At 36.5% G+C, this 57,671-nt stretch carries 50 protein-coding genes and 1 tRNA gene (1 of these 51 running past the window's edge); 34 read left to right on the forward strand and 17 right to left on the reverse strand.

The genetic code is table 11. The annotated features are described in order from the left end of the window. The 5 genes from ACLMCG_RS09995 to ACLMCG_RS10015 form a co-directional block, all read left to right on the forward strand. Positions 1-499: hypothetical protein (locus ACLMCG_RS09995; RefSeq protein ID WP_413959416.1), on the forward strand; the 499-nt coding region annotated here is incomplete at its 5' end. A gap of 972 nt (positions 500-1,471) precedes the next feature. Next, complete coding sequence (locus ACLMCG_RS10000) at positions 1,472-2,626, forward strand: pyridoxal phosphate-dependent decarboxylase family protein (protein WP_413959417.1); 1,155 nt, start codon at positions 1,472-1,474, stop codon at positions 2,624-2,626. A gap of 247 nt (positions 2,627-2,873) precedes the next feature. After that, positions 2,874-3,518 carry a hypothetical protein gene (locus ACLMCG_RS10005; protein ID WP_413959418.1) on the forward strand — a complete coding sequence of 215 codons (645 nt, stop codon included), beginning with the start codon at positions 2,874-2,876 and terminating at the stop codon, positions 3,516-3,518. An 18-nt stretch (positions 3,519-3,536) separates the two neighbouring features. Further along, positions 3,537-3,770 (forward strand): DUF3320 domain-containing protein, encoded by a 234-nt coding sequence (locus ACLMCG_RS10010; protein ID WP_413959725.1) that lies wholly within the window; start codon positions 3,537-3,539, stop codon positions 3,768-3,770. A 6-nt stretch (positions 3,771-3,776) separates the two neighbouring features. Beyond that, complete coding sequence (locus ACLMCG_RS10015; protein ID WP_413959419.1) at positions 3,777-4,049, forward strand: hypothetical protein; 273 nt, start codon at positions 3,777-3,779, stop codon at positions 4,047-4,049. A gap of 93 nt (positions 4,050-4,142) precedes the next feature. Here the strand turns inward: ACLMCG_RS10015 and ACLMCG_RS10020 are convergent, their stop codons facing one another. The 4 genes from ACLMCG_RS10020 to mnmE form a co-directional block, all read right to left on the reverse strand. Then, complete coding sequence (locus tag ACLMCG_RS10020) at positions 4,143-4,487, reverse strand: helix-turn-helix domain-containing protein (protein ID WP_413959420.1); 345 nt, start codon at positions 4,485-4,487, stop codon at positions 4,143-4,145. A gap of 82 nt (positions 4,488-4,569) precedes the next feature. Continuing rightward, on the reverse strand, positions 4,570-5,832 hold the full coding sequence (locus ACLMCG_RS10025; protein ID WP_413959421.1) for a tyrosine-type recombinase/integrase: 1,263 nt from the start codon (positions 5,830-5,832) through the stop codon (positions 4,570-4,572). Between the two features lie 18 nt (positions 5,833-5,850). After that, positions 5,851-6,468, reverse strand: a complete 618-nt coding sequence (locus ACLMCG_RS10030) for a helix-turn-helix domain-containing protein (protein ID WP_413959422.1) — start codon at positions 6,466-6,468, stop codon at positions 5,851-5,853. A gap of 259 nt (positions 6,469-6,727) precedes the next feature. Beyond that, positions 6,728-8,113 (reverse strand): tRNA uridine-5-carboxymethylaminomethyl(34) synthesis GTPase MnmE, encoded by a 1,386-nt coding sequence (gene mnmE, locus ACLMCG_RS10035; RefSeq protein WP_413959423.1) that lies wholly within the window; start codon positions 8,111-8,113, stop codon positions 6,728-6,730. A gap of 452 nt (positions 8,114-8,565) precedes the next feature. Here mnmE and ACLMCG_RS10040 point away from each other — a divergent pair, with 452 nt between their 5' ends. Beyond that, a complete protein-coding gene (locus tag ACLMCG_RS10040) occupies positions 8,566-9,618 on the forward strand; it encodes a hypothetical protein (protein ID WP_413959424.1) in 1,053 nt (350 codons plus the stop codon). After that, positions 9,611-10,150: a hypothetical protein gene (locus ACLMCG_RS10045; protein ID WP_413959425.1), complete on the forward strand. Its 540-nt coding sequence runs from the start codon at positions 9,611-9,613 to the stop codon at positions 10,148-10,150. Before ACLMCG_RS10040 ends, ACLMCG_RS10045 begins: the two co-directional genes overlap by 8 nt. Positions 10,151-10,233: 83 nt before the next feature. Here ACLMCG_RS10045 and ACLMCG_RS10050 read toward each other — a convergent pair whose 3' ends face one another. Further along, the gene (locus ACLMCG_RS10050; RefSeq protein WP_413959426.1) at positions 10,234-10,704 is read right to left on the reverse strand and encodes an Lrp/AsnC family transcriptional regulator; all 471 of its coding nucleotides are present in this window, start codon (positions 10,702-10,704) and stop codon (positions 10,234-10,236) included. A gap of 144 nt (positions 10,705-10,848) precedes the next feature. Between ACLMCG_RS10050 and ACLMCG_RS10055 the strand changes: the two genes are divergently transcribed. From ACLMCG_RS10055 to ACLMCG_RS10090, 8 genes are all read left to right on the forward strand, one after another. Next, the gene (locus tag ACLMCG_RS10055) at positions 10,849-12,237 is read left to right on the forward strand and encodes an MFS transporter (RefSeq protein ID WP_413959427.1); all 1,389 of its coding nucleotides are present in this window, start codon (positions 10,849-10,851) and stop codon (positions 12,235-12,237) included. Positions 12,238-12,264: 27 nt separating this feature from the next. After that, complete coding sequence (locus tag ACLMCG_RS10060) at positions 12,265-13,095, forward strand: metallophosphoesterase (RefSeq protein WP_414136879.1); 831 nt, start codon at positions 12,265-12,267, stop codon at positions 13,093-13,095. A 102-nt stretch (positions 13,096-13,197) separates the two neighbouring features. Continuing rightward, positions 13,198-14,112 (forward strand): helix-turn-helix domain-containing protein, encoded by a 915-nt coding sequence (locus ACLMCG_RS10065; protein ID WP_413959429.1) that lies wholly within the window; start codon positions 13,198-13,200, stop codon positions 14,110-14,112. A gap of 218 nt (positions 14,113-14,330) precedes the next feature. Next, complete coding sequence (locus ACLMCG_RS10070) at positions 14,331-15,476, forward strand: efflux RND transporter periplasmic adaptor subunit (RefSeq protein ID WP_413959430.1); 1,146 nt, start codon at positions 14,331-14,333, stop codon at positions 15,474-15,476. Positions 15,477-15,485: 9 nt separating this feature from the next. Next, a complete protein-coding gene (locus ACLMCG_RS10075; RefSeq protein WP_223599459.1) occupies positions 15,486-18,626 on the forward strand; it encodes an efflux RND transporter permease subunit in 3,141 nt (1,046 codons plus the stop codon). Between the two features lie 17 nt (positions 18,627-18,643). Beyond that, complete coding sequence (locus ACLMCG_RS10080; RefSeq protein ID WP_413959431.1) at positions 18,644-20,056, forward strand: efflux transporter outer membrane subunit; 1,413 nt, start codon at positions 18,644-18,646, stop codon at positions 20,054-20,056. Positions 20,057-20,114: 58 nt separating this feature from the next. After that, positions 20,115-20,666, forward strand: a complete 552-nt coding sequence (locus ACLMCG_RS10085; protein WP_413959432.1) for a DUF2652 domain-containing protein — start codon at positions 20,115-20,117, stop codon at positions 20,664-20,666. Between the two features lie 382 nt (positions 20,667-21,048). Then, on the forward strand, positions 21,049-23,235 hold the full coding sequence (locus ACLMCG_RS10090) for a TonB-dependent receptor domain-containing protein (protein ID WP_413959433.1): 2,187 nt from the start codon (positions 21,049-21,051) through the stop codon (positions 23,233-23,235). A 424-nt stretch (positions 23,236-23,659) separates the two neighbouring features. Here the strand turns inward: ACLMCG_RS10090 and ACLMCG_RS10095 are convergent, their stop codons facing one another. From ACLMCG_RS10095 to ACLMCG_RS10115, 5 genes are all read right to left on the reverse strand, one after another. After that, positions 23,660-25,870: a glycoside hydrolase family 3 C-terminal domain-containing protein gene (locus ACLMCG_RS10095; RefSeq protein WP_413959726.1), complete on the reverse strand. Its 2,211-nt coding sequence runs from the start codon at positions 25,868-25,870 to the stop codon at positions 23,660-23,662. 578 nt (positions 25,871-26,448) lie between these two features. Next, a complete protein-coding gene (gene metQ / locus ACLMCG_RS10100) occupies positions 26,449-27,258 on the reverse strand; it encodes a methionine ABC transporter substrate-binding lipoprotein MetQ (RefSeq protein ID WP_413959434.1) in 810 nt (269 codons plus the stop codon). A 103-nt stretch (positions 27,259-27,361) separates the two neighbouring features. Further along, positions 27,362-28,018 carry a methionine ABC transporter permease MetI gene (gene metI / locus ACLMCG_RS10105; RefSeq protein ID WP_413959435.1) on the reverse strand — a complete coding sequence of 219 codons (657 nt, stop codon included), beginning with the start codon at positions 28,016-28,018 and terminating at the stop codon, positions 27,362-27,364. Then, on the reverse strand, positions 28,011-29,039 hold the full coding sequence (locus ACLMCG_RS10110; RefSeq protein WP_223599466.1) for a methionine ABC transporter ATP-binding protein: 1,029 nt from the start codon (positions 29,037-29,039) through the stop codon (positions 28,011-28,013). The genes metI and ACLMCG_RS10110 overlap by 8 nt, the downstream gene beginning before the upstream one ends. Positions 29,040-29,057: 18 nt before the next feature. After that, positions 29,058-30,056, reverse strand: a complete 999-nt coding sequence (locus ACLMCG_RS10115) for an EamA family transporter (protein WP_413959436.1) — start codon at positions 30,054-30,056, stop codon at positions 29,058-29,060. 577 nt (positions 30,057-30,633) lie between these two features. On the opposite strand from ACLMCG_RS10115, the gene ACLMCG_RS10120 reads away from it, so the two are divergent. The 15 genes from ACLMCG_RS10120 (at position 30,634) to ACLMCG_RS10190 (ending at position 48,654) form a co-directional block, all read left to right on the forward strand. Then, positions 30,634-31,566, forward strand: a complete 933-nt coding sequence (locus tag ACLMCG_RS10120) for a ring-cleaving dioxygenase (protein ID WP_413959437.1) — start codon at positions 30,634-30,636, stop codon at positions 31,564-31,566. A gap of 58 nt (positions 31,567-31,624) precedes the next feature. Continuing rightward, entirely contained in the window at positions 31,625-31,921 is a 297-nt protein-coding gene (locus tag ACLMCG_RS10125; protein ID WP_213280102.1) for a GNAT family N-acetyltransferase, read from the forward strand. A 280-nt stretch (positions 31,922-32,201) separates the two neighbouring features. Continuing rightward, positions 32,202-33,248, forward strand: a complete 1,047-nt coding sequence (locus tag ACLMCG_RS10130) for a ring-cleaving dioxygenase (protein ID WP_413959438.1) — start codon at positions 32,202-32,204, stop codon at positions 33,246-33,248. A gap of 5 nt (positions 33,249-33,253) precedes the next feature. Beyond that, the gene (locus tag ACLMCG_RS10135) at positions 33,254-33,874 is read left to right on the forward strand and encodes an alpha/beta hydrolase (RefSeq protein WP_223599470.1); all 621 of its coding nucleotides are present in this window, start codon (positions 33,254-33,256) and stop codon (positions 33,872-33,874) included. A gap of 248 nt (positions 33,875-34,122) precedes the next feature. Next, complete coding sequence (locus ACLMCG_RS10140; protein ID WP_413959439.1) at positions 34,123-35,733, forward strand: Na+/H+ antiporter; 1,611 nt, start codon at positions 34,123-34,125, stop codon at positions 35,731-35,733. A gap of 326 nt (positions 35,734-36,059) precedes the next feature. Beyond that, positions 36,060-36,371: a hypothetical protein gene (locus ACLMCG_RS10145; RefSeq protein ID WP_413959440.1), complete on the forward strand. Its 312-nt coding sequence runs from the start codon at positions 36,060-36,062 to the stop codon at positions 36,369-36,371. Positions 36,372-36,381: 10 nt separating this feature from the next. Then, complete coding sequence (locus tag ACLMCG_RS10150; protein ID WP_413959441.1) at positions 36,382-36,966, forward strand: Crp/Fnr family transcriptional regulator; 585 nt, start codon at positions 36,382-36,384, stop codon at positions 36,964-36,966. A 317-nt stretch (positions 36,967-37,283) separates the two neighbouring features. Further along, positions 37,284-38,159: a pirin family protein gene (locus tag ACLMCG_RS10155; protein WP_413959442.1), complete on the forward strand. Its 876-nt coding sequence runs from the start codon at positions 37,284-37,286 to the stop codon at positions 38,157-38,159. 41 nt (positions 38,160-38,200) lie between these two features. Then, the gene (locus tag ACLMCG_RS10160) at positions 38,201-38,890 is read left to right on the forward strand and encodes a hydrolase (protein ID WP_413959443.1); all 690 of its coding nucleotides are present in this window, start codon (positions 38,201-38,203) and stop codon (positions 38,888-38,890) included. A 58-nt stretch (positions 38,891-38,948) separates the two neighbouring features. Next, positions 38,949-40,721 carry an amidohydrolase gene (locus tag ACLMCG_RS10165; RefSeq protein ID WP_413959444.1) on the forward strand — a complete coding sequence of 591 codons (1,773 nt, stop codon included), beginning with the start codon at positions 38,949-38,951 and terminating at the stop codon, positions 40,719-40,721. Between the two features lie 159 nt (positions 40,722-40,880). After that, positions 40,881-41,306 carry a DoxX family protein gene (locus tag ACLMCG_RS10170; protein WP_413959445.1) on the forward strand — a complete coding sequence of 142 codons (426 nt, stop codon included), beginning with the start codon at positions 40,881-40,883 and terminating at the stop codon, positions 41,304-41,306. Positions 41,307-41,308: 2 nt separating this feature from the next. Continuing rightward, positions 41,309-42,676 carry an alginate export family protein gene (locus ACLMCG_RS10175; RefSeq protein WP_413959446.1) on the forward strand — a complete coding sequence of 456 codons (1,368 nt, stop codon included), beginning with the start codon at positions 41,309-41,311 and terminating at the stop codon, positions 42,674-42,676. A gap of 252 nt (positions 42,677-42,928) precedes the next feature. Then, positions 42,929-43,669, forward strand: a complete 741-nt coding sequence (locus tag ACLMCG_RS10180) for a M17 family peptidase N-terminal domain-containing protein (RefSeq protein ID WP_413959447.1) — start codon at positions 42,929-42,931, stop codon at positions 43,667-43,669. 84 nt (positions 43,670-43,753) lie between these two features. Continuing rightward, the gene (locus ACLMCG_RS10185) at positions 43,754-46,408 is read left to right on the forward strand and encodes a hypothetical protein (protein ID WP_413959448.1); all 2,655 of its coding nucleotides are present in this window, start codon (positions 43,754-43,756) and stop codon (positions 46,406-46,408) included. 119 nt (positions 46,409-46,527) lie between these two features. Next, positions 46,528-48,654: a DNA topoisomerase 3 gene (locus ACLMCG_RS10190; RefSeq protein WP_413959449.1), complete on the forward strand. Its 2,127-nt coding sequence runs from the start codon at positions 46,528-46,530 to the stop codon at positions 48,652-48,654. An 18-nt stretch (positions 48,655-48,672) separates the two neighbouring features. On the opposite strand, the gene ACLMCG_RS10195 is transcribed toward ACLMCG_RS10190, so the two are convergent. From ACLMCG_RS10195 to ACLMCG_RS10210, 4 genes are all read right to left on the reverse strand, one after another. Beyond that, positions 48,673-48,742, reverse strand: a tRNA-Ala gene (locus tag ACLMCG_RS10195). A gap of 387 nt (positions 48,743-49,129) precedes the next feature. Beyond that, positions 49,130-49,624, reverse strand: a complete 495-nt coding sequence (locus ACLMCG_RS10200; RefSeq protein WP_413959450.1) for a hypothetical protein — start codon at positions 49,622-49,624, stop codon at positions 49,130-49,132. A gap of 223 nt (positions 49,625-49,847) precedes the next feature. Continuing rightward, the gene (locus ACLMCG_RS10205) at positions 49,848-50,702 is read right to left on the reverse strand and encodes a helix-turn-helix domain-containing protein (protein WP_413959451.1); all 855 of its coding nucleotides are present in this window, start codon (positions 50,700-50,702) and stop codon (positions 49,848-49,850) included. 260 nt (positions 50,703-50,962) lie between these two features. Then, positions 50,963-51,388 carry a hypothetical protein gene (locus ACLMCG_RS10210; protein ID WP_413959452.1) on the reverse strand — a complete coding sequence of 142 codons (426 nt, stop codon included), beginning with the start codon at positions 51,386-51,388 and terminating at the stop codon, positions 50,963-50,965. A 212-nt stretch (positions 51,389-51,600) separates the two neighbouring features. Between ACLMCG_RS10210 and ACLMCG_RS10215 the strand changes: the two genes are divergently transcribed. Continuing rightward, positions 51,601-52,023: a PaaI family thioesterase gene (locus ACLMCG_RS10215; protein WP_413959453.1), complete on the forward strand. Its 423-nt coding sequence runs from the start codon at positions 51,601-51,603 to the stop codon at positions 52,021-52,023. Between the two features lie 118 nt (positions 52,024-52,141). Next, a complete protein-coding gene (locus ACLMCG_RS10220; RefSeq protein ID WP_047388083.1) occupies positions 52,142-52,486 on the forward strand; it encodes a phage holin family protein in 345 nt (114 codons plus the stop codon). Positions 52,487-52,537: 51 nt separating this feature from the next. Here the strand turns inward: ACLMCG_RS10220 and ACLMCG_RS10225 are convergent, their stop codons facing one another. Next, positions 52,538-53,404, reverse strand: a complete 867-nt coding sequence (locus ACLMCG_RS10225) for a chitobiase/beta-hexosaminidase C-terminal domain-containing protein (protein WP_414136880.1) — start codon at positions 53,402-53,404, stop codon at positions 52,538-52,540. 208 nt (positions 53,405-53,612) lie between these two features. Between ACLMCG_RS10225 and ACLMCG_RS10230 the strand changes: the two genes are divergently transcribed. Further along, the gene (locus ACLMCG_RS10230) at positions 53,613-55,607 is read left to right on the forward strand and encodes a prolyl oligopeptidase family serine peptidase (RefSeq protein ID WP_413959455.1); all 1,995 of its coding nucleotides are present in this window, start codon (positions 53,613-53,615) and stop codon (positions 55,605-55,607) included. 302 nt (positions 55,608-55,909) lie between these two features. Continuing rightward, positions 55,910-56,401 (forward strand): DNA-deoxyinosine glycosylase, encoded by a 492-nt coding sequence (locus ACLMCG_RS10235; RefSeq protein ID WP_413959456.1) that lies wholly within the window; start codon positions 55,910-55,912, stop codon positions 56,399-56,401. A gap of 165 nt (positions 56,402-56,566) precedes the next feature. Here ACLMCG_RS10235 and ACLMCG_RS10240 read toward each other — a convergent pair whose 3' ends face one another. Together ACLMCG_RS10240 and ACLMCG_RS10245 are read right to left on the reverse strand one after the other, a co-directional pair. After that, positions 56,567-57,601 (reverse strand): phosphotransferase enzyme family protein, encoded by a 1,035-nt coding sequence (locus tag ACLMCG_RS10240; RefSeq protein WP_413959457.1) that lies wholly within the window; start codon positions 57,599-57,601, stop codon positions 56,567-56,569. Continuing rightward, positions 57,592-57,671 carry the final stretch of a nucleotidyltransferase family protein gene (locus tag ACLMCG_RS10245; RefSeq protein ID WP_413959458.1) on the reverse strand. Its footprint extends 835 nt past the window's final position, so only the last 80 of its 915 coding nucleotides appear in the window; the start codon falls outside the window, past its right edge; it ends in the stop codon at positions 57,592-57,594. The genes ACLMCG_RS10240 and ACLMCG_RS10245 overlap by 10 nt, the downstream gene beginning before the upstream one ends.

The following is a 57,671-nucleotide window of genomic DNA, read 5'->3' on the forward strand; positions in this document are numbered from 1 at the left end:
ATTTTGTTTTATCGGAAGGAATAAATTTGGAAATGCTATCGATCTAGCTAATGAACGGAAGTACTATACTTCACCCAAGACAAATCTACTAACTTCTAAATTACAGTATCAGCCACCATTCAATAGTAAAGAGGTAAAATGTGATAAAGTACTTGAATGCGGAGGGGGAGCCTTACATCTACCACTTACAGTATATGTGGATAATAAAAAATATATATACGTTGACTATATGGGACTCGCTACCCCTTTTTGTACATATTACGGCAAAAACTATGGGATTACAGGAGACAGACCGGGACATTTTAAAATTAATATATCACTACTTAACTCTCAAGGATATGAAGAAAGTTTGATAAAGAATAAGAATTTAATAAGCGATAAAGGTACTAAACTTCTTTTTGATGATGTTAATCTAATATCGAAAGGCAATCTTTTTTCTAAAAAAAGATTCAATGCTATAATACGACTTCATACGATAAGATATAATAAAATTAAATAGGTGCTAAAAAATATAGGCGGAGAAAAAAGTAATCAAAAATATTGTCATTAAATACTTAAAGAAATTATAGAAAATAACGAATCGAGACAGAAGAAATTACTGAAACATAGAGGTTAATTGTGGTCAATTCGCGAAAAGAAATTTTTTTTACATTAAGGAAAAAATGTACTAAAATGTTTTTGTTTTAATAGATAAACTGATTTAATTAGGCGGTAATAGTAGTCGCATGAACATCGAATGGTCTGGCTTTTTCGATAGCTTCATCTACATGATTCTTATTACTGCCTTTCTTCTGGAGATTTCCTGTAATGCCAATTCTCCTCTTTGCTCATACAGTTTTTTGAGTCTATCAAAACAGTCAATAGGAGTTAAAAAAATAAAGGACGTGGATTTCATAAAGATATTCCATGGATTAATAAACAAATGAAGGGCACTCAGATCAAGTAGCTTTCAGAAAATCAGGGAAACTCAGTTTCTGAATGTTATTATCAGTCTGGTATTTTGCCGGGCTGATTTCTTATTTAAGTTAAGTTTGTATTATTCAAAAAGACAAGATGTGATTAGAAATACAGACTATTATTTCTTTTAATTAATTGGGTTTTCAAATGTTGATAGTCTTCTAAATTCTGTATTGAGATATAGTAATTATTTTACATTTATTCCTGTATAAATCTACATTTTCACATGTTCGTCTATGAATTAGAAATTTTAAATTTACAACCGATAAATAGAGCTTCAAATGTTTTATTATAAACTGATTCATAAAGAATGGAGATATTAAAATCTCATTAATCTGGATAAAGTACAGAATAAAATTTGGCTTAACAGAATAGGTGAAAAAGGAAACTTTACTAATAAAACACATCTGGTAATTAAACTTTTAAAAATATGTACTGGCCCCAACTTTCAGAAAGAACGATAAAAGACAAAGTATTTAAGGCTTTAAATAGCAATTCTAATTATTCAACCGATTTGATATTAGGTCTTCCCGGTTCGTATTTAAATCAGAAACAATTTTATGATACCTCATTTCTAAAAGAGTCACCCTTTCTTTCTGTTCTAATGCATAATCCCAATCATATTGGATGTCATACTTATAATAAAGGAGAAAAATATTTTTTAGGAACACAACAGCTAGAACTTGAACTATTACAAATCTGTGCTGAAGAGATTTTAGGGGCAAAAAAAAGAGAATATGATGGATATGTTGCTACTGGAGGTACTGAAGCAAATATTCAAGCCCAATGGATCTATAGAAACTATTTTATGAAGGAGAAAGGGGCTCTAATTTCCGAAATAGGAGTTGTTTTTACTGAAGATGCTCATTATTCCGTGTATAAAGGTGCTAACCTGTTAGGAATATCTCCGATTTGTGTTAAAGTAGATGCTGATAACAGAAGAGTGATTCAGGATGATTTGAAGAATCAATTGAAAAAATCATCTGCTCAAGGTATTAAATACATTATTGTACACCTTTCTATGGGAACAACAATGTTTGGCAGTATTGATGATGCTGATCTTTTTTTAGATATTGCCAGAAAGGATTTTTGTAATTATTTTGTGCACGTTGATGCTGCTTTTGGAGGATTTATCTACCCTTTTTCTTCTCCTAAAAAAGATCTATGCTTTAAAAATCCTGAGATTAGTTCAATTACAATTGATGCGCATAAAATGCTTCAATCCCCTTATGGAACTGGAATTTTCTTATGTCGAAAAGGTCTGATTGATCAGTCCCAGACTTCGGAAGCTGCCTATGTTTATGGTTCAGACTTCACGTTATGTGGGAGTCGGTCTGGTGCCAATGCAGTAGCAATATGGATGATTTTAATGAGTTATGGTTCAGTGGGATTGACCGATGCCGTAACGCAACTGATAAGTCGCACAGACTTTATATGTCATAAACTTGTTAAAATGAAAGTAGAATTCTACAGAAATCCTCATATGAATATTGTTTCCATAAAATCACCATTTATTTTCAAAGAGCTTGCAGAAAAATACAATTTGGTTGCTGATAACTATCATTCGCCCAAATGGTGGAAGATTGTGGTGATGCCTCATGTTACCACAGCGCTGCTTTCTGAATTTATAAATGATTTGGATAAACTTAATAAGTGTGAATGTAATTAATGATATTCTTATGATCATTTCAAAAAAACATTTAGAAAGACTAATTTAAAGCATTTGATGAAGCAATTCTACTCAATTTCGTGTTTCCATTGCTGACTAGAAGGATAAATCCTAAAGTCGAAAATTATTTTAGGGAACATACAGACGAACCTTTTTTGTGAAAAATTTAGAAAATGTACAAGGAGATGAAAAAGATGTCATTTTTATAAGCTTAGGCTAAGGAAGAACTGAAGACGGGAAGGTTCCGATGAGTTTTGGACCTCTTAATAATGAAGGAGGAGAACGAAGACTCAATGTACATATCACAAGGGCCAAAATTCGATGTGAGGTTTTCACTAATATTACAGCGGCTGATATGATCATAGGTCCGAATGCAAAGTTTGAAATCCGGGCGTTGAAAAGTTTCCTTTATTTTGTTCAGTACGGAAAATTTGAAAGCAATAAGAGCAAGCTGTCCTATCAATCGCAGCCGTTTGAGAGCATAGTGGCAGAAACATTAAAAAAAGAAGGATATATTATACGTGAAAAAATAGGTTCTGCCGGATTCTATATCGACTTGGCAATTGCAGATCTTGACCATCCGGGAAGATATCTGTTGGGTATAAACTGTGGTGGCAGATCTTATCAAAATGCTCAGTCTGTAAGAGACCGTGATAGATTAAGGAATTCAGTGCTTGAAGGTATGGATTGGGATCTAATTCATATATGGAGTTTGGATTGGTTCCGTAATACAGCCGGAGAGCTTAAGCTGATTGCCGAAGTTGTGAATAAAGCAAAAACACAAGCTGAACATAATGACACTTTGGAGAAAGAACTCATAGAGGAACTCCAAAACCTGATTCGAGAAGAGTCTACTATAGAAGAAAAAAGTACATATCCAGAATATGAATAGGCTGTATTATCTTCAGAAATTGCTGGGAAGGAGCTCCATCTATATACTGTAGGAAAGCTTAGTGAGTGGATTTGTTACGTTGTGAAAACTGAAAGTCCGGTTCACTTTGAAGAAGTGGCCAGAAGAATGGACGATGCTAATGGTATTTCAAAAATAGGGAATCGAATTCGTACATCTTTAATCAATGCGATTGATTACGCAACAGATAATAACCTTCTAATAAAAAAAAGGAGATTTTTTATAGGATACTGAAAAAAAATGAAGATTAGAAGCAGAGCACTGCTTCCACCCACCTCCAGAAAAATAACATATATTTCTGTTGAAGAAATCGATTTAGGCATACGGAAAGTTATTTCCGATTCTATTGCAATACAGCCAAAAGAATTAGTATCCTTAGTCTCTAAATTATTTAGTTTTTCACGCGTTACAGACGATGTAAAAAAAGGAATCTTAGCAGTGGAGTATAGCTTAAAACAGGAGCATATATACAAAGATGGACAGTTCTTAAAAAGTAATACTAGTACATCTTAAATAATCATATGATCTGAAGAACTTCAGTTGGATTTCGGAGAATATGGATGCAATGTATTAAAAGCGAGCTAATTGCTCGCTTTTATTTGTTAATTAGTACCACTTTCTCTTTTCCATCTTTTCGGCGATTTCTTTTGCGCTTTTATTTATTTCAGTGATAGATTTCTTTTTACCTTCTTTAATCCAATCAAGAAGTTCTGTTCTAGAGAAATGCAGACGATTCCCCTTTTTATAAAACGGTAGCTCCCGGTGACAAACTTTGGTGTATAAAGTAGGCAATGACAATTTTAATATTCTGCAAGCTTCTTTTGCACCAATGTAATCATCTTCTTCTTGGATTTTGTATTCTTTTTCAAGTAATAGCATTTCGATTCTGTCTAGCTTTTCTTCAAGTTTAGCGATAACGGATGGTAGTTGTTCAAATGTGTAGTGTTTCATAATTTTTTTTACAAGTTTAATTATTAAACAATTAGAAATTGATATGATGGCTTCTCATGTCCTGAATATGCATAAGAATAAACTATAGCGTAGATTGATCCGAATTTAAATTTGGAACGGCTGTTGTGTTAATAACTGTCTCGCTGATGTTGAAATAACTGAGTTTTATTCTTTCAGAAGCCTCTTTTTTGAGGCTGTCAACAATTTTTGCGTAAATTTCTGTTGTCTTGATACTTTTATGACCCAATAGTTTGGATACAGTATAAATGGATGTTCCGGCTGCGATCTGAAGAGTAGCAAAAGTGTGTCTGAAGCCATGAAATGTGAAATGTTTTTCAATATCAGCATTAAGTAACCATTTCTTTAATGCAGCAACCGTATGGTCGTATCTGAGGCCATCAAATACACGATCTTCTGGATCTCCAGATTGTCCTATTAATGCAATGGTATGATCTGAAATCGGATAGTATTCTGCACTTTCGGTCTTCTCCTGATTATATAGGATGTAATAATTTCCGGGAGAACCTTGTATTTCTTTCCATAATAATGTTTCTACATCTGAATACCGAAATCCTGTCATAGCGGAAAAAAGGCCTGCCTTTTTTACTATTTCATTATCACAATGAGCAGTTGCCATTTTTTCTAACTCTTCCATAAACAGAAATGGACGATGAGTTTCCTGAGGTTTGATATTTGGTATAATAGAACCGAGGTCTGCAGGTAAATATTTCTTTTTAAATGCAGCCTCAAGAGCAAGTTTAAATCTACCAAAGTAAGCTGCAGCTGTATTTTTTTTAATTTTTTTCTTAGCACGGCCAATGGCTGGTGATGAAAGCAGGAAATCTGCATATTCCTCTGCTAATGTTTCACTTATTTCTGTGCACGGAATTTTTTCGCCAACAAAGGCTTTAAAATATCTGACAGCCATTATCCAATTATAACATCCCTTTCTTTTTGAGGCTTCTTCTTCAAAAATGTCAATAAAATTCGACTTCATTTTGGTTTCAGATATAAAATCAAAACGACGGTTCTGGATATCAATTTGTCTCTTGGCCCTGACGTATTCTGCCAATGCCAGTGTTTCTGTATTAAAATCTTTTTCTATTTCATTTTTTGGACGTTGGTAGATGAAAAGCTTTAAATAATGCTTTCGCTGCATTATCCCGGTTGTTGGATTGTATATAGGAGGATAAATATCTAAATATAGAGATTGTCTTCCTTTCGAAATTGTTTTTTTTCTTAGTGTAACTGACATAGTATTATTTTTTTGGTTATTATACTTATATTTTTTTATACTGGGGTAATGTGGCTGGACAATGGAAGTGTTTGTCCCATAAGTTATCATTAATGGTTTGTAATTAATCTATCCGCAATAGCTATTTGACCTGATTTTATTTAGAATTGGATCAATATCTATTTTAGGAATATATACGAATCTGCCATTTTGGAATTTTGGAATATGATGTCGTTTGATGAGATTTTTTAAGCTTGTTTCTGAAATATTAAACTGCTTTTGTATCTGACCAATTGTATAGCAGTCTTTCAGTGGAATTTTTTCCACAACCGTTCGCTCAAATATAAAGGGTTGCTCCGGTTTTTCAAGCATTTCGAATAATGCGTCGATATCTTTCTTTAAAATGCGTGTTTTTCTGATAGAAAGATTGGCTGAAGGCAACATTCCATTTTTTAGCATATTGTAGACAGTCCTGCGATCACATTTTAAAAGTACAGAAGCTTCTTTAACTGTTAAATACTCGAATGTTGCAAATCCGAAATTTGAATCTGGATTTTGTTTAGGTGTGAATTTTTTTTCTGGGATGTGTTGTTCGGTTTTGCTTTGCTGAATCTTCAGCTCCCTAGCATTTGCTTTGTAAGCTCTTTGGTTACACTTGTGACTACAGTATTTGGTGACCGTAGTTTTGGCAATAAATTCAAGTCTGCAGTGCTGGCAGATTTTTCTGATTTTGATAGTTGAACTCATAATATTTTAATTGTGGGAGTTCAGACGTGCTTAAGGTGCAATAGAGTACATTAAGTAGCAATAAGATACAATAAGGTACATTAAGCGAAGTTATTTCTCCCTGGTTTTAAAAAATAAAATATTATCAGTTTGAGGGACAAATAGGGGACAAAAAATAAAAAAACAAACCAACTTCCGAATAACCAGTACAAAAAATGAATTTTGTAAATATTTGGTTATCAGAAAGTTGGTTTGTTTTGGATTATTCTATTTATAGTATTTATTTCCCAATACAAAACTTAGAAAAAATATTCCCCAGCACCTCATCATTTGTAACCTCTCCGGATATTTCTCCAAGATGTTCTAAGGCATTTCTTAGCTCATAAGCAAGCAATTCTGTAGAAATCTGGAAAACGATGGCTTCTTTTACTTTGTGAACAGCATCCAGAGACTTTCGCAGTGCTTCAAAGTGACGTTGGTTGGTGATTACAACGTTATTTTCTTCAGATTTTAAATGTTCAACATAAGATGAAAGTTCATTTTTCAGATCCTGAATATTTTGATTTTCAACGGCTGATATTTTAATGAAATCAAACTCGTGAGAAATGGCGTTTCTGAAGATGTTTTCTACCGTTTCGTATTTGGTAGGAGTCACTTCATCAATTTTTGTCGCACAGATAATCAGTTTCAGATCTTCTCTTAGCAGCGACTGGATCATTTCAATGTCCTCCGAAAAATCTTCAGTTGCAGCATCGGCCAGATATACAAGGATGTTGGCGTTTTCTACCTTTTCTTTTGCTTTTTTTACCCCAATTGCTTCAATTTCATCCACCGTTTCGCGAAGTCCTGCCGTATCAATCAGTCGGAAGGCGTGTCCTTTAATATGAAGAATTTCCTCAATCGTATCTCTGGTGGTTCCCGCAATATTACTTACAATCGCTCTTTCTTCCTTTAAAAGTGAGTTCAACAGTGTAGATTTCCCGGCATTTGGCTTTCCGATGATGGCAACGGCTGTTCCATTTTTAATGGCATTTCCGTATTGGAAACTTTCAATAAGAGAATTTAATTTTAATTCAATTTTATCTAATAATCCGTTCAGAGCTGTTCGGTCTGCAAATTCTACATCTTCTTCAGCAAAATCCAGCTCCAGCTCAATCAGGGAAACAAAATTCAGAAGATCCGTTCTTAATAGAGAGATTTCATTGGTGATTCCCCCTTTCAATTGATTGATGGCTACCTTTCTCGAAGCTTCATTGTCAGAAGCGATTACATCCGCAATTGCTTCCGCCTGGGAAAGGTCAATTCTACCGTTGATAAAGGCGCGGAGTGTAAATTCTCCTGCTTTTGCCATTCTTGCTCCGTTTTTGATCAGCGTTTCAAGAATACGTTTTCCGATATGCGGGGAGCCGTGAAAAGCAATCTCCACAGAATTTTCAGTGGTAAAACTTTTCGGTGCCAGAAAGATGGAAAGCATTACTTCATCAATCGCTTCCTCCTCATCCATAAAATAACCGTAGTGAATGGTATGGGATTTCTGTTTTTCCAGATTTTTCCCCGGAAAACTTTTCTGAACTACAGATAAAGCTTCATTTCCAGAAACCCGGATGATGCCTAAAGCACCTATTCCATTGGCAGTAGCCAGTGCACATATCGTATCGTTATTCATGCTGCAAATTTACGTTTTTTAATGTGAATTTTTGCTGAGGTCTGTTATTCAGATTATCTATTGTTGTATTCAGATCAAAAATAATGAAGGGCGTACAGAATAAAATTCGCTATGTTTTGACCATTCTTAGATTGGGAGTAGGGGTGTTGTATATAAAAATGCAGTTTTTTTTTATTAAACCATCATTTAATTACACAAGAAAAAGAATTTTTAAACATTTAAATCATCTCTTAATTGTTGACTGCTTTTAAGAGTGCAATGTCTTGTGGTGTAGTATTTATAAATGATTTTAATAAAATTATTGAGTACAGATTCTGATGAGACACTATAAGAATATAAAAAATTAAACACCTGTTTGGTATGTTAATTGTTTCTTAGTGCGTCGATGATGTTGAAAATTTAAATATTTTCCAATTAGACAACAATAATCTGTTAAAATATTATAAATATACATGAATAAATTATTTTTTTTAAAAATTAATAAAAAAGTCATTTTTTTATTAATGCTTGTTTTCAGCACTATAGCTTATGCTCAGTGTATTCCTTATACAGGACAGGCGATGACGAGTGGGAATACCTATTGTCTTAACGGCAATATCAGTGTAAGTACGAATATCAGTATCCCGAATGGAGCAACCCTTATCATTCAATCCGGTCAGCTTCAGTCTAACAGTATTCAGGTGGATGGAGTGCTGGAAATCGGTAATGGAGCCAGTGTTAAATCTACAGGAACGGTAAAAGTAGGAACTTTCGGATCTCAGAAAAATTCAAAAATCAAACTGGGAACCAAGTCATTTTTATCATTGGTAGGATCAGTTATTCAGGAAGATCCTTCTTTTGGTGGATTTTACCCCGGATCAACTTCTGTTATAGAAATGGGAACAAGCAGTGTGGTAGAGATTTGCGGAACATTTACCCAACAGTCTAAAACGTATCCTTCAGTTGAGTATATTGGAATTCCTACCGGAAAAGCTTACTGTATTGCAAAAGCAGACGTAAGCGGAGGTGGAGAAGCTTCCATTATTAGTGATGACAGCCAGATTGTAACCATTGCTATGGGATCTGTTACAGGATTAGGCATGGGGAATTCAAGCTTCTGTGGTCCCAATGCAACAAAAGCGATGTGTCCGGGGCTTTGGCCTGAAGGATTATCCGAAGATAAATCAAGTTGTGGAAATGCTCCAGTCATTATTGATGAGATCGATGGATTTTGTACAAAACCGGGAATTTCAGGTACACCCGATGGGTTTACGAAATTTGGAATTACAGTACAGGAGAAAAGCAATGCCTGGCCAGAAAACATACCTAATGGATTCTTAGCGATGGAATCAAAAAATAAAGGTTTTGTAATGACGAGAGTTCAGCATGTAAGCCAGACACCACAGCCTGGTGATGCCATTGCCGATCCGAAAGAAGGAATGCTTTTATACGATATCCAGGACAAATGTGTAAAGCTTTACAATGGTACAGAATGGAAATGTGTACAAAAAAGCTGTAATGATTAATCTAACCGATAAGAATATGAAAAGTATAAGAAATATAAGTATAATTGCTGCTCTGATCGTTTTTAATTCATTTTCTGCTCAGGTAGCAATTGGTAAGCAGATGGTGGATGGAAAAAGTACTGTATTGGATTTTGATAATGTTTCCGGAAATACAAAAGGTTTGATTCTTCCTGCAACATCGGGATTTCCAACCGGAACTTTGGTGAATGGAACATTGATCTTTGATCTCACAGATAATAAAGTCAAAGTCTACGAAAATGACACCTGGAAATCTTTGTCAGATACCGGTAATTCAAGTGCAGTTATAACCAACAATTCTGCAGAATCAGGGAAAGGAGTTATCATGGGGGAGGCATCAAGTGCTGCTGATGGCGTATTGGTCCTTGAATCTCAGGATAAAGCAATGATTCTTCCAAAAGTAGCAACACCGCATCTTAGCGTAAAAAATCCCTATCCGGGTATGATCTGTTACGATACAACAAGCAAAACTCTGGCAATATTTGACGGGGCAGTCTGGAACTACTGGAAATAAATGATGAGAAATTAATCCGGAATATTCTGGTTTACAATATAAAAGCAGCTGTATATTTTCATACAGCTGCTTTTTATTTTCTCTTATACAATCTGGGCGCTTTCCTTGATGCTGTTCATCACAAAAATACTCTTGGTCTGACCAATTCCTTCAATCTCGGATAATTTGCTCACAAAAAACTCATGGAATTCATCCATATTGGGAGCAAGGATCTTCAGCATAAAATCAAAATCTCCGCTGATATTAAAAAATTCCACAACTTCCTTCAGTTTACCAACTTCCTCAATGAATTTTCCTGCGGTCTTTTTATTGTGAACACTCAGCGCAATCATACAAATCACCATCATTCCTTTATTGACTTTTTTACGGTCTACAACAGTAGTATATTCTTTAATGATTCCCTGTTTTTCCATACGTTTGATACGTTCATGGGTTGGGGTGGGACTTAAATTGATTCTTGCTGAAATGTCACGAACACTCATCTTGGCATCCTTCTGAAGAAGACGCAGGATTGATAAATCTTTTTCGTCGGGAATATAATTTTCAGTTGCCATTTTGTTCTGTTTTTATAGATTGTTGTTGGAGGTATCAGTAGTTTTGTTCTTTTGTTTATTGGTTATTTTTAATATCGTTCCAAATTTAAAGTTAAATTTTCAAATACGTTCTGTAAATTTTAATTTTGCAGGAAATTTGAATATATGGATACAAGGAAAAATGTAATATTAATTTTAGCATCGGTGGGAACGTTTGTGGAGGCTTTGGATATTGCCATTATTAATTTAACAATTCCTTCTATTCAGCAGCAGTTCCAGATCGGAGCAGAGACTGTTCAGTGGCTGCAGACCCTTTATGTACTGTTCTTTGGAGGATTTCTGATCATTGGCGGAAAGCTTTCAGATCAGATCGGAAGAAAGAAAATGTTCTTACTCGGAGCACTGATTTTTATGCTCACATCATTAGGAGCGGGATTGTCCCAAAACTTTGAAGTGCTGGCTGTTTTCCGTGCTTTACAGGGATTGGGAGCTGCATTGGTAATGCCTTCTGCGTTATCTATTGTGACCAATACATTCAGAGAAGAACAGGAGAGAAACCATGCTATCGGAATTTTCAGTTCATTCGCTGCTATCGGTTCAGGAAGTGGTCTTTCCGTTGGAGGAATTATCAGTACTTACCTCAGCTGGCACTGGGTTTTCCTGATTAATGTACCTATTCTTCTGATAACACTTGTGCTGTCTTACCACTATCTGCCTGCAGATGAGAAAAATGAAACCGCACAGAAAACAGATGTGGTTTCCGGAATATTAATGGTGTTGGGGCTTTTAAGTCTTACTTACGGTACCCATGAATTAGTCCATATTAAAGAACAGCCATTCATGGTTATAGGCTCTTTGATTCTGGCAGTATTACTTCTTATTATGGTGTATAACCGATTGAAATCTGTCGCTGAACCTTTGGTTGACTTAAAGTTATTCAAACACAGATCTTTAGTAATTTCCAATGCCGTATTCTTTACGTTGGGTGCATTTTTTATCGGATTTTTATTCCTGATTTCATTAATGCTTCAGAAAGATATGGGCTATAGTGCAGCTTCTGCAGGATTAATGCTTGTTCCGTTCAGTATCATCTCTGCTTTGACGGCTAAATTTATTCTGCCACATGTTTCAAAACGTCTGAGCTCATCTCAAATGGGTATTTTAGGATGGTTATTTATGCTGATGGGAGGATTATCACTGTTGATCTCCGTTTTTACCGGACATCCGCTGGCTATAGTTTTATTGGGAGCGGCATGTATTTCAGGAGTAGGGATGACATTCTGTTTTACCGCACTTTCAGTAATGGGAATCCAGGATGTTGAACCTTCCAATTACGGATTGGCATCAAGTTTGAGCTCTACAAGTTACTTTTTGGGAGCAGGGATTGGATTGTCGTTTATGACTTTAATGAGCCAGATCTTTCCTTCTGAGTTTTCAGTAGGAAGTCTGAATCTGATTATCCTGATCGGTTATGCTCTTTTGGCACTCGGAATGCTGTTTTATTTTATATTGAAAAGCTTAAAAGTGAAACAGGCAAAAGTAGCCGTTTCATAGCAGGAAGCCTAAAAATACACAAACTATATGAGGAAGAATCGGTGCTTAGGTGTCGGTTCTTTTTTTGTCTTTCCGCTTCACTTCATTACCTTTGTTCTTTTACGATACATCATGAAAATACAGATCATTAGTGATCTTCACCGGGAATTTGGAAGTACGGAATTATGTTTTGGTCATTCTGATATTGTTGTTTTGGCAGGTGATGTCAATTTGGGAACCAAAGGAATTGAATGGATTAAAAATACAATTCCAGATAAACCTGTAATTTACGTTCTGGGTAATCATGAATATTATAAAGGTTCATATCCAAAAACCCTTAACAAGATTAAAGAAGCAGCGCTGGGTTCCAATGTATTTGTACTTGAAAATTCATTTGTAGATATTGATGGTATTCGTTTTCATGGTGCTACTTTATGGACGGATTTTTCCATCTTTGGGAATCCTGTTCAGTACGGAATGCTGTGCCAGTCCAAAATGAATGATTATAAAATGATCAGGAGAGATCCTTCCTATTCCAGAATGAGAACATTGGATACCTTCAAAATCCATCAGCTTTCAAAAGAATGGCTGAAAGAAAGTCTTGAAACTTCAAAAGAATTTAAAAATATAGTCGTTACCCATCATGCACCCAGTATACAATCTGTTCCCGATCATTACAAGGAAGATCCGGTAACGTCTGCTTATGCCTCCGATCTGGAATACTTAATTACCGAATATAAACCGCTGTACTGGATTCACGGGCATATCCATACTCCGTGCAGATATACAATTGAAGAGACAGAAATCATCTGTAATCCTCACGGCTATATCGATGAAAAATACAACGGATATGATAAGGAATTGCTGATTGTTGTTTAGAAAACAATAAAAAGTATAATTCGATTATTTGCTTTCTTGGTTCTCTTTACTTCTTGGCTCTTTTTCCTTTTTCAACTATCTTCGTGCTTAATTTTCTTTGTAATGTCTAAAAAATCCCAGCCAAAATCTGATTTTGTTTCGCGGTTAGCCTTTGATGAAGTGTTGCAGCAGGTAGAATTTGATCTTAGAATCAAGGAATTTGTGGTGATGGAAATAGGCAAAGCTGATTATATAATACAACCGAATATTCCTTACCGCTCAGATTATTTCTGTATTTTTATGATACAGAAGGGAGGAGTGACATTCCGATTAGATGATAAAAGTTATCAGGTGTCCAAAGGTGATATTGTGTTTTGTCCGATGTTGGAAACTTTTTGGCTGGATGAAATTACCGAAGATTACAACGCTAAGTATATTTTCTTTTCATTGAATTTTATTTCTGATGCAGGTTTTAATTATAAGTCAAATAATGTTCTGAAAAGCCTGTCGTCAGATCCTACCCATATCATCAGGAATGAACCGGATGTGTACAGAAAACTGAATTTCCATCTCGATGAACTTAAAGTTTTAAATGATAAGGAAAAAGAGAATTATTATTTCAATGAAATGATCTGGCATCACTTTTCACTGGTGGTCTATGAAATTGATAATTATTTCAAGAAAACAGAAAAACCTCATCAGGTAACCAATAGAGAAGATGAATTAACCACCAGTTTTTTTACGCTGGTTCAGAATCATTTCAAAGAAGAACATAATGTTCAGTTCTATGCCGATAAGCTTTTTATCAGCCGTAAATATCTCACTAAAGTCATTAATAAAACGGTGTTCAAATCCCCAAGAGATATTATTCATCAGGTTTTAGCGGTAGAAGCCAGACTGCTGCTAAGAAATCCTAACCTTAATATCGCTGATGTAGCATCACAACTGAAGTTTTCAGATCATGCGTCTTTCAGTAAATTTTTCAAAAAACATGTGGGAAGATCTCCTTTGGAATATAGAAAAGATGATTTGTATTGATAATGAATAACTTATGGTTTTAAGACGTCTTTTAACCAAATTATAACAATAATTTCGATTAAAAATAACAAATAGTATCATTCATGTTGTCTATGAATGATATTTCTCATGTTTTTCAAAATAAGGAGTCTTTTTGACAAAACAAGGAGTTTTTTGAATAATCCTATTGAACTTTTTTCGTTCGATTTTTGTCCGGAAAATTTAAAAGGACTATTGTTATGCAAAGATTTTTTATTCAAAAATCAACCCTGCTTTTCCTCTCACTGATCGTTTTGGAGGGATGTAGGAAAGGTAATCAAAACCAAGGCTATCAGCAGCAGGCACCGGAATTACCTGTTGCAAAAGTGACTCAGGGAGACGCTTCTGTTTCCAGAGAATATGCAGCATCTATCGAGGGTATTTCCAATGTGGAAATCAGACCTCAGGTAACAGGATATTTAAGCAAAATTTATGTAGATGAAGGAGACTTTGTGAAAGCAGGGCAGCCTTTGTTCAAAATCGAAGATCAGGTTTTCCGCGAACAGCTGAAAAGTGCTCAGGCAGCTTTGATTACCGCTCAGGCTAATCTTTCAACTTCTAAAATTGATTTAGACAGAAAAAAAGAACTGTTCAGAAACAAAATGGTTTCAGAAATTCAGGTGAAAGAAGCGGAAGCTGCTTACAATGGAGCAAGAGGAGCCGTAAGCCAATCTACATCTGGTATTGAGTCAGCTAAAATCAATCTTAATTTCTCTACCATCAAAGCTCCGGTGAGTGGATTTATCGGGAGATTCAACTATCGTTTGGGAAGTTTGATGACACCGGGGAATCAGGAACCGATTACCCTATTGTCAGATATTCATCAGGTATACACGTATTTCAGTTTGAGCGAAAATGATTTTAATAATTTCCAGAAACAGTATGTAGGAAACAGCATAGATGAAGTGATCAAAAATACTCCGGCCGTATCATTACTTCTTTCCGGTGGCGACCAATATGCTGAAAAAGGGAAGATTGATGCGGTAGAAGGGCAGTTTAATAAAACAACAGGATCTATTACATTAAGAGCAAAATTCAACAATCCGAACAACCTTTTAAGAAGTGGAAATACCGGTAAAATTATACTGGAGCAGTTCTACAGCAATGTTGTTTTACTTCCTGTTGCTTCTACCAGAACCATTCAGGATAAAATTTTTGTATTCACCATTCAGGGCGGGAAAGCGGCGATGCTACCTGTAGAAGTGAATGGAAAGGCCGGGGACAATTTCATTATAGCCAAAGGACTTAAGGCCGGCGATGAATATATCACCAGCGGTTTTGACCGATTACAGCCTGGAACTCCTGTCGTGGCACAAAAGAAAAATGCTCAACAGAAAAAATCCTAAGAAGAAATCATGTTAAAGAAAATTATAAAAAGACCCGTACTGGCAACGGTTATTTCCGTATTGCTTGTTATACTGGGGATTGTCGGGATGGTAAGTCTTCCGATTACCAAATTTCCGGACATTGCACCACCTACCGTTATGGTAACGGCTGCTTATCCGGGAGCCAATGCTGAAACGATCGCCAGGTCGGTGGCACCTCCGTTAGAAAATGCCATCAACGGAGTGGAAAATATGGACTATATTACTTCTACAGCAAGTAATGACGGAACATTAAGCATTACAGTTATTTTCAAACTGGGAACAGATCCTGATCAGGCTGCGATTAACGTGCAGAACAGGGTAGCTCAGGTTACCAATCAGCTTCCTGCAGAAGTAATTCAGGCGGGAATTACCACGGTGAAAAGACAGAACAGTATGATCGCAATGGTTTCCCTGACCAGTAAAGATGGAAAGATGGATGATCTTTTCCTTGAAAACTATGCGAAAATCAACATCGTTCCGGAACTGAAAAGAGTAAAAGGAGTAGGAGATGCCATGGTGTATGGAAACAAAGATTACTCTATGCGTATCTGGCTGGACCCGAATAAACTGACTTCATACAATCTTACACCATCCGATGTTTCCCGCGCTATTCAGACTCAAAACCTTGAAGCAGCACCCGGAAGATTAGGAGAGAGAAGTAAGGAGGTAATGGAATATGTTCTTCGTTACAAAGGAAAATTCACAGAGCCTGAGCAATATGAAAATATCACCATAAAAGCATTGAATGACGGTTCTGTTTTAAAACTAAAAGATATTGCCAAAGTAGAATTTGGGGCTTACAGTTATACGGTTTCTTCCAATTATAATAAAAAAGCGTCCGTAACGATGGCGATCTTCCAGATGGCAGGTTCCAATGCCAATGAGGTGCAGATCGCTCTTCAGGAAAGAATGAAAGAGCTGGAAAAATCTTTCCCGGCAGGAATGGATTATGAAATTCCATATGCAACAAAAGATGCATTGGATCAGTCTATAGAACAGGTAATTCATACCTTGATAGAAGCATTTATTCTGGTATTCATTGTGGTGTATATCTTCCTTCAGGATTTCCGATCTACTTTGATTCCGGCTATTGCAGTTCCGGTGTCTATCGTAGGAACGTTCTTCTTTATGAAGGTTTTCGGATTCTCTATTAATATTCTTACGTTGTTTGCCTTAGTTTTGGCAATTGGTATTGTAGTGGACGACGCTATTGTTGTGGTAGAAGCTGTTCACGCCAAGATGGAACATAAAAAACTCAACCCGAGAGCTGCTACGATGTCGGCAATGAGTGAAATTACAGGAGCGATTGTTTCTATCACACTGATTATGTCTGCCGTATTCGTTCCGGTGGCCTTTATGAGTGGATCCACAGGATTATTTTACCAGCAGTTTGCCCTGACCTTGGCCATTGCCATTGTAATTTCAGCGATCAATGCATTGACATTGAGTCCGGCATTATGTGCTTTATTTTTAAAACAACACCATCCGGGAACGCATGAAAAAATGAACTTCAAAGACCGTTTTTTTGCAGGCTTCAATGCAAGTTTCAATAAACTGACCTTCCGTTATGGAAAAGCGGTACTGTTCCTTTTAAAGAGAAAATGGGTGGCAATGATCATTATTGTAGCTTTCGGTGGACTGTTTGCATGGATGTCTATGACAACACCTAAAGGATTTATTCCGGATGAAGACCAGAGTTTCATTATTGTAACGGCGAATCTTGCTCCGGGAGCCTCAAAGGACAGAACTTCAAAAGTAGTTTCCGATACGGAAGATTTATTGATGAAAAACCCTGCTGTGGACAAGGTAATTTCAGTAGACGGATTAAACCTGTTCAGTGGTTCCATGTCATCTTCTGCCGCTTCTATTTTCGTTAAATTAAAAAAAGGAGGTGAAAGAGGAGCTGTGAATAATATCAATGATATCATTGGGCAAACTCAGGGAATGCTTTCCCAGGATAAAAGAGCCAATTTCCTTGTAATCAATACCCCAACGGTAGATGGATTCGGAAATACAAGTGGGATGGAGCTTGTACTTCAGGACCGTACCAATGGAGAACTTCAGAATTTAGGAAATATCTCTTATGGAATGATGGGAGCTTTGATGCAGAGACCAGAGGTAGCAGTAGCATTTACCACCTTCGATGTTACGTATCCGCAGTTTGAAGTGCTTGTAGATGAAGTGAAGTCTGCTCAGCTGGGAGTGAATGTTTCTGATGTACTGGGAGTGATGCAGGGATATTACGGAAGTATTCAGGCTTCGGATTTCAACAGATTCGGGAAATATTACAGAGTTTTGGTGCAGTCTACTCCGGAAACAAGACAGGATAAAGAATCCTTAAACGGAATTTTCGTTAAAAATAATTTAGGACAAATGGTTCCTATCAACACGCTGGTAAGCCTGAAGCAGGTAACAGGAGCTGAAGTGGTAGACCGTTTCAACCTGTTTAACTCATCTAATTTAACGGTGATGGCAGCCCCGGGATACAGTACCGGACAGGCGATGGCAGCAATTGAGGAGGTGAGCAAGCAGGTACTTCCTCCGGGATATACTTATGATTACAAAGGAATGAGCCGTGAAGAAGCAGGCTCAAGCTCACAGTCAGTAATGATTTTCGGATTGTGCATTGTGTTTGTATTCTTCCTTTTATCTGCCCAGTACGAAAGTTATATTCTTCCATTGGCTGTATTGATCGCTATTCCGGTAGGGCTTTCAGGAGTATTTGTAGGAATTACCTTTGCAGAATTGTCCAATAATATTTATGTACAGATTGCTTTGGTAATGTTGATCGGATTGTTGGCGAAGAACGGTATTCTTATTGTGGAATTTGCCATTCAGAGACGTAGAGCAGGGAAAAGTCTTATTGCATCCGCTGTAGAGGGGGCAAAAGCACGTTTGCGTCCTATTTTAATGACCTCTCTGGCATTTATTACAGGATTACTGCCATTGATCTTTGTGGTAGGACCATCAGCAATGGGTAATCATTCCATCGGATATGCAGCCATTTCAGGGATGCTTTTCGGGACAATCTTAGGAATTTTTGTGGTTCCGGTTCTTTTCGTGGTATTTCAGGCTTTGCATGAGAGAATCAACGGAAAGGTTGTAACGGATGCCGATTGGGAATATTAATTCAAATGATTTTAAAAATGAAAATTAAAAATATAGCATATATCGCGTTCATTTCGGGAACAGCAATTTCCTGTAAAGTACAGAAATATGAACAGCCTGAGGTAAAAATACCTGAAGCTTTCAGAAGTGATAGTATTGTTACGGATCAAAATGAAAATATTGCTAAAATCAGCTATAAAGATTTTTTCAAAGATCCGGTTCTGGTAGGCTTGATAGATAAAGCGATGGTACAGAATAATGATCTTCAGGTCGCTTTAAAACAGATAGAATTTGCTTCATTGGCTTATACTCAAAGCAAATGGGCTAATATTCCGACAATCAGTGCTTCTGCCAATGCGAATATCAACCGTCCTTCAGATAACAGTATGAATGGAATGATGGCCGGGCAGTTCATGGGAAAAAGATATATGGAAGATTATACAACTTCCCTTAGTTTTTCATGGGAAGCCGATATCTGGGGGAAGATCAAAGGAAGGAAAGAACAGGCTTTGGCAGAATATCTCAAAACGCAGGAAGCAGCAAAGGCGGTAAAAACACAAGTGGTATCTGCTGTAGTGCAGGGATATTATAACCTGCTGATGCTGGATACCCAGCTGGAGATTACAAAATCCAATCTGGCTTATGCTGATAATACCCTGAAGTTTCTCACTAAACAACAGGAATTGGGATTAACAACGGCTTTGGCGGTACAGCAGCAGGAAATTGTGAAAGATCAGATCCTGAAATCAATTCCTGCGATTGAAAGCTCTGTGACAACCCAGGAAAATGCTTTGAGTCTGCTTACGGGCTCAATGCCTGGGAAAATTGAAAGAAGTGCAAGCCTGAACAATGTACAGTCTCCGGATCATATCGCGGCGGGAGTTCCTTCAGAATTATTAAGTTACAGACCGGATATTAAAACGGCAGAACTTGAGGTAAGAAAAAGTGCAGCCGCAATTCATGTTGCCAAAATGAGTATGTATCCTTCGTTGAATATTACAGCGCAGGGAGGTGTAAACGCCTTCCAGATCAGTAAATGGTTCAGCGTTCCGGGATCACTTTTCGGAATGGTGGCAGGAGCTGTTGCACAACCGATTTTGAATGGGAAACAGTTGAAAACACAGTATGAACAGTCTAAAGTAGTCGCTGATCAGGCGGAACTCAACTTTAAACAATCTGTTTTAAAAGCAGTTGCTGAAGTTTCTGATGCATTGGTACAGATCCAAAAACTGGAAGAACAGCAGAAAATTGCAGAAGGATTGGCTGTGAAATCCGGTGAGGCAGTGAAGAAAGCTGATCTGTTATTTAAATATAATTCAGCAACTTATGTAGAGGTAATCATTGCCCAATCGAATAAACTTCAGGCAGAGTTGGAACTGGCGTCTCTGAAAACCCAGAGACTGAATGCTATAACAGCACTTTACCGCTCAGTAGGTGGCGGATGGCAATAAAGTAAAATTGAATCTGCTTCGTCTGTAATGATGAAGCAGGTTTTTAATCCATATCATTATGAAGACAAATATACAGGAGGGGATCATTTTAATTCCGGATTTCAGCGGATTTACCGAATTTGTGTTCAATACAAAATTGTATACAGGCGAGTATATTGTAAGACAGTTATTGTCTACACTGATTGATGTAAATGATCAGTATTTTGAAATTTCCGAGATTGAGGGTGATGCCATTTTATTTTACCGTTATGATGAGAACCCGTCTTATCAGAGCATTTCAAAAATGCTGTGGAAGATGAGAAGCGCCTTCAATAGGAAGATAGAGGAGTTGAGTAAGAGTTTAAGCACCCAAATTGATCTGGCTCTCAAGTTTATTGTTCATTACGGATCTTTCTCACAGTACAATATTGGAAACTTTAGAAAATTATATGGAAAAACCATTGTGGAAGCCCATCAGCTTTTGAAAAACGGACTGGCAGAGCAGCCTTCTTATGCGCTTTTCAGTAATTCTTTTCTGGAAAACAGCAAAAATAAAGAGTCTGATTTTAATAAGGATCCGCGTCGTCTGCCTGAAGTAGGCGTTATTCATTATTTTGAAAATTTAAACTAGCATATATTTTTTAATATTATTCCTTGTAAATTTGCTATTGCTAGCAGCCCGGGTGAGATCCGGGCTTTTTTGTTGGTAAGACTTTTGGAATTTAATGAATGAACAATTTATTTTCATCATAAAAGATTCACTCATCAAGGACAAAATAGAAAATTTTTTCAATAAAATTTAAATTACAGATAAAATATGTTTTTAAGAATATTTATTACGGAAGTGATTTTTATTATGTTGGTTTATTGAAAATTTTTTACTGTTTTTAAGTTTATGCTTTTGTTTTTAGTTTATATCTTGTTGGGAATTAAGGATTTATTTTATTTTTTTTACTTTTTGATGTAACAAACTTGTGAAGATAATGGTCTTATAGAAAAAACTATAATTTCACATGAAAGTAATCTTATTTCCAATAGCAATATTAGCAGGTTCATTTGCAATGGCTCAGCAGGCTCAGGCCGCGGCAGCAAAGGATACTGTAAAAGGAAATACAAAAGAAATAGAAGCGGTAACTCTGGTTGCCAGAAAACCAACCGTAGAATCTAAGGTAGACAGAACTGTATTTAATGTAGCTAACAGTGCAATTCTGGCAGGAAATACAACATGGGACGTTCTTAGGATGACACCTTTGGTAAGCATAGATAATAATGATGATGTAAAAGCCGAAGGGCAGATGGTCACCGTATACATCAATGATAGAAAATCAGTTTTTACAGGGAAGGAATTAAAGGAATATCTTAAGACGATTCCTGCTGATAACCTGATGAAAATTGAAGTCATTACCAGCCCTTCATCAAGATATGAGACTTCAGGTTCTGTAATCAATATTGTCCTGAAAAAGAGAGATGATGAGGGATTGAAAGGAAGTATCTCGCTGAACAACAGACAAAGTACAAAAAATTCGCAATACACGAATTTTAACCTGAATTACCACAAGAAAAAGTTTACCCAAACCCTTATTGGAAGTTATAATAACGGAACGTATGTGCAGAAAACCCAGACCTGGGATAACCGATTTGAAGGTAATAAGCTTACCCAGTTCAATCTGGAAAACGTGATGAGAAATGAGAGTCCTTCTCTTTCTTCTACCTCAGAGTTTGAAATTAATGACAAAAATAATTTCGGATTTGTACTGGAATATTCACAGAACAGAAATTTACTTTCTGCAGAGTCTGACGGGATGACCAGAAAAGATGGAGATCCCGGTGAATCTTTCCTTCAGACACAAAATAACTGGGGATTTAGCCGAAATTTAGGAACTAATGCTTTCTATAAATACTATGATAAGGAAAAGAACAGGATTTTAGATATTAATTTGGGTACCAATTATTCAAGTGATAACAATGATAATTTGATTGACAAACAAATTAATAAGCAGGGTGTGATTACCAATCAGCAGCTGGGAGTTATCAGCACAAACCAAATGCGTAATTATTATCTGAAAATTGATTATACCCATCCTTTTGGTAAGACAGGCGGAACCATGGAAGTGGGAGGAAAAACCGAATTGAACAATCATGTTATTCCTAACAGGCTCTATGGATTCAGTATTGATAATGCCACACCGGAATATGCCAATTTATCCAAGAATGACAGATTCCATTATGAAGATCATCTGAGCTCTTTATATGCCAATTACAGCAAAACATTTTTCGAAAAACTGGAAACAAGAGTCGGAATCCGATACGAATACATTGATTATAAAGTAACACAGGATGTGGCGGGTACAGAGAGAAAAGATTCTTATGGAACTTTTCTTCCCAATCTATTGCTGAAATATAGTTTTTCAGAGAAATTTGATTTGAGTCTTACCTATAACCGAAGCATCTGGAGACCGTGGTATTCTGAGTTTAATCCTTTTGTAATGCCTGAAATTAACGGAACATATTCCAGAGGAAACCTTTATCTGAACCCCAATCCGAATGACCGACTTTATCTGAAATTCGGAATTCTGAAAAAGTATTTTATTTCTGCAAGATATATGCATACCAATCAGGATTACTGGACTACTTATGTAACGGAAAATGGCAGAACAGTTTCATTACCAGGAAACTTTGATGGAAAAGTTGAAAAATATTATCTTTTCGCCAATACCAATCAAAATTTCCTGAAAAATAAACTGAATGTCAATGCAGGATTTGGTTGGTACTATATTAATAATAAAGATTTTAATGAGAAAAATAAGCTGGGAGCCAAAGACTATATCAGTTATTGGGGAGCCTCTGCGAATGTATCTTATACCAATCTGTTCAATAAAAATATTAACCTGAGTGCATGGGTGGAACTTGCCAATCAGAACAACGGAAATTCATACGCAAACAATACCAATGTATTTCATAATATTTCAGTCACCAAAATATTCCCGAAAACCCAAATGGAATTGAGTATGCAGCTGATGAATATTTTTAAAAGACCTTATGGAGATAACACAACTTACAGCCAGGATGGAACTTTCAGAGAGTATTCAAAATGGGATTGGTACGGAGTTTCTCTTACGTTTGTGAAGCGCTTCGGAAACCAGAAGGTAAAAGAAAATACCAAAACAGATGTAGAGAAAAATGCTGGCGGCGGAAAGTAATTCAAGATTTGTCAGAATAAAAATAAAAGCAGGTTCCAATTTGGAGTCTGCTTTTTTATGAACCATATAAACGCATGGTTTATCAGAAGGCGCACATACAGTGTAGAACATTAGTTGCTGTATAAACGCAATGCTCGCAAAGTTGAATTGCAGTATATACTTTTTCGGTCGCAGCGGCACTTCGCTTAGCAACTGAGTATTTGTCTCTGCTGAGTGTAAAGTCTTTGCGAACTTTTTTCATAAAATTATTTCCAAAAGAATTGCGCTCTTTTGCGTTAAAAAAATAACAGCTTACAGATTTCGTAATTTGAGCATAGAGAAAATTGTGTGGTCTGGGGTAATAAAAAACAGATCCCAATTTGGAATCTGTTTGCATTCTATCAAATAATTATTAAATAGAGTTTATACTCTTAACTCTCAGTTTTTATTTAAGTGTAAATTTCACTTTCGTTTTAATGGCATCGGAAGAATTTCCAATCAGTGCTTCAAAGTCTCCCGGTTCAGCTACCCAGTCATGTTTTTGAGCATCAAAGAAACTTAAAGCTGTTTTATCAATGGTGAAAGTAACTTCTTTCTGTTCTCCAGGGTTCAGATATACTTTTTCAAACCCTTTCAATTCTTTTGCAGGACGTGGAACCGATGATTTTAAATCACTGATATACAATTGAGCAACCTCAGCACCTGCTTTTTTACCCGTATTTTTCACCGTTACTGTAAACGTAATTTTACCATCCTGTGAAATGGTGTTCTGGTCTGCTTTTGCCTTTCCGAATTCAAAAGTCGTATAGCTCAATCCATGTCCGAAACTGAACAGAGGTTTTATATTTTTAGTATCATGCCATCGGTAGCCTACAAAAACACCTTCGTTGTAAGTGATATTGATAGGGTTTTTCTGATCTTTACCTTTTCCTGCAGCCAATTCATCTTTCTGTCCAGGATATTCTCCAAGTTGATGAGCTGAATTGTCTTCAAGTTTTACAGGGAATGTGAATGGAAGTTTTCCTGACGGATTCGCGTCACCTGCCAGAATAGAGGCAATTGAATTTCCCGCTTCAGACCCCAGATACCACGACTGTAAAACGGCCGGAACTTCCTTAATCCACGGCATAGCTACAGCATTTCCGGACACCAGAACAACGGCAAGGTTTTTATTGGCTTTTGCCAGTGCGGAGATCACATGATCCTGATTATAAGGAAGTCCGTAGCTCTTTCTGTCATTTCCTTCACTGTCCTGGAAGTCGGCTTTATTCAGACCTCCAACGAAAATCACATAATCTGATTTTTTGGCCAATTCTACAGCTTCATTCAGTAATTCAGCCTCAGAGCGGGTATCTTTTAAATCCTGTCCGGATTTTACGCCATTATATTCACTTCCGATATCTCCTACATAACCTCTCGCATATTGTACATCTGCCTGCTTTCCAAACCTGGATTTGATTCCGTCTAATGGAAGAGCTTCATATTTCACTTTTAAAGATGAAGAGCCCCCTCCAACAGTCATTATTTTAATAGCGTTCTCTCCAATAACTGCTATTTTTTTAGCTTTATTAAGATCAATGGGAAGAATATTTCCCTGGTTTTTTAATAAAACAATTCCTTCTTCTCCAATTTCTTTTGCAACCGCTTTATGCTCTTCTGAAGCGATATTCCCGAAAGGTTTGTTGCGGTTCATTGTTGTTTTATAGGCAAGGCGAAGTAACCTTGTTACTTTATCATCAAGTTCTGTAGTACCTACTTTGCCAGCTTTAATCAGGTCAAGATAAGGCTTTGCCAGATAGTAATTGTCGTAGGCATTTTTAGTTCCGGCAGAAAGTCCGTTGGTCCACGATCCAAATTCCAGATCAAGACCGTTGTGAATCGCCTGTTCTGTGTTGTTTACAGCCCCCCAGTCGGAGACTACAACCCCTTTATATTTCCATTCCTTTTTTAAAATATCATTTAACAGATATTGATTCTGGCTGGCATACTGACCTTTGTACATATCGTAAGCCCCCATGATGGTCCATGAATCACCTTCTGTTACCGCAGCTTTGAATGCAGGCAGATAAATTTCATAAAGCGCTCTGTCATCTACATTCACATTGCTCGTATGACGGAACATTTCCTGATTGTTCAGGGCAAAATGTTTCACAGAAGTAGCCACGCCATTAGATTGTACCCCTTTGATGTAAGGAACTACCATTTTTGAGGTCAGATAAGGATCTTCACCCATATATTCAAAATTTCTTCCGTTCAGCGGAGTTCTGTAAATATTCACTCCAGGTCCCAGAAGGATATCTTTCTTTCTGTAGCGGGCTTCTTCACCCAAAGCTTTACCATAGTTCCATGACATTTTTTTGTTCCAGGTAGCAGATAAAGCAGTCAGGGCTGGGTAGGCGATAATGGAGTCGTTAGTCCATCCGGCTTGATCCCATTCGTCCCACATTACTTCCGGACGTACCCCGTGAGGACCGTCAGTGGTCCAGAATTCCGGGATTCCCAATCTTGGAACACCAGGTGAACTGAATTTCGACTGTGCATGAAGCATTGCCACTTTTTCTTCCAGTGTCATTCTTGATAATGCATCCTGAATACGCTGTTCTACAGGTTTGGATTCATCTAAGTAAACGGGAAGGGTAGTATTAGTCTGAGCCATATAAGAAGCAGAAATAAAGGTGAATAAACTTATAATGACGGTTTTCTTTAACATGATGCCTTTCTATTTGATTAAAAGCAAAAATAGAGAAAATTTTTTATTATCTCAAATTGAGAAAATAAATTTTAATGAATAAAAAAACTGCCCACATATTTGCAGACAGCTCATTGTTGAATATTGTATTTATAATGGCGAAAAATATAAATAGAAGTTGATAGGTGGAAAAGCACCTCGAATTCTACAACGCTCTAAACACAGTGTCTGGATTCCTACGGAATGAAAAGGTGGACGTATAAGCAAAGCGCGTAGTTTGTCCATTCCGAAGAAATCTACGCTTTTACAATCTCAAACCTTTCTAATCTCAAACTCTTACCTCGAATCCTATAACGCTCCTAACATTGTCTGGATTCCTACGGAATGGGCAAGATGGACGTATAGGTAAAGCGCATAGTTTGTCCATTCCGAAGGAATCTACGCTCTTACAACCTCAAACCTTCCTAATCTCAAACTCTCATCCCGAAACCGCGCGCCTCGAACCTCGCATTTCAAACTCATCCACTCTCAAACCCTCCAACTCATTAATCCCATCCCTTCACAGCTCCGCCTTTGAAAATCTCTTTGGCTTTCTTTTCCACTTCCGGCGACTGGTAGGCTTTTACAAAGTTTTTTACTTTCTGACTGTTTTTATTATCCTGTCTGGCCACCACAAGATTCACATAGGGTGAGTCTTTATCTTCAATCAGCACACCCTGTTTTTCAGAATCTAATCCTGCCTGAGCGGCAAAATTATTATTGATAATCCCCACAACAACGTCTCTGTCATCTAAAACTCTTGGAATCTGTGCTCCCTCAATTTCCATGATCTTCAGCTGTTTTGGATTTTCTGTAATATCTGTTACTTTTGGCAGAAGTCCTACACCTGCTTTTAATTTCAGAAGACCGCCTTTCTGCAGAAGAAGCAGGGAGCGTCCTCCATTGGTTGGGTCATTAGGAATAACGACCGTGTTGCCTTCCTGCAGCTGGCTGATATTTTTAATCTTTTTTGAATAGGCTATAATAGGATAGACAAATGTATTTCCTACTGGTACTAGGTTGTATCCTCTCTGCTTGGACTGTTCTGTCAGATAAGGAAGATGCTGAAAAGCATTGGCGTCAATATCTCCGTTTGTCAGGGCTTCATTGGGAACTACATAATCATTAAAAGGAATAAGCTCCACTTCCAGATTATATTTATCCTTAGCTACTTTTTTGGCAACCTCAGCAATTTCCTGTTCCGGACCATAGGTAATCCCCACACGAATAAAGTTCGGATCATCTTTTCTTCCTGAGCAAGCACTGAACAGTAATATTCCTGCAGCTATTACACCAAAAATTTTTATTTTTTTCATTCTATTTTTTATTTAAAATGGATTAAGACAGAGAACAAAATGACTAAATTAATAACTTTCTATACTCTCATATTCTCAAGCCCTCAAACTCTCTCACTCAAAACTACCTGTGATCAAATCTTTTTGACAACCTATCACCCATAAACTGGATGATGAAAACCAGCAGAACCAGCAGAACCAAAACCGTATTCATAATGACAATATCATATCCGATATAACCGTACTGGTAACCAACCTGTCCAAGTCCGCCCGCACCTACAGCACCACCCATCGCAGAATAACCTACCAACGTAATCAAAGTGATTGTAGCATTGTTGATTAAAGAAGGAAGTGCTTCAGGAAGCAATACTTTTCTGATAATCTGTAAAGGAGAAGCGCCCAGTGCTCTTGCCGTTTCTATAAGACCATGAGGAACCTCAATAAGGCTGTTCTCCACAAGTCTTGCAATAAACGGAGCTGCACCCACACTTAGCGGAACTAAAGCTGCATTTACTCCAATAGAAGTTCCCGCCAGAATCCTGGTAAAAGGAATCATCCACACGATCAGAATAATAAAAGGAATAGCACGGAAAATATTGACCAGAATAGATAAACCTCTATGATAGGCTGCATTTTCCAGCAGTTGTCCTTTTCTGGTTAAAAATAACATGATTCCTACCGGAAGGCCCAGCACAAATCCAAAAAATCCGGATAAAAATGTCATATAAATCGTTTCCCAGGTTCCTTTTGCCAAAAGGGCAATTACCGTATCACTAAGCATATCCTTTTACTGTATTTTGAATTTTATTTTGGTTGAAATAATAGATCGCCTGTTGGTTTTCTTCGGCCTCACCCTGAAGCTGCAGCAGAAGTTTTCCGAAATTGGAATCTCCAAAATACTCTACGTCTGCTTTTAGAAGCTTATAAGGGATTTTATATTGATTATATAATGTTGAAAGAATTTGTTCAACACTGATGTTTTCATTAAGTTCTATTTCGACCAGCGGAAATAAACCTTCTTTTGGTTCTTTCTGCAGTCTGCTGCTGAGTTCCTGTGGCAGGGTCATGATGTCTGAATTTATAAACTGGCGGATAATCGGGTTTTCTTTGTCCGAAATAATCTCGCTTAAAGTTCCTTTTGTTAATAATTTTCCTTTGTCGATCACGGCAACGTGGTTGCAGACCGCTTTGATCACTTCCATTTCGTGGGTAATTAAAAGGATGGTAATTCCCAGTCTCTGATTGATATCTCTTAAAAGTTGTAAGATAGATTGCGTTGTAGCAGGATCCAATGCGCTGGTTGCTTCATCACAAAGCAGAAGGTGAGGATCATTGGCCAAAGCCCTTGCAATAGCTACCCTCTGTTTCTGTCCACCCGAAAGACTTCTGGGATAATCATTGGCTTTATCTTCAAGCCCTACGACCTTCAGTAGTTCGTTGACTTTTCTGTTGATTTCATCCTTACTGCTGTGATCCAGTTCTAAAGGAAGAGCCACATTATCAAAAACAGTTCTTGAAGAAAGGAGATTGAAGTGCTGGAAGATCATCCCGATTTTTTTACGCTCTTCAGCCAGTTGTTTGGAGCTAAGTTTGGTAAAATCCTTTCCATTAATAATAATTTGTCCTTCATCCGGTCTTTCCAATAGATTTACGGTACGGATCAGGGTACTTTTTCCTGCACCCGAAAAACCAATGATTCCTACAATATCTCCTTTTTCTATATTTAAACTCACCTTATCCAATGCCTTAAAGGACTGTTTTTTCTGGTGAAATGTTTTCGATATGTTTCTGATCTCTATCATTCTGATTTTGTATACTGTTTAAATAGGCTGATATGGTCTGCCTGCTCTGTTAAAAAATCTTCTTACTCTTCTGATTTTTACCTTTGACCGTTTTGAAAGTCTGAAATACTTGGTGACATTCGTTAGAAGTACTCCCAGCAATATGATGAACAAGCCATACAGCTGACCTCCATTGATGCTTTGGCCGGCAACAATCCACCCTGCAATCACTGTTACAATAGGATTGATATAGGTGTGGGTGCTTACCAAGGCAGCGGGTTTTACGGACAGAAGCCAAATGTACGACAAATAAGCGACTATCGATCCAAAGAAGATCAAAAATAGAACCCCAAACCATGCCGATAATGGAACTGCAGAAACTGAAAAATCAACCCATTCTTTTCTTAAAAAAGAGATTAAGAAAGAAGCTAATCCCGCTACTATAAGCTGTTGAGCAATATTCATAAAGGTAGATTGAGAAGCTGGATTTTTCTTTGAATATAAAGATCCCAGTACCCATGCGATGGAACTTAGACCTAATACAACAAATGCCGTAATACGAAGATTTCCGTCAGCAACGGCATGCGCTGCATTTGAATTGACACTGCCTTTTAAAAACATAATTAATCCTGCAAATCCAATGGCCAATCCTATTGGAATAAATTTATCTGAAAAATAATATTTCCAGTTTTTTCTGTCGATTGCAATAAACCAGAACGGGCCGGTTGCAATAGAAATTGCCGCTTCTGAAGCCGTTACATATTGTTCTCCCCAGGCTACAAGACCTGTTCCTCCGGTAAGAATAAGAATACCGGTAATTGCATTTTTCTTCCAGTTGATCAGTGAATTTGCTTTTTCTCCTTTAGAAAGAAGATATCCTATCATCAGAATCCCGGCAACCAGAAATCTTAATCCTGAAAGAATAAATGGCGGAAAACCTTTTAAGCCAAATGAAATAGCTAAAAACGTAATTCCCCATATCACATAGATGTTTGTAAAAGCCAATGGAATCAACCATTTGTTTTTAGAATTGTTCATTTTTATTTTTTTTAATGTTGTTGTGTTCAATAAAAAAAGGCTCTACCACGTGGTAAAGCCTTTAAAATATGTCTAAATAAAAGTAAGGTCAACCACAGTATTCTTGATGCACAGGCATACAGATATCCTTCATCATATTTTTGATGGTATGTCTCTTAATTGAATTATTTTTGAATTCTGCCTTCATTTTGTTTTATTTCCTGAATACGTTTGCAAATATATAATATAATTTCTATTAGTCCACTAAAAAAGTAGACATTTTAAATATTAAATTATTGTTAATGATTTAAATTACTTAAAATCAAATTGTTACTTGTTTTGTTTGTTGATTTTTTTTTAAAATATTTTATGGGCTTTTTGATTTTTCATTCAAACGAAGCTGAAATTAAATCTTAATTTATGTTATGAAAAAGATAAAATAAGCTGATATTTTTAAGAATTGTGTAAAGGTTCTTTTGTGTTCTTATTTAAACGTATGATAAAAAGATGTTGATCGAAATGAAGCATCTACATTTATTAAACTAGTTAAATGCGCAGCATTTCTGTTCACTGTAATTTAGCATAAAAATTAAAGACAATGGACAATAGAATATTAGGTCTGCATCATATTACTGCAATAGCAGACAACGCCAAAAGAAATTTAGATTTTTATACTCAGGTTTTAGGAGTAAGACTGGTGAAAAAAACGGTAAACTTTGACGATCCGGGAACTTATCATTTCTATTTTGGGAATGAAAACGGAACACCGGGAACCATCCTTACTTTCTTTCCATGGGAAGGAATTGGTAAAGGAAACAACGGAAGTGGAATGGCTACGCACATTGGATATTCAGTACCCAAAGGAAGTCTTGAATTCTGGAAAAACCGTTTACAAAGCTTTAATGTAAATGTAGAAGAAGCAGAAGTTTTTGGAGAAAAAATGATTTCTTTTACAGATCCGGACGGTCTTCAGTTACAGTTTATAGAACCTGCAAGTGAAGACAGCAGAAAAGTATGGACAACTGATGATATCAAGGATGAATATGCCTTGAAAGGTTTCCATAATGTAACTTTAACCTTAAAAAAAGCAGATCCTACGATCAAAGTTCTAACTGATGTTTTAGGATATGATTTGCAGAAACAAGAAGGAGAAAGATACAGATTCGCTACTGATGCAATTGACACGGCTAACCTTATAGATATTATTGAGAATGATACAATTCCTGCCGGAAGAAGCGCTGCCGGAACCAATCACCATATTGCCTTCAGGGTAAAAGATGACAATGTTCTGATGGAATATCGTGAGAAAGTATTATCTGCAGGATTGAGCATCACTCCGAAAATCAACAGAGATTATTTTTATTCATTATATTTCCGTGAGCCGGGAGGAGTTTTATTTGAAATTGCAACCGATAACCCGGGATTCACAGTAGATGAACCTTTGAATGAGTTGGGAACCAACCTGAAGCTTCCTGCACAGTATGAAGGAATGCGTGAGAAAATAGAAGGAGTACTTCCGAACTTATCATAGATCATCGGCCAGGACTGATAAAGATGCTAACTTTGAATTAAGAATTAAAAACAAAAAAATGGAAAGAACAGAAATAGTTTTAGAAGGAAGAAAAGGGGAGATCCAGCTTTTCTCAGACGATAAAAAAGCAGGTAAGATGGATATTTCAGTTATCGGAAAAAAACTGACGGTCTATCATACTGAAGTAAATCCGGAATATGAAGGAAAAGGCTTTGCTAAAATCTTACTGGAAAGACTGGTTTCCTATGCAAGAGAAAATGATTTAAAGATTCTGCCGCTGTGTCCGTATGTTCACGCACAGTTCAAACGTCATCCGGAAGAATACAATGATGTTTGGTTGAAGGAAGAACTCTAGTGAGTTTGAGAGCTGGGATTCGGGATGCGAGTTTTCTGGATTCGGGTGAATAAGTTTTCGGGCAAGAGGGTGAGAGCGTATGAGAGTACAAGGGTGGGAGCGTAGATTCCTACGTAATGAACAAACTATGCACTTTATCTATCCGTCCACTTTGTCATTCCGAAGGAATCTAAATTTTTTATGTAACCTTTGTAAAAGAATCTTGACATTTTGAGGATTGAGGATTGGGGATTTGAGAGGTTGAGAGTCTCAAGCTAAAAACAAAGGTGAAAGACAAAAGATGAATAAAACTGCTCTCGAAAGCATCAACCCGAACCCCAAATCTCGAAATCTCGTATGCTATCATAATAATCAATTAACAATTATCAACAGAATGAAACTTATCACAGGACTGCATCACGTTACGGCAATTACCGGAAATGCACAGGAAAATATAGATTTTTATACCGGAGTTTTAGGACTTCGATTGGTCAAAAAAACGGTTAATTTTGATTACTCGGATGTTTATCATTTTTATTTCGGGGATGAATATGGAACACCGGGAACGATCATGACTACTTTTCCGTATGGTAAGGATCTGATCAACGGCAGACATGGTAAAGGAATGCTCAATACAACGGCATTTTCAGTTTCTATAGATGCTCTGGATTATTGGATGAACCGTCTGGAACAGTTTAATATTCCTTTTAAACAGCCACAGCAAAGATTCTCGGATGAAGTTTTTATTTATCTTGAAGATTTTGACGGGTTGGGTCTGGAGATGGTTTTTAATGATAAGGACGAAAGAAAAGGATATTACAATGGTTATATTCCTAAAGATTATGCCATTAAAGGAATCCATCACGTAGAAATCTGGCAGGATGACTATCAAAGAACGGCCGCTCTTCTGACCACTCAGATGGATCATAAAGTAATTAAGGAAACTCCTGACAGACTGAGATTGGGAACAGAGAATATGCCGGGGAAATATGTAGATCTGTTGTCTACACCCAGCGCATTGAAAGGATTGGCAGGAAGAGGTACCGTTCACCATGTAGCATTTGCTACTCCTGATGCTGCATCTCAGCTTGAAATGGTAAAACGCTTAAATGCATATGGTCTGGAGCATACTGAAGTAAAAGACAGAAAATATTTTACCTCCGTATATTTTAAAGAGCCGGGTGGAGTTTTGTTTGAAATTGCTACTTCAGGTCCCGGGTTCGATGTAGATGAAGAAGCCGCGTTTTTAGGAGAAGATTTGCAGTTGCCGCCGCAGTTTGAAAAAAGAAGAGAACGTCTGACAGAAGTTCTTCCCGTAATTAATTATCCAACAGAAAAATTCAGATAGAAATAATGAGTCATATTTTAAATATAAAAACAGCAGGAATTCCATTGAATCAGGCAGAAAAAGCTTTGATTATGATTCATGGACGTGGAGGAAGCGCTCAGGATATTCTGAGTTTATCTCAACATTTAAATGTAAAAGACTATGCTTTATTAGCCCCGCAAGCTTTGAATCACACCTGGTATCCTTTTTCATTTATAGCCCCGGTAGAACAAAACGAACCATGGTTGTCATCAGCCATTGAAATGGTTGAAGAAACAGTAAAAGCAGCTGTAAACGCAGGAATTAAACCAGAAAATATATACTTTTTCGGATTTTCTCAGGGCGCCTGTCTTACCCTTGAATTTCTGGCCCGTAATGCTCAGAAGTTCGGTGGAGCAGCAGCTATTATTGGTGGAGTGATAGGTGATAAGATCAATCGTGAAAACTATAAAGGAGATTTTGCCGGAACCCCTGTTTTTCTGGGAACCAGCAATCCTGATTTTCACGTTCCTGTAGAAAGAGTATACGCTACAGCCAATATTTTAAGAGAAATGAACGCTGAGGTAACAGAAAAAGTATATGCCAATTTCGGACATTCTATTAATGAGGAAGAAATGGAATTGGCTAACTCAATACTATTTAAATAAGTATTTTAATTTTGAATTATTTATAATTTTTAATAATGCTTAAAGTGTTTAAGTAATGGTGAGATTCCTTCGGAATGACAAAGTGTACGGATAGATAAAGCGTAATATTTGTCATTCTGTAGGAATCTAAATGAATTAATAAACATTCAATAGCAGTGAGCTTTAGCCCACCTTTAAAAAATAAATATACCACTGGCTTTAGCCAAAACCTAGATAACCAGAATCTGAAATCAAACTTCTGAAAAACTATGCACGAACAACTACTTTTAATACTGGGACTTTTATTACTCGTCATGATGCTGGTCATGCTGGCGCAACGGATTAAGATTGCTTATCCTATTTTTCTGGTGCTTGCCGGATTAGGAATTAGTTTTATTCCGGGAGTTCCTGTTTTAAAGCTGGATCCAGAGATTATATTTTTAATTTTTTTACCTCCACTTCTGTACGAAGCAGCCTGGTATACTTCATGGAATGATTTCTGGAAATGGAAACGTCCCATCAGTCTGCTGGCTTTTGGTCTGGTATTTCTGACCTCGCTGGTGGTTGCCTATACTTCACAGATGTTGATTCCCGGATTTACCCTGGCATTGGGTTTTTTATTGGGAGGAATTGTTTCACCACCGGATGCAGTTGCTGCCACAACGGTTTTAAAAGGATTAAAAGTTCCAAAACGTACTCTTGCAATACTGGAAGGTGAAAGTCTGATTAATGATGCTTCTTCACTGATTGTTTTCAGATTTGCTTTGGCTGCGGTAATGACAGGAGCTTTCTCAATGCATGAAGCAACAGGACAGTTTTTCCTGGTAGCAGGAATGGGAATTGTAATAGGAATTGCAGGGGCTCATGTTTTTTATGCCATTCACCGGTTTTTACCTACTACACCTGCCATTGATGCTGCCATTACAGTAATTACACCTTATATTCTGTTTCTTTCTGCAGAACATTTTCATTTTTCAGGAGTTATGGCTGTGGTGAGCGGAGGTTTATTTATGTCATTCCGTGCTCATGAAATTTTTAAAACAGGAACCACAAGAATCAATATGACAGGAGTCTGGAATACCCTGATCTTTGTAATGAACGCTTTGGTTTTTGTATTAATAGGGCTGGAACTTCCGGATATTATCAATGGATTGGGAGAAGTTTCATTAATGGAAGGTATCAAATATGGTTTAATTATAAGTTTGATCGTCATTGTAGTACGTTTGTTATGGATTTATCCTGTAGCTCATATTCCAAGATGGCTGAGTGAAAAAGCCCGCCGTGATCCGAGTCCGGGATGGAAAAATCCTTTGATTATAGGATGGGCAGGAATGAGAGGAGTTGTTTCTTTAGCTACAGCTCTGTCTATTCCGGTAATGATGAACAGTCAGGCCGAATTTCCCATGAGAAACCTGATTATTTTTATCACATTTGTAGTCATTTTTGTAACATTGGTATTTCAGGGATTGACACTCCCTTTGGTGATCAGGCTGACAAAAATTGAAGAGATTGATCCTATTCTTCCTTCTCATGAACAGCAGGCCGGAATTCAAATGAGACTGGATAAGCTTGCCGTCCAAAAACTTAATAAAGAATATAATGAATTGGTGAACAGAAATAGTCTGCTTGAGAATTTTAAAAAAGCTTTGGAAACCGATATCCAACTTCATCAGAATCATTTAAGTTCTCTGGAAATGTGTACCAACAGACGAAACGATATGGCAGAATATCACAATGTAATGCTGGATATATTTGCCCTGCAGAGAAAAGAACTGTTCCAGATGAAACGTGAAAAACGCTTCAGTGAAGATGAAATAAGAAAAGCAGAATCCCAATTAGACCTGAACGAATTAAAAATTACAGGGAATAAACATTTGTAGAGGGAGCGAGATGCGGGTTTCGAGTTTTGGGTGGGCGAGTTTGAAAGGGTGTGAGGTGTGAGATTTGGGGTGTTGAGTGGGAGAATTTGAGTGAGAGTGCGTTTGAGATTGTAAGAGTGTAGATTCCTGCGGAATGGACAAGCTAAGCACCTTATCTATCCATACACCGTGTCATTCCGCAGGAATCTAAATATTGTATTTAGTTATTGGAAAAGAATTCTGGATTTTTAATTGGAGAATTTAAGAGATTTATTATTTTGTTTATTCCCCCTCTTTGTCATTTCTTCATTTTAGCCTTTACACAAACAATATAAATATTGAACAAAATGAAAACATTACATTTTTTAGTCATTGGAAAGAATCAGGAAATTCTCGATACTTTAAAAAGAATTATAGAAAATAACGAAGGTTGGACTGCCGAAATACAAAGCGATGAAAATTTCTGCTACGAATATATAAAAGAGAACATTGTAGATATTGTTCTTTTAAGTTCCGGGCTTGAGGAAGATTTTGAAAAAGATATTAAAATATTTTGCTCAGGATTAGATAAAGATGTTAAAGTGATTGATCATTACGGAGGAGGAAGTGGGCTTTTAAAGAATGAAGTTTACAGTCTTTTTCCTAATTTGCAGGAATAAACCTGACATTATGTTTGAAAATATCATTAAAAACATTACACGATTTATCTCAATCACCCCCGAAGAAGAAAAGACGTTTACTGATCTGCTTGCCTGCCAGTCTTTCCCTAAAAAAACAGTTTTGCTGAGGGAAGGTGAGATCTGTCAGTTTGAAGGCTATATTCACAAAGGATGTATAAGAATGTATTGTTTGGATGATAATGGTTCCGAAGTTACGCTGCTGTTTGCCATTGAAGACTGGTGGATCAGCGATATTGCCTCATTTCAGGAGCAGAAACCTTCAAAAGTTTATATTGAAACGCTGGAAGATTCGGAAATCTATATGCTGAATCCTGCAACCAAAGAAAAACTGCTGCAGGAAATTCCAAAATTGGAAAGAGTTTTCAGAATGCTGGTTCAGAGGAATCTGGCAACATTGCAGAGCCGTTTGGTAAATACCATTTCCAAGACCGCATCAGACAGGTACCTTGAATTCATCAAAGTATATCCTTCAATCCCGCAAAGAGTAGCACAGTATTACATTGCTTCCTATCTTGGTGTTTCAAAAGAGTTTGTAAGCACCATCAGAAAGCGCCTTGCTTCAAAAGAGAAATAATCTTTCAGATTTTAAGACTCCTTTCCTTTATTTTATCAACTCAATAATTAATACTGATAAGAAAGTGAGATTCCTACGGAATGACAAATAGTACGCTTTCTCTCTCCATACAGTTTGTCATTCCGTAGGAATCTAAACAGGGTTATTATCAAATACTCTAGACTTCCCAGGAACTTTAAATATCATCATACTGCCGGATACAAAGGTATCCGGTATTTTTTTTTTGCTGTAAACTCATTTATTAAACTAGTTAAATGTGCAGGGTTTCCGGTCTCTCTAAATTTGTCCTATCAAACAAGAACAAATAACAATCTGATATGGACAGAAAAGATTTTTTAAAGAAAGGATTATTGGGAACAGGAATGTTTGTAGCATCAGCTTCTCTGGCGAACACTATGAAAAATGAGATCGATGAGATTGAACCATTAGAACCAATCGGATATAATCATCTTCCCAATACAGAATCAAAAATAAAAGAAAACTCTGTCATCCACAGAGCAGACTCAAGAGGAAAAGCAGACCACGGATGGCTGTTGAGCCAGCACACTTTCAGCTTTGCCAATTATTACAATCCTGAAAGAATGCACTTCGGAGTACTGAGAGTTCTGAATGACGATAAAGTGGAAGCAGGAAGAGGTTTTGGAACACATCCTCATGACAATATGGAGATCATCAGTATTCCTTTGGAAGGCGACCTTGAACATAAAGACAGCATGGGAAATACGGCAGTAATCAGAAGCGGAGACATCCAGGTGATGAGTGCAGGAACAGGAATCATGCACAGCGAATTCAACAAAAACAGTGATAAGCTTGTAAAATTCCTTCAAATCTGGATCTACCCGAAAAAAAGAAATGTTACGCCAAGATATGATCAGATTACTTTAGACAAAACGAAAGGACATAATCAATTTCAGCAGATCCTTTCCCCCAATGCGGATGACGAAGGAGTATGGATTCACCAGGATGCCTGGTTTCATCTGGGAACGTTTGATCAGAATACAGAAATACCTTACCAGATTAAGAAAAAAGGAAACGGAATTTATGTTTTCATTCTGAAAGGAAGCGCCGAAATAGGCGGAGAGATTTTGGAAGAACGTGATGGATTCGGAGTATGGGATATTCAGAATATCAATATCAAAGCACTAAAAGAAGGTACAGAAATCCTTGTAATGGACGTACCAATGACACTATAATAAAAATTAAACAGAAATAACAACCCTTAAATTAAATCATTATGAAAAAATTAATCCTATCATTTGCAGCAGGCTTATTATCCTTAACTGCGTCAGCGCAAAACCCTGGAAAATCATTATTAAATCCTACCAATCATGCTGTGGTACTGATAGACCATGAAGGACAGATGGCTTTTGCAACAAAAAGTATCAGTATGGAAGAATTAAGAAACAATGTGGCACTTGTAGCCGGAGGATCAAAGATTTTTAATGTTCCTACAGTAGTAACAACAGTAGCAGAAAAATCATTCAGCGGACCTGTTTTCCCTGAAATTTCAGAAGTATACCCTCAAGCAACAAGCGGATATGTAGACAGAACTACGATGAATACCTGGGAAGATCTTAACGCTCACAAAGCTATCACAGGAAAGAATAAAAAGAAATTGGTTTTCGCCGGATTATGGACAAGCGTATGTATCGTAGGACCAGTATTATCAGCTATTGACGAAGGTTATGATGTATATGTGGTAACAGATGCTTCAGGTGATATTTCTAAAGAAGCTCACGATCAGTCAATTACCCGTATGGTACAGGCAGGAGCACATCCTATTACTTCTGTTCAGTATGTATTGGAACTTCAGAGAGACTGGGCAAGAAAAGAAACTTACAAACCGGTTAATGATCTGATGAAAAAACACGGTGGAGCTTACGGTATCGGAATTCAGTACGCTCAGGAAATGTTAAAACACTAATGGTCTGTTTCGGCAGGCTGAAAGCCTGCCGAAATCTTCAAACTTAAATATTGAAATAATGAAATTACTGAATACACTTATACTTTCAACAGTTTTAGGGACAGGAATCCTGAACGCTCAAAAAGCAGACATGATTATTACCAACGGGAAGATCACAACAATGGATGATAAAAATCCCGAAGTACAGGCTGTAGCTATAAAAGACCACAAAATCTTACAAACCGGAACGAACGCCCAGATTTTAAAATTAAAAAGCAGCAATACAAAAGTCATTGATGCCAAAGGAAACAGAGTGATCCCTGGATTGTTTGACAGTCACCTGCATGTGATTCGCGGTGGTAGATTTTATAATACGGAACTTCGCTGGGATGGAGTGAAATCTTTAAAAAGAGCCTTGGAAATGCTGAAAGAACAGGCTCAGAGAACCCCAAAAGGACAATGGGTAAGAGTGATTGGAGGCTGGAATGAATATCAGTTTGAAGAAAAAAGACTTCCTACCCTGGCTGAAATAAATGAAGCAACAGGAAATGTACCCACTTTCATCATGTACCTTTACGGAAAAGCATGGTTAAATAAAGCCGGATTAAAAGAACTCAATATCAACGGAGAAACGCCTAATCCTGCACAAGGTTTAATTGAGAAAGACAACAACGGAGACCCTACAGGTTTGCTGGTGGCAGAACCTAACGCATTTATTCTTTATTCAACATTGGCAAAACTGCCGGAGTTGAAAGAAGAAGAAAAAGTAAATTCTACCCTTCAGTATATGACGGAACTGAACAGATTGGGTGTAACGGCTGTAATGGATGCAGGAGGAGGATTCCAGAATTTCCCTGATGATTATGGAACGACAGACAAGCTGAACAAAGAAGGAAAAATTACCGTTCGTTTACCTTACTATTTATTTGCTCAGAAGAAAGGATCTGAGCTGGCAGATTACACCAAATGGATTGGAATGGTAGAGATTGACGATCATGGCCACAACGATTTCAACGAAATAGATTATCATGTCAACGGAGGCGGGGAAAACCTGGTGTCTGATGGAGCCGATTTTGAAAATTTTCTTTTCCCAAGACCGGAACTTCCTGCAACCATGGAAAAAAATATGAAAGAAGTAGTAAGTCTTTTGGTTAAAAATAAATGGCCTTTCAGAATTCACGCTACTTATAATGAAAGTATCACAAGATTTTTAAATGTCATTGAAGAGGTCAACAAAGAAACCCCTTTGAACGGACTAGTCTGGTTTATTGATCATGCCGAAACCGTTACTGAAGACAATATGAAAAGAATAAAAGCAATGGGTGGTGGAATTGCCATACAGCACAGAATGGCTTATCAGGGCGAAAGTTTCATCCACAGATATGGTAAAAAGCCAGCTTTAGCTTCTCCACCAGTGAAAAAAATGCTCGAAATGGGAATTTCCGTAGGATTGGGAACAGACGGAACCAGAGTAGCAAGCTACAATCCATGGGTTGCTTTATACTGGATCACAACAGGAAAAACAATCGGAGGAAACCAGACAATGGGCAAAGAAAATACCTTAGACAGGAAAACAGCTTTATCACTTTCTACCTATGGCGGATACGAATTAATAAAAGACTATCAGAAAGGGAAAATACAGAAGGGATATTTTGCAGACCTTACCATTTTGGACAAAGATTATTTCACGGTCAATGATGAAGAAATTAAAAACATCACTTCAAAACTGACCATTGTAGACGGAAAAGTAGTGTATGGAGACGATACTTACAAAACCGTTGCTCCCGCACCTCTTCCCGTAATCCCGGACTGGTCACCGGTAAAATATTACGGAGGCTATCAAACCAAATAATGTAAACCACAAAAGCCACAGATACTTCAACTGAAGGAGCAAAAATTCCCCTCCTCCGGAGGGGTGGCGAAAATTCAAAGAATTTTTGACGGGGTGGTCAGCCCATTATTAAAACAGTCACCAAACTCAGTACAATCCAAGTTAAATAGTATTCACATCATGAAAAAGCTAATCCACATCATCACCAATACCAATCCGCCAGGAAAATTAACAGACATCACGCTTTTAGTTTTCAGAATCTTACTTTCTGTAGAATTAATCGTAGCCCACGGATTAAAAAAATTAGGAATAGGTGTTTCAGAAGCAGAGCAGGTTCCGAATCCATTGCATCTTCCGGAAGCTTTCAACAGTCTTTTTGCTGATGCGGCCAATCTGGTATTTCCGGTATTTGTGATCTTTGGTTTTTTCACGAGAATAGCAGTATTACCCATTTTGGCTGTAACGCTTACAGGATATTTTATTCTCCATTGGAATGATGCATTACTGGTAAAAGATACTCCTTTTATGTATAGCTTATGTTATCTGTTTTTACTGTTTATGGGGGCTGGGAAATACTCAGTTGATAATTTTTTAACCAAGAAATAATCATGAAAAAACTGATTGCCATTGCGCTTTTGTTGCAGATTTTTATTCCAGCCCAGCTTTCTGCCCAGTTCAAACTGATGAGGTTTGATGAAGATTATGCTGCATACAAAGACTCTGCAAAGACTTTTTATAATTCCATAAAATATATTCCGCTTGCCGAAAAAAATAACAATTATCTGTCGGTGGGAGGAGAAGCAAGACTGGAATTTGTAGATTTTAATAATGAAGATTGGGGGAGAATGGACATTGGAAGTAATCCTTTTCTGATTCAAAGATACAATGTACATGCAGATTTGCATCTGGGCTCACGGGTAAGAATTTTCGGACAGTTGAGAAGTGCCTGGGAAAACGGAAGAAAGAACGGCCCAAGACCGATTGATGAAGATCATTTGAATATTCAGAATCTCTTCATTGATGTTGATATCCTGAAAAGTGACAAAGAAAAACTGACAGTGCGTGCAGGAAGACAGGAACTTGATTATGGAAGCGGAAGGCTGATCTCGGTAAGAGAAGGTCCCAATTTAAGACTCTATTTTGACGGATTGAAATTCATGTACAAAAGAGGAAACTTCAGATCAGATGCCTTTATGATGGCTGCCAGTGAAATCAGTCCCGGAGCATTTGACAATAAATCCTCAAAATCCATCAACCTTTGGGGAAGTTACAACACCTTGATTATTCCCAGAAGCGGAAACCTTGAGTTGTATTATTTAGGAATTCACAGAAAAGATGTACGTTTTGAAGATGGAGTTTCTGATGAAAACAGACATACTTTAGGAGGAAGATTCTGGAGATATGGTGGTGGTTTTATCTACAATTTTGAAGCTGCTTATCAGTTCGGTAACTTTAATAAAGGAAATATCAGCGCATGGACGGCTTCTGCAGACATCGGATATATGTTTGAAAATGTAAAAGGAAAGCCAACCATCAACCTTAGAAACGATTATATCTCAGGTGACAGCAATAAAGGAGACGGAAAACTGGGAACATTCAATCCTCTGTATCCGAAAGGAGGGTATTTTGGATTCAATCCTCAGATCGGCCCGGTGAATTTAATTGATATTCATCCCTATGCAACCGTAGATTTGAGTGAAAAAATAACCGTACAGGCAGATGTCGTTTTCAACTGGAGATATTCTACCCAGGACGGGATTTACAGACCGAGCGGAACATTAAACCTACCATCCTCAAACTCAAAAAAGAGATACATAGGAACTGCTTTCTTAGGAAGCTTTAATTATAAGATCAATAAGTTTTTAACCTTTAATACAGGAATACAGTATTTTAACACAGGAACCTTCATCAATGAAGTGATAGACAACCATAAAGATGGACTCTTTATCAACTCCAGAATCGTATTTAAATTTTAAAAATACATATATCCGCCAGAATATCCCGCAGCTCGAACCCCGAAAACTCGCATCCCGAACCCAACAACAAAAATTACCCCACATCAATGCACCTATCCATCACAGAAACTACCTTTGAAAAAACAAGAAATAGCCGGAGCAACGAGACTTGCGCCTTAAAAACATAAACCTTAAAAAACTTAGCGCCTTTGCGTCAACAAAAACCAGCAACAAAAATAACCAGCAACCAGCAACAACAAAAAAATAAATCTCATGAAAAATACACTAAAAAATAGCTTAAGACACTCATTAGTAATCACAGCTTTAGCATTCTCTACACTAAGTTTTGCACAAACCACTACTACAGCACCCGCAAAGACAACTGCCATCGGAACCTCTAAAACATGGGGAACTGTAGACGGAATCTCCATGGTAGGATTGGTACAGGGACCTTCCTCAGCTGATGCCCAGCTTCAGGTAGCCTGTGTGTTTGAATATACAGAAGGAGACATCTTTAATGCTCAGGCTTTACCCGCAAAACTGAATGGATTAGTTCATTTGGATGAAGCTTTAAAAGGTGAACTGACCAATATCAGAAAAGCAGGACAGTTCCAGGGACATTCTTTAGAAACCCTTTTGATTACACCTCCTGCCGGATCAATGTCTGCAAAGAAATTATTGTTGATCGGTTTAGGTGACCGTAACAAGTTTACCCCTGATTTAATGACTTCAGTAGGAGAAGTGGCTGCCCGTGAAGCGATGAGATTAGGTGTTACTAATTTTGCCTTCGCAAGTGATCTGAAAGATGCAGGAATTGATTCTCCAACTGCTTTGGTAGCCGGAAACGTAGTAAGAGGAATCGTACACGCCAACCGTTCTGAAAATTACCTGAAAGAACACAAACTATCCACTACAAAAAAATTAGAAAAAGTATACCTTCTGGCTGGTCCTGCCTTCTTTGAAACCGCAGGCGGAGGAATTTCCGATGCCATTTCAGAAGTTCAAAAGAAATAATGAACCTAGTTTCATTAGTATTGTTGATTCGGCCTCCTTTTTTAAGGGGGCTTTTTGTTATATTTATAAAATTACTTAATAGCGATGAAAAAAGACAATAGATATATCAGAAAAGAAGCGAATGGATTACTTACTAGTCAGCTAAGGCGATTGTTTTTAAATAAAAATATGAGATTAGGAGAGAATCCATCAACTGCGGATGAAGATATGGGTATAGATTATTTTTTTGAGGTTCTAGATGATACTATTTCACAAGAACCTAAGCACTTATTTTTATTCTATAATCAAAATAAAGGTACGGATAAAGAAATAAAAAAAATTAAAACAAAATCTCATGAACATTTTGGGAAAATTCCTTTTACAATATCATTGAGACATGCTGAATATTTTTATAATGAGTTGGAAGAAGGATTATTATTTACTTTGTGTGATATAAATAATAAAAATATTTATTGGTATGATATTCAAAATGATCCAATGCTACCAGAAAGAATGTTGGAACAAAAGGCAGAAGGACATAGTTTTATACAAATCTATATTCCCGCAGATAATTTACTAGGCGAAAATACTTTTGAAAGATTATTTAAACAAATAGACTATGCAAAGTATAATCAGATACGGAAAAAAAGAATTGTTAAAAAAGATATTACTGCTGATTATTCAAAAACAAAAATTACTGATAGTAATATTCTAAATGAGATTTTGCATACTTTAAAACTATTTGAGGGAATAAAAGTATTACCAACAAATGTAATATCTCAACTATATCCTTTTAAAGGAAGTGACAAAACATTTTTTAATGACTGGGGTTTTTACACAGATAATGAAAAGTTTTTTGATTTTATGGATTCAATTGTTATAAATAGAAATAAGTTAGAGTCTTCAGAAAATTTAGAATATGAGAGTGATAAATTAAGAGAGGTTATTAATTTTTTTCAATATAATAAAATATCACACATAAGATGGTCAGGAAGTAATAGTAAAAATCAAATTTGCATACATAAATTATATGATTCATCTAAATGTGATTGTGAGCGATGTAATTTAGAAAATCTTAATTTTGTAAGAGCTAAGGAGCTTTTAAGAGATCATAAATCTGATTCTAAACAAGATTTAATGAGAAAAGGTTATACTTATTACTTAATGGGTGACTATATTAAATCAAGTAAAATTTTTTTAGAAGTTTATAATGATGCAAATAAAACAATTAACCCAATAAATTATACAATTTCAAAATATAATTTAATTAAACTTAGAGGTTTTATTAAGTCGTCTTATTATGGTGATGATAAAAATAAGATACTTGAAAAAATAAATGATTTGGAATTTGATGATGATGAAAGATTCATTAAGCAAAACGCACCTCATTTTGTAGATATTTATAAGAACATTAAAGAAATTCAGTTTTATGATGATGTTGAAAATAAAATAAATAATTTTTTTTTAGAAATCCAAAAAATACATTACAGAGATAGTAATGGAGGAGGCCAGTCAATTGACTCTTATTATAAACTAAAATCTAGTTTTTTAAGATTTAACTCTTATATAGAGCATAATTTTATAATTTTCAACTCTTACCAAGAATATATTGATATATCAAAAAAGGTTTTAGAAAGTTTATTTATTCTCTATTCTTTAAAAAATCCAAATTCTGAAAAATATGAAATATTTGAATGGTATGCTATAAAGGTTTTAATTTTTAATGTTAATGAAGAGTTTATAAAGTATCTTTTCAACAGATATGCAATATCTAATCTCAAGGTTTATGAAAATGTATTATTTAAAATAAACGAATTATTAGAGAACCTCTTATTTTCGTATGATGAACTTGCTGACCAAATTGATATTTTTAAACCTTTAAGGTTAGAAAAAATAATTAATAATTTGGTTATGATTTTAAGCATAATAGATATAGAAAATAAAGAAAAAGAAAAGTTTATTTTAAAAATTTTAATAGCTTCTAAAAAGCTTTTAAAGCTTAATTTAATACCTTATGATGGATTATATTTCTTTGTTGAAAAGGTAGATGTAAATAAAAAAACTCTTAAAAAAATACTGGATTTATTTATTTTAAAGGAGTATAAAGGAATAGGATTTACCTATATACTAGATAAGTATGTGAAAATATGTTCAGCAGATGAAATTGAACAACTTATAAAAGATATATTTAATATTTCTGAAATTACACAACTGGCAATGGGCCATGAATATTTTGATGATTTAGTTTATTCTCTAACATTAATAAATCATGATACAAAATTGGCTTTAAAGAAAATTTTGACTGAGAAATTACATGAAAATTTTGATGTCTTTTTATTTGAAACAGCAGTATTATATGAGCTCATTGATTTTGATATGGAAATGTTTGATACTTTTTTGTCACTCATTCCTGATATGTCGAATTTTGATGAAAGTAAAGTTTATTTTAGATCATATGAAAATATTCACTTATTGAAAGCTATTAATATTGCTTTCAAGTTTAAAGTAGATTTAATACAAAAAATCAGGCCACAATTACATAAAATATTTAAAGGAGAGAAAGCTTATTTTATTTGGTTAACAGATTTAGATAATTTTGATTATAAAGAATTTAATTCTTATTGGATTTTAAGAGGACGAACAAAATATTTTATAGAAAAATTCAAAAATTCAAAAAAGCTTAAAGAAGAGATTGTAAAATCATTAAAAAATAATTACGTAGAAGGAGTAGCCAAAATGTATTTTAAAGAATTAGTATGAGTTATCAGGAAAAGGGTGAAAATTAATTATTGAAATAATGATATTAAGTAACTATAGACAGCAATTTGCAATGTCAAAAAAAATCCCGATTTTTGCACTCCTTCAATAAACCCGAGTTCATGAAATTATGTATTGCCGAGAAACCCAGTGTTGCCAGAGATATCGCCAAAGTATTGGGCGCTACAACGCCTAAACAGGGCTATATGGAAGGGAACGGCTATTGCGTGACATGGACGTTCGGACACCTTTGTACCCTGAAAGAACCTCACGATTACGGTCCACAGTTCAAATCCTGGAATCTTTTTTCACTGCCAATTATTCCCAACAGTTTTGGTATCAAGCTCATCCCGAATAAAGGCGTTGAAAATCAGTTTAAAGTCATTGAAAAATTGGTCGAAGAATGTGATGAGGTCATCAACTGCGGGGATGCCGGGCAGGAGGGAGAACTCATTCAACGGTGGGTATTGCAGAAGGCAAAATGCAACAAACCCATTCAGCGTTTATGGATTTCTTCATTGACGGAAGATGCCATTAAAGAAGGCTTTGCAAGTTTAAAACCCGCAGAAGATTATAAAAATCTATATCTGGCGGGAAATGCCAGAGCCATAGGAGACTGGTTATTAGGAATCAATGCTACCAGACTTTTTACCAAGAAATTTGGTGGGAATAAAGCCGTTCTTTCCATTGGAAGGGTACAGACTCCAACATTGGCTATGCTGGTTCAGCGTCAGAAAGAAATTGATGCCTTTACCACAGAAGAATATTGGGAACTGAAGACCAAATACCGTGATGTTATTTTCAATGCGGCGATTGACCGTTTAAAAACATTGGAACGGGCTGAAAAAGGATTGGAATACCTGAAAGTAAATCCATTTGAGATCGTTTCTTTCGAAATTAAAGAAGGAAAAGAAAAAAATCCACGACTTTTCGACTTGACCGGACTTCAGGTGGAAGCCAACAAAAAATACGGGTATTCAGCGGAAAATACCCTGAATTATATCCAAAGTCTTTATGAAAAGAAGCACGTAACCTATCCACGTGTTGATACCACCTATCTATCCGAAAGTTTATATCCGAAAATAACAGGAATTCTTCATAAAATGTACCCTTATCAGGATCTGATTGCTCCGTTGCTGGAAGCTCCGATTCCAAAATCAAAAGCTGTTTTCGACGATACCAAAGTAACTGATCACCATGCAATCATTCCTACGGAAATTCCACCTTCTCAAAATCTGAGCAGGGAAGAAAAGCTGATTTATGATCTGATTGCAAAACGTTTTATTGCTGTATTCTATCCGGAGTGTAAAATTTCCAATACGTTGGTAGAAGGAAAAGTAGGAACCATTCCTTTTAAAACCAGCGGAAGACAGGTTCTTGAAGCAGGATGGAGAGCCGTTTATGCTAAGGAGCCTAAAGAAGAAAACACAGATAAGGACAAAGAAAAAGAAGAAGAACAGACCATTCCTGAATTTATTGTGGGAGAAACCGGACCTCACGATCCAAAGATTCATCAGGGAAAAACCACGCCTCCAAAACCTTACACGGAAGCAACCTTGCTGAGAGCAATGGAAACAGCCGGAAAACAGGTTGAAGATGAAGAGCTGCGTGAAATGTTGAAGAACAACGGGATCGGACGACCATCCACCCGCGCCAACATCATTGAAACCCTTTTCAAAAGAAAATACATCGAGAAAAAAAGGAAAAACCTCATCGCTACCCAAACCGGAATTCAGTTGATTGATACCATCGAGGATGAATTGTTAAAAAGTCCTGAACTGACTGGTGAATGGGAATCAAAACTTCGTAGAATAGAAAAAGGGGAGTATGAAGCCAACCTTTTCAAAGAAGAACTGATCCAGATGGTTACCGAACTTACCGAAAAAGTAGTGTACGGAAAAGGAAAAGTGATTACCCTTCAGGAAGAAGAAAAAGAAGAAGTAAAGGAGAAGAAAAAAAGAGAGCCTGCACAGAAAAAAGAACTTCAGTCATGGGAAGAAACGAAATGTCCGAAATGTAAAGAACACAACCTCATCAAAGGAAAAACAGCAGTAGGATGTTCCGATTTCAAAAACTGCGGCTTTAAAATTACCTTTGAAATTTTCGGTAAAAAATTATCAGATAAACAGCTTTTAGACCTTGTTTTAAAAGGGAAAACTTCAAAATTAAAAGGCTTTACCACCCATCCGGAAGCTGTTGCAGAAGGTATTTTGGCTTTGACTGACGATTTTCAGACACAACTTAGCTAATCAAATATCATCATTAAGTGGAGAATACGGGATTCGAACCCGTGGCCTTTTGACTGCCAGTCAAACGCGATAGCATTTAATGTACGCTATACGAGCATTGTTTTTTCAAAGATAATAAAATAACGGTTGGAACTTCATAGATACAGACGATACAATTTTAGACAGTATTATATTTTATCGAAGATAAAATCTTTGCGCCTTAAAACTTAAAACATACAGTTTGGAAAAATTTGCGTCTTTGCGTTTTCCAACCAATCTATATATAGATTCCTACGGAATGACAAACTGTACGGATAAACCAAGTGTTGTAATTATCATTCCGTAGAAATCCAGACCTATTTTTCTATACTTTCACAGTCTTTATCATAATACAAATATCTCTAATTAAGACGTAAAAATTCCCCTCCACTGGAGGGGTGGCGAAAATTCAGAGAATTTTTGACGGGGTGGTTTTTACCTTTTTCTATACACATTATTATCTTAAAACTTCAACATTCTCTTTTCTCTGCTTCATAAACTGAAAGATTGATCCAATCAAAAAAAGCAGAAAAATAACAAGAAGAGTCTGACCAATAATCGGATCTTTGATATCCTTAGCTAAAGGATGTCCGATGGGAACTCTTGTAAAAGTCTCATTAATCGTTGGAACAAGGGACAGGAAAAAGCTGAATGACAACAAAAAATTCTCAAAATATCTGGCTCTCCTGCTTTCCTTTTTACTTGAGAACAGGAAATAGGCGACAGATATCAAAACAATGATAAATAATGAGAACACATGTCCTGCATTAAAACCTCCGGCTTTAGAGATACCCAATGCAGAAAGTGACGTGATGAGCGTAGCATAAAAATAGACTTTTCCGGATAGACGAGCGAGGCTGATCTTACCATATTTGATAAATCCGATCATTGCTCCGGCAAGAGCACTTATACCAATGATGGTGTGAAAAATTCCTAAAATTGATAGATTCATATTGTTATTATTTAAAATTTATACTCATTCAGTTTCAAATTCTTTTTGCTTTTTAAGGCATCTGAAGAGAAAATTTATTCCCTGAAACTGATGGTACAAATTTGCGGCAGAAACACAGGAATGATTTTGTGATTTCGTCCAAGAATTTGAGATTTTAGTTCAAAAAAACGCACTTCTTATTGATAAGAAATGCATGCATAATTTGTATAAAATAGTTTTCCAATTATTTTTCTTTCCGTTCCTGACGATAAGCTGAAGGGGAAATGCGAAATTTATCGCTGAAATTTTTTGTAAAAGTTGCCAGATCATTAAACCCGCAATCAAATGCGATATCAGTAATCCGTTCATCGGATATTAAAAGCACTTCGGCGGCCTTTTCCAATTTTTTGTTTCTTATATAATTGGCAGGAGTATCCTCATAAAGTTTTGCGAATTCCCTTTTGAAGGATGATACACTGAGATTACTTTGTTGTGCAAGCTGTTCAATGGTGAGTTGCGAAAATAAGTTGGCTTCAATGATTTGTTTAAAAGAATAAGTTGTAGGAGAGAAAAGTTGAGACAAAATCAATTGAATGGTATTGGCATTCTGTGACTGAGCCAGCAATAACATGATCTCTTTCAGCTTAAGAATTAATATATCTTCATTAATGAGCGAAGGATTTTCAAAGTAAAAAAGCAGTCCTTCTACATATTTTTGAATCAGAAAATCATTATTTATTTTCTCACTGGATTGATTTGAAACCATGTTTACAGGTCTCTGCAGTAAGGAAGGAAATTCTCTGTCGTAAATTCTTTTCAGGATATCAGGGTAGAAGGTTACAATGACGACCTGGCAGTTACTTTCTAAATTTGAATTTTGAATATGCTTTCCCGAGCTGATACAGTTCAGAAACAGGGAATAGTTGGCAGAAACATCAAATTCCTGTTCATCTGTTTTATATTGAAATTCTCCTTTGGTCACATACAGAAAACAGGCCTGCTCCGAAACCGGAAAATCATATCTGAATGGCCCCGTCATATCAATCTTCTGTATCAGGGTCTTTCCAAATAATTCGTATTTTTTGTAATCATTCAGCATAATAGAAGGGTTTCGTTTTGAAATGAATCACGGGAAAATTAAATAATTTTTTCTTTAAAATGGCAAATTATATTCTATTATATTTTAGATGAAATATCTATACTTTTGCATTCTTCTTTTTAATGAATAAAAGTATACCGCTCCGCATAGCCACACAGTTTGCCATTCCGTAGGAATCCAGCCCTATACTTTTCATACCTTTTATTCCAATAAATATCTCAACTGAAGACGTGAAAATTCCCCTCCTCCGGAAGGGTGGTTTACCTAAACAATTTCTCATACCAGCCACCAACATCATTTTTAATCTCCTCATGATGCTTGTAGAGAATCACAGCCAATTCCAGTTCAGATCTTTCAGATTTGTAAGGATTTACGGTAAGAAAACCAAAGGAATTTCCATCCTGATCAACGATTGCCGGAGGATAAGCCCCATATTCATTCCATGGAGAGTAGGTGCTGTGGGGACTTCCATAATTTCCGTACCTGTTCCAGATAGATTTTGAACTGAAGGCATTTCCGTAATCGCTAAATTTATTCCATATCGAATTCTTATCGAAGTTATCACAGTTTAAACATCCCAGATATTGATCCTGATCTGCACCGCCATACAAATGCAGAGTCTGCGCCTGGAAACTGGAGCATGCAACTAAACCTAAAAATTGGAAAAACCTTTTTAAACCCATCATAAAGCTTTCCTGCAAAGCTAATCTTTTGAACTGAAAAATTTTAATTATTGCTGGACAAACCACACACCACCAAACTTTACAGGTTTTCAATATTCACGTAGAAATCAAACAGAAGTAGTACTCTCAAAGCTTCCTGCCACTGGAAATTTTTAATCTTAAAATTCTTTAATCTTTAAATCAATTTCTACCTTTACATACAAATTCAAAAAATAATGACACCAGAGAAAAGAAAACTCATCACAGACAGCTTCAGCCGCTCGGAAACTTTGCAATTCTATAAAGCAGAACTATTGGAAGTAGAGACTGATTTTATATCCATGAAGATTCCCAAAATGGAAATGATGACCAGAAAAGCAGGAATGTTCAACGGGGCTATGATCGCTTCTCTGGTAGACGTTTCTTCAGGGTATGCAGCAGTAAGTCATTATCCGGAAGACTGTTATGTGGTAACGGTTGAATTGAAAGTGAATTACCTTCGTCCTGCTATGGGAGATGCTTTGGTTTCAAAATCCTATGTCATCAAAGGCGGAGGGAAAATCATTGTAGTAAGAACGGAAATCTATGTTCAGAATGAAAATTCCGACTCAGAAAGTCACGTGGCGACTTCATTGGTCACTATGATGAAAATAAAATAACAGGTTTGGGGAGGTAACAGGCAAAATATTCCTTAAATAGAGGGTTTCACGGAATTCTTTTTTTTGAAATGGAATGGCTTTTGCTCCATATCCCCCATAAACATTAAAAAATATCACAATGAACTTAATTATCCGACTATTTATCACAGCAATTGTTGCTTACCTTTTAACCAAAATTCTACCGGGAGTACATTTTGAAGGATTTTCTTCAGCCATTATCTTTGCCATTGTGCTTGGAGTTCTTAACATATTTGTAAAGCCTATTTTAAGCCTGTTTGGTCTGCCATTAACGATCCTTACTTTAGGATTCTTTGCTTTGGTAATCAATGCCGGAATTATCCTGATTGCAGACTATTTCATTGATAGTATGGTGGTAGATGGTTTCTGGTGGGCATTTATCTTCAGTATATTATTGTCAATCGTAACTTCTCTGGCGAACTCAATGTTCTCAGATGGAGATTAAAAAATGATAAACATTCAAATAAAAATCCGCTCTAAAATAGAGCGGATTTTTTTATTTCTTAATGAATTTTACTACAACTAAATCACCTTGCTGGTCTTTCATTCTTAGAAAATAATTCCCTGAAATAAGATGACTGATCGTGATTTCTTTGGTAAACAGATCCTTTAAAAGAACTTTTCCACTGATATCTATAATCTCATACTCCTGGAACTGACGGTCGGTATTTACTTTTAAAATATCGGAAACAGGATTCGGATATACTTTGATCAAAACATTGTTGTTTTTTGACAGGGTTTCATGGCTTTCTAAAAATAAGCATGAAGGCGGAGTCGTTATGGCGCCATCTGTAAAATCATAATATATAGTACTTCCCGCAGGAATAAGATTGGTGCTGATGGTTTGGGGAATATTCTCAAAAAGGGTACAGTTATTAAAACGCAGATTGGCATTTTCAAAATCTCTGGTTGTTTTGTACCAGGACTCACACCCTGCAGGCTGCATCGTTATTCCCGGCCAGAATGTATCCATAGCAAAACCGTTGACAGCATTCGGGTTAACCATATCAATCATTACACAGCTTCCCGCTGTCCACGTAGAAGGTGCTTTAAAATAAATGGCTGCAGAAGGAATAATTCCGGTGTAATATTTTTTACTGATGACCGCAGAAGAATTTCCCTGTCCGTCAACCAGAAACGCCTTGATTTCTTTATTTTGGTTAATAAGGATCTGTACATTGTTGGGTGCAGAGCTTGAACTCAGGGTCGGGGCACTTCCGTCAGTGGTATAATAAATCGTGCCGTTTCCTGAAATAGTGACTTGATAAGGATTATCATAATGACTTGCAAACGGACTCATTGTGAGTTGTGAAAAAAAGAATGAAGACACACAAAATGAAGAAAAAAGTAGAAATTTTTTCATGTAAAATGGGTATTAGTTTAGTTTTTATAAAATTAATAATATTTGTCCATAAGTAAATCAATTATTTTTCAACTTTAAAAAACATAAATGTTAATTCTTTCGCTCATTTTTATTTTAAATATTAACTTTGGCAATCTTTGAGTTTAATAAAAGGAGAGTACAAAATCATCAGGATTCCGTACATCCGTTAAAAAATGAATATCAACATATGAAACTTAAGTACAGTCTGCTGGCCTTGGCAGCTCCGCTTTTAATGAATGCACAACAAGTAATGACACCTGAAATTCTTTGGACTTTGAAAAAAGTTGGAGTACAGGCTGTTTCACCGGATCAGGGTTCCCTTATCTATAAAGTAGGACAGGTAGATCTGAAAACAGAGAAAACAAAAAACGAGAACTATTTTCTTAATGTTCTTAATAATCAGTCTTCCAAAATTGATTTCGGTAAAAAAGCCCTTATTCAATGGGATAAAAACGGAATCTATGCTCAGGAAGGTGATAAAATCTATCTTTCTAAAGATGCAGGAAAAAACTGGACAGAATTTTATACCATCGGTGAAGTTGATAATGTTGTCATTTCTCCGGACGGGAAAAAAATTGCTTTCAGCAAGCAGGTATTGGTTGAAAAAGTAATGGGGAAAGATAAATTTGCTGATACTCCTAAAACGACTGCTCAGGTATATACAGACTTGAACCACAGACACTGGGATTATTTCAATGAAGGAAAGTACAACCATGTATTTGTTGTAAATACTTCTGATAAAGCAGAATCTGCTAAAGACCTGTTGGAAGGAAAAATGTGGGATTCTCCTCAGAGACCTTTCGGGGGCGCTGAAGACTTTATCTGGAGTGCTGATTCTGCACAGCTTTTATATGTTACAAAACCTAAAAGTGGAAAAGACTATTCTACAAGCACCAATACAGATATCTTTGCTTACGATTTAGCATCAGGTACAACCAAAAATCTTACAGAATCCAACAAAGGATATGATGTAAATCCTAAATTCAGTCCGGATGGAAAATCTTTGATCTGGCAGAGTATGGCCAGAGATGGGTATGAAGCAGATAAGAATGATGTGAAAATCATGGATTGGAAGTCTGGAAAGACAACTAATCTGACTTCAGGATGGGATGAAAGTGTTTCAGGAGATGTACTATGGGGTGCAGATTCAAAAACGATCTACTTCACAGCAGCATTCAGAGGAACAAAACAGCTTTTTGCCCTGGATTCAAAATCAGCAAAAGTACAGCAGATTACAAAAGGAGATTTTGATGTAAACGAAATCTTTACAGATAATAAAACTTCACTTTTAGTAGGAAGAACAGACGTAAACCATGCAACAGAACTATTCTCTGTAAACATTAAAAACGGAGAAATGAAGCAGGTGACTGAAGCTAACAAAGAAACATATGCTAAGCTGGCTCAGGGAAAATCTGAACTTAAGATGGTGAAAACTTCAGACGGTAAAGAAATGGGAGTTTGGTTCCATTACCCACCAAACTTTGACCCGAATAAAAAATATCCTACTTTGGTTTACTGCCAGGGTGGTCCGCAGTCTGCGCTTACTCAGTTTTTCAGTGTAAGATGGAACTTTGCTTTAATGACAGCCAACGATTATATCGTGGTAGCTCCAAACAGAAGAGGTATGCCGGGCTGGGGAACAAAATGGAATGAAGAAATTTCAAGAGACTGGGGTGGCCAGCCGATGAGAGATTATCTGGCAGCAACAGACTTTGCAAAAACGTTGCCTTACGTAGACGGTGACAGAGTAGCAGCGGTAGGAGCAAGCTATGGTGGATACAGCGTATTTATGCTTGCCGGGATTCATGAAAACAGATTCAAAACATTCATTGCACATGATGGATTATTTGATATGAAATCATGGTACCTGACTACAGAAGAACTTTGGTTTGCGAACTGGGACCTTGGTTCACCATGGGAAAAGCCACAACCAAAAGCATACACAGAATTCAACCCAAGCAATTTCGTAGATAAATGGAATAAACCAATTATGATCGTTCAGGGAGGAATTGACTTCCGTGTTCCTTACGAGCAGGGTCAGGAAGCTTTCCAGGCTGCAAAATTAAGAGGATTAAAATCTAAACTGGTTTACTTCCCGAACGAAAACCACTGGGTACTTCATCCACAAAACGGATTGGTATGGCAGAGAGAATTCTTCGATTGGCTGAAGGAAACTTTGTAAGATCAACAAAAATAAAATATCAATAGAAACGGGCTTTTAGCCCGTTTTTTTATGATTAAAAATTCCAATGGCTTTAGCCAAAATTTAAATAAGCGAAATTAAATTCAGGCTATTGGAAGCTGAAGAGGGAGGCTGGAAGTTGCTATTAATCTTAACATTTATAGAGGTTGCCATCAATTAATACTATCACTGTTTAAAAAGATGAGAATACGGACAACCCGTTTTTCATAACCTCAATAACTTCCTTCTTCAAGCTCCCAGCTTCCAGCCAGATTAAATAAATTAAATCTCTATATTTGAATATGCAAAACCGGATTTCTTCATTTTTACCCCTTATTGATACTCAGTCACAAATTATCATTTTAGGATCGATTCCCGGAGTTAAATCACTTGAAAAACAGCAGTACTATGCACATCCTCAGAACAAATTTTGGAAAATCATCTTTGAATTGCTGAACGAAGAATTTACTGAAGATTATACTCAAAGAATCGAAACATTGAAGAAACATCACATTGCCCTTTGGGATGTCATTGATTCCTGTGAGAGGAAAGGTAGCCTTGATTCTGAAATCAGAAATGAAGAGGCCAACCAGATCGCTGAACTACTGGAGGAACACAAGAATGTCAGAGCCATTTTCTGTAACGGAGGAAAATCTTATAAAAATTTACAAAAACTGTTAGGGAAAAATTATAAACTGCCCATTTTTCTATTGCCTTCTACCAGCCCGCTTCATACGGTTTCCTTTGAAAAGAAATTGGAAGAATGGAAGAAGATACTGGAGTTTTTGAGATGAGTTTCGTGGTCGGGCTCGTGAGTGTGAGGGTTTGAGAGTGGGAGAGTTTATAAGAGTATGGATTCCTACGGAATGACAAACAGAGCGCTTTATTTTATCCGTATACTTTGTCATTCCGTAGGAATCTAAATTTTGTATGTAATTCTTAGAATCATAAAGGTAAAATCATTCACTTCCCAAATATGCTCTCAGTCCTTTCAACAATTCTAGTTGGTTTTTTGTCCTGTCTAGATTATGCTCTGGATATTTCGTAGAATAATAAATACTTCCGTTCAGATAATCGGTTAAAAAACGAAGCTCCTGAATATAAATGGCGACCTGTGCAGCATAATCGAGATTGTCGGATTCTTCGGGGGTCAGTTTTTCCTTCAGATAAAATAAGAATCCTTCTTTTACAATCTTATACATTTCGGGGTTGAAATTGTTTTGGGCACTGCCATCATCTTCATTCGTTGTATTGGTATAAGACTGGATCATGGTTCCAAAATCATACAAAATAGTAGAAATCATCATCGTATCCAGATCAATAACCGCTAAAGGATGATGATTTTGATCAAAAAGAATGTTACTGATTTTTACATCTGCATGGATGATTCTTTTGGGAATCTGATTGCCTTTTTCCATTTCGATCCATCGATCAGGTAAAGACAGAAGCTGGTTAGTGATTTCTATTTCAGCCTTTGCATTTTCTTTTAAATGAGGAACAGCATTCTTTAATGAGTTTTTATAATCTGTAACCCTTTTCTCAAAATTTAAGAAATTGGGAAGTGTATCTTCAATAGCAGGCAATTTTTCAGTATTTACGGTGGTGAGGAAATAACTGAAGGTCTTTGCTGCTTCAAAAGCCGTCTGCAATGAGGGAGCGGTGAGAAAAGTAGTACTGTTTTCTACGAAACTCAGCATGCGCCATGTATCATCATTGGCATCTTTTACCAAAAGTTTATTGGTAAGAGAAGGAATTGGCTCTATGATTTGAAACTGATAGTCATTTGACTTCAGAAGTTCATTAATTATTAAATGATTGCTGACAATGGCTTCCGGCCGTTTGAAGACATGATTGTTGATTTTTTGTAAGATAAACTTCTTTCCCTGATCTTTATTTTCCAACAGATAGGTTGTATTGATCAGTCCGTCAGTAATAGGAGTAAGATCATAATGATCTGTACCAATAAATTGAATGACAATATCGTTTAGCTCCATAAACTTTCTGGGTATCTGTTGTTTTTAATCTCTGATGTCAGAAAATCTTTAATTTCCTTTTTATCATCTG

The sequence above is a fragment of the Chryseobacterium sp. S90 genome (genome assembly GCF_047444895.1).
Classification (GTDB): Bacteria; Bacteroidota; Bacteroidia; order Flavobacteriales; family Weeksellaceae; genus Chryseobacterium.

Coding starts and splice junctions, on each gene's coding strand:
- ACLMCG_RS10005 (WP_413959418.1), top strand. CDS start 2,874: ATGAGTTTTGGACCTCTTAATAATGAAGGAGGAGAACGAAGACTCAAT.
- ACLMCG_RS10015 (WP_413959419.1), top strand. CDS start 3,777: ATGAAGATTAGAAGCAGAGCACTGCTTCCACCCACCTCCAGAAAAATA.
- ACLMCG_RS10020 (WP_413959420.1), bottom strand. CDS start 4,487: ATGAAACACTACACATTTGAACAACTACCATCCGTTATCGCTAAACTT.
- ACLMCG_RS10025 (WP_413959421.1), bottom strand. CDS start 5,832: ATGATAACTTATGGGACAAACACTTCCATTGTCCAGCCACATTACCCC.
- ACLMCG_RS10030 (WP_413959422.1), bottom strand. CDS start 6,468: ATGAGTTCAACTATCAAAATCAGAAAAATCTGCCAGCACTGCAGACTT.
- mnmE (WP_413959423.1), bottom strand. CDS start 8,113: ATGAATAACGATACGATATGTGCACTGGCTACTGCCAATGGAATAGGT.
- ACLMCG_RS10040 (WP_413959424.1), top strand. CDS start 8,566: ATGAATAAATTATTTTTTTTAAAAATTAATAAAAAAGTCATTTTTTTA.
- ACLMCG_RS10045 (WP_413959425.1), top strand. CDS start 9,611: ATGATTAATCTAACCGATAAGAATATGAAAAGTATAAGAAATATAAGT.
- ACLMCG_RS10050 (WP_413959426.1), bottom strand. CDS start 10,704: ATGGCAACTGAAAATTATATTCCCGACGAAAAAGATTTATCAATCCTG.
- ACLMCG_RS10055 (WP_413959427.1), top strand. CDS start 10,849: ATGGATACAAGGAAAAATGTAATATTAATTTTAGCATCGGTGGGAACG.
- ACLMCG_RS10060 (WP_414136879.1), top strand. CDS start 12,265: ATGAGGAAGAATCGGTGCTTAGGTGTCGGTTCTTTTTTTGTCTTTCCG.
- ACLMCG_RS10065 (WP_413959429.1), top strand. CDS start 13,198: ATGTCTAAAAAATCCCAGCCAAAATCTGATTTTGTTTCGCGGTTAGCC.
- ACLMCG_RS10070 (WP_413959430.1), top strand. CDS start 14,331: ATGCAAAGATTTTTTATTCAAAAATCAACCCTGCTTTTCCTCTCACTG.
- ACLMCG_RS10075 (WP_223599459.1), top strand. CDS start 15,486: ATGTTAAAGAAAATTATAAAAAGACCCGTACTGGCAACGGTTATTTCC.
- ACLMCG_RS10080 (WP_413959431.1), top strand. CDS start 18,644: ATGAAAATTAAAAATATAGCATATATCGCGTTCATTTCGGGAACAGCA.
- ACLMCG_RS10085 (WP_413959432.1), top strand. CDS start 20,115: ATGAAGACAAATATACAGGAGGGGATCATTTTAATTCCGGATTTCAGC.
- ACLMCG_RS10090 (WP_413959433.1), top strand. CDS start 21,049: ATGAAAGTAATCTTATTTCCAATAGCAATATTAGCAGGTTCATTTGCA.
- ACLMCG_RS10095 (WP_413959726.1), bottom strand. CDS start 25,870: ATGGCTCAGACTAATACTACCCTTCCCGTTTACTTAGATGAATCCAAA.
- metQ (WP_413959434.1), bottom strand. CDS start 27,258: ATGAAAAAAATAAAAATTTTTGGTGTAATAGCTGCAGGAATATTACTG.
- metI (WP_413959435.1), bottom strand. CDS start 28,018: ATGCTTAGTGATACGGTAATTGCCCTTTTGGCAAAAGGAACCTGGGAA.
- ACLMCG_RS10110 (WP_223599466.1), bottom strand. CDS start 29,039: ATGATAGAGATCAGAAACATATCGAAAACATTTCACCAGAAAAAACAG.
- ACLMCG_RS10115 (WP_413959436.1), bottom strand. CDS start 30,056: ATGAACAATTCTAAAAACAAATGGTTGATTCCATTGGCTTTTACAAAC.
- ACLMCG_RS10120 (WP_413959437.1), top strand. CDS start 30,634: ATGGACAATAGAATATTAGGTCTGCATCATATTACTGCAATAGCAGAC.
- ACLMCG_RS10125 (WP_213280102.1), top strand. CDS start 31,625: ATGGAAAGAACAGAAATAGTTTTAGAAGGAAGAAAAGGGGAGATCCAG.
- ACLMCG_RS10130 (WP_413959438.1), top strand. CDS start 32,202: ATGAATAAAACTGCTCTCGAAAGCATCAACCCGAACCCCAAATCTCGA.
- ACLMCG_RS10135 (WP_223599470.1), top strand. CDS start 33,254: ATGAGTCATATTTTAAATATAAAAACAGCAGGAATTCCATTGAATCAG.
- ACLMCG_RS10140 (WP_413959439.1), top strand. CDS start 34,123: ATGCACGAACAACTACTTTTAATACTGGGACTTTTATTACTCGTCATG.
- ACLMCG_RS10145 (WP_413959440.1), top strand. CDS start 36,060: ATGAAAACATTACATTTTTTAGTCATTGGAAAGAATCAGGAAATTCTC.
- ACLMCG_RS10150 (WP_413959441.1), top strand. CDS start 36,382: ATGTTTGAAAATATCATTAAAAACATTACACGATTTATCTCAATCACC.
- ACLMCG_RS10155 (WP_413959442.1), top strand. CDS start 37,284: ATGGACAGAAAAGATTTTTTAAAGAAAGGATTATTGGGAACAGGAATG.
- ACLMCG_RS10160 (WP_413959443.1), top strand. CDS start 38,201: ATGAAAAAATTAATCCTATCATTTGCAGCAGGCTTATTATCCTTAACT.
- ACLMCG_RS10165 (WP_413959444.1), top strand. CDS start 38,949: ATGAAATTACTGAATACACTTATACTTTCAACAGTTTTAGGGACAGGA.
- ACLMCG_RS10170 (WP_413959445.1), top strand. CDS start 40,881: ATGAAAAAGCTAATCCACATCATCACCAATACCAATCCGCCAGGAAAA.
- ACLMCG_RS10175 (WP_413959446.1), top strand. CDS start 41,309: ATGAAAAAACTGATTGCCATTGCGCTTTTGTTGCAGATTTTTATTCCA.
- ACLMCG_RS10180 (WP_413959447.1), top strand. CDS start 42,929: ATGAAAAATACACTAAAAAATAGCTTAAGACACTCATTAGTAATCACA.
- ACLMCG_RS10185 (WP_413959448.1), top strand. CDS start 43,754: ATGAAAAAAGACAATAGATATATCAGAAAAGAAGCGAATGGATTACTT.
- ACLMCG_RS10190 (WP_413959449.1), top strand. CDS start 46,528: ATGAAATTATGTATTGCCGAGAAACCCAGTGTTGCCAGAGATATCGCC.
- ACLMCG_RS10200 (WP_413959450.1), bottom strand. CDS start 49,624: ATGAATCTATCAATTTTAGGAATTTTTCACACCATCATTGGTATAAGT.
- ACLMCG_RS10205 (WP_413959451.1), bottom strand. CDS start 50,702: ATGCTGAATGATTACAAAAAATACGAATTATTTGGAAAGACCCTGATA.
- ACLMCG_RS10210 (WP_413959452.1), bottom strand. CDS start 51,388: ATGATGGGTTTAAAAAGGTTTTTCCAATTTTTAGGTTTAGTTGCATGC.
- ACLMCG_RS10215 (WP_413959453.1), top strand. CDS start 51,601: ATGACACCAGAGAAAAGAAAACTCATCACAGACAGCTTCAGCCGCTCG.
- ACLMCG_RS10220 (WP_047388083.1), top strand. CDS start 52,142: ATGAACTTAATTATCCGACTATTTATCACAGCAATTGTTGCTTACCTT.
- ACLMCG_RS10225 (WP_414136880.1), bottom strand. CDS start 53,404: ATGAAAAAATTTCTACTTTTTTCTTCATTTTGTGTGTCTTCATTCTTT.
- ACLMCG_RS10230 (WP_413959455.1), top strand. CDS start 53,613: ATGAAACTTAAGTACAGTCTGCTGGCCTTGGCAGCTCCGCTTTTAATG.
- ACLMCG_RS10235 (WP_413959456.1), top strand. CDS start 55,910: ATGCAAAACCGGATTTCTTCATTTTTACCCCTTATTGATACTCAGTCA.
- ACLMCG_RS10240 (WP_413959457.1), bottom strand. CDS start 57,601: ATGGAGCTAAACGATATTGTCATTCAATTTATTGGTACAGATCATTAT.